The organism is Pseudonocardia phyllosphaerae, assembly GCF_046546475.1.
Classification (GTDB): domain Bacteria; phylum Actinomycetota; class Actinomycetes; order Mycobacteriales; family Pseudonocardiaceae; genus Pseudonocardia; species Pseudonocardia phyllosphaerae.
Window position 1 is genome coordinate 1 of sequence record NZ_JBKGXS010000004.1, and the last position, 56244, is coordinate 56244.

Sequence of the window (56244 nt, forward strand, 5' to 3'; positions counted from 1 at the left end):
CGTCTGCGCTCGGTCCTGTCCAACACGATGGTGCTGCGCGAGGGGACCCCGTGGCTCGCGCTCGGGTCGCCGGGCAACGTGTACTGCACCGTGCCGCAGGTGCTGTCCAACATCCTCGACTTCGGGATGGATCCCTACGACGCCGACGACGCGCCGCGCTGCCTGCCCTACGCCGACGATCACACGATCTCGATCGAGAGCCGGGTGCGCCCCGGGGTGGCCGACGGCCTCGCCCGGCTGGGGGTGCTGCTCAATCCGTTGCCCGCCTACGACTACCACATGGGCACCTACCAGATGAGCTGGCGCTCCGATGACGGTGTCCTGCACGGCTGTACCGGACCGCGCCGCGAGGGCGTGGCGGCCGGGTTCTGAGACCCGGGAGGAGACCTCGGACGAACCGGCACGATGATCGTGCCGACGTGGACGGGAGGATCGCGCCGATGACGGACGACGGTCTGCAGGAGATCGTCGACGAGCTCGCCCAGCGGCTCCAGCGCTCGGTCGCGATCGACGATCCGGCAATCCGCCTGCTGGCCGCGAGCCGACATTTCGGGGACGAGGACCCGGTACGGGTGACCTCGGTCCTCAACAGGTCGGTGAGCCCCGACCTCACCGAGGAGGTGCTCGGGCACGGCATCGCGACCTGGACGCGGCCGGGACACGTGGTCATCCCGGCCGAGAACTCACTGCCCAGGCTGTGCGCTCCGGTGCGCTGCAACGGTCTTCTGCTGGGCTACCTGTGGCTGATCGACACCGCTGCCACGCTCGCCCCGGACCAGATCGCCTCGACCGAGGACGCCGCCGCGAGGGCCGGGGTCGTGCTCTACCGGCGGCTGATCCTGCACGAGCGTTCCCAGGCGCGCCACGAGGCGATCCTGCGGGAGCTGGTCTCCTCCGACCGTGCGGCCCGCGTCCAGGCTGCCGAGGACCTGCGTGCGGAGAACCTGTTTCCCGAGCGCCGGACGTCGTTCCGCGTCATGGGCGTCCAGGTCGAGGGTGGCGACGACGCGTCGGCCGTCGCGCTCGAGTCCGCCGTCGAGGAGGGTGTGCGCGCCGGCGACGACGTCGCCCTCACCGTGGCGAATCGGTCGAGAGCGTGGATCCTCCACTCCGTACGGCCGGGCGAGGTGCCGGTCGACCCCATCAGCGACCGGATCCTCGCCCGGTTCCGGTCGCTGGCCGGGGACGGGGCGCAGGTGGTGATCGGCGTCGGCTCCGCCGTCGAGGAGCTCGAGTCCGTGGTGGACTCCCACCGGCACGCGTTCCTGGCCGCCCGTGCCGCCCTGCTCGTCCCCGCGATCGGCCCGGTGGCCCGGTGGGGCGAGCTGGGCCCGTACGAGGTGCTGCTCAAGCTCCCCGTCGACGACCTCCTGCTCGCGTCGCAGGTGCCCGCGCTGGCCGCACTGGAGCGGCACGATCCGCACGGCGTGCTGATCGAGACGCTCGAGGCGTACTTCGACCACGCGGGCGACGTCCGGAGCACCGCCGAGCTGCTGTGCGTCCACCGAGCGACGCTCTACCACCGGCTCAAGCGCATCGAGACGCACACCGGCTACCGGCTGAGCCGCGGGGACGACTGCCTGACGCTGCACCTGGGGCTCAAGCTGCGTGCTCTCGCCATGGCCTACCGGCACCGATCCTGAGCTGTGTGCTCTCGCCGTTCAGTCGCATCTCCCCAGCCCATCACGTCTCTAGCCCATCACGGTGCCCGACGTCCCGGTGTCGACCTTGCGGCGTCGGGAGAACGCGCCGAGATCGATCGTCTGGCCGGTGTGCCCGCACCGGAACTGCACCGGATCGGCGTCGTGGTCGCGTCCACCCTCGACCTGTTCGACGATGGCGGCCAGGAACCCGCCGGCCAGCGGGGCGTTCTTGAACTGGTTGCCGCTCGTGCCGATCGCGACGTAGTAGCCGTCCAGCTCGGTGCGGTCGTAGATCGGGGTCCAGTCGTCGGCGACGTCGTAGACGCCCACCACGCCGCGGGGCCGGCTCGGGACGGCCAGCTCGGTCAGGCGCCGCGCCGCCCGGGTCACCTGCGCGTCGAACACGGCCGCGGTGGGGTAGGGGTGTGTTTCGTCGGGATCCTCGAGCCAGTCCAAGGTGTCGCACTCGGGTTCGGTACCCCCGACCAGCAGACCGCCTCCGACCTCGCCGCGCATGTAGGTACCGAGGTCCATGTCGGCGATGCTGATGCCGGGTGAGCCGGCCGGGGCGTAGCCGTCCGGCGCGGTGGCGTGTGCGACCTCCTGACGCAACGGGCGCACGCCGACCGTGAAGTCCGAGCCGACACCGGCCAGCCGGTTGAGTGCTCCGGACCAGGGCCCGGTCGCGTTGACGACGGTACGACAGCCGACGGTGCTGCCGTCGTCGAGCCGGACACCGGTGACGCGCCCGTCGGCGGTGTCGATCCCGACCACGGCGGTGCGCAGGCGGAACCGCGCGCCGTGGTGGGCCGCGGCCGCGGCCAGGTTCTCCGCGGCGAGCTGCGGGTCGCCGACGTATCCGGCGTCCGGTGTGTACACCGCACCCAGCTCACCCGTCGGCCCGTCCCAGAACCGGTCGTCGTCGATGCACCGGGGCGGCCAGTACCGGCCGGCGTCGATGCCCGGGATCCGGCGGCGCAGGGTGGCGCTGTCCCACTCCTCGTAGGGCACGCCGACCTCGTCGAACAGGTTCACGTACGCCGCGCGGGGAGCGAGCTCCACGTCGAGCATGGCGAGCCCGCAGCGCTCGTAACGGACCAGTTCGCCGACGTCGCAACCGAGGTGCTCGCCCCAGTGCTGCCAGCAGTGCTGCGACTCCCAGGCCGTCGCGACGCCGGCTCGGGTGGAGAAGTTGAACCGCACGACTGCGCTCGACGAGCTCGTCGAGCCGTACCCCACGGCCCCCGCCTTGTCGACGACGAGCACCTGCCGACCGGACCGGGCGAGCTCGAGCGCGATCGACGCCCCGATCACGCCGGCTCCCACGACAACGTCCAGGTTCATGCGTCCAGTCTGGGCGGCGCATCCGGCGTGGACATCCATCGGACGCCGAACACTGCGGCCGTCCGGTGCGACAGAGGTCGTCTCATCCGGCATCGCGCAGGTGGAGCGCAGACTGGTTTTGTCATAACGTGCATTATCGGCTCAACGGATAACGCCGAGCCGGACGGCGGGAGGGGTCTTCCCGAGGCCTCGTCCCGCCGTCCTTCGTTCCGCCGTCCTTCGTTCACTGCCCGCGGCCGGTCGCGTCCTGCAGCTCGTCGATGCGCCGCGACGCCTCGGCCTTGCTCATCGCGTCCAGGTTCTCCGGCGCGTCCTGTCCGGCCTGCTGCAGCAGCGTCTCCAGATACGAGCGCTGCGGACCTGTCATGGGCTCGTCGCCGGTGGTCCAGTTCGCCGGATCCTTCTCGGCGCCGGCGGTCGGGTCGGCGCTGTCCGTGTTGTGGTTCTCCGCGCTGTGATCATTGGTCATGGTTCGAACATATCTTCGGTTCCCCGCGCCCGCACGTCGAGCCGGGCCGGACACGTCCGTACTGTCATAACGGGAGCCCGGTCGTTGTCGGTCCCCTTCACTAGGCTCGGCGCGTGCCCCTCGACGAGTACCGCCGCAAGCGCGACCGTCGGCGCACGCCCGAGCCCGTCCCGGAGGACGACGCCGCGGCGGGCAGGACCGGCGACCGCTTCGTGATCCAGGAGCACCATGCGACGGCGCTGCACTGGGACCTGCGCCTGGAACGTGACGGCGTCCTGGCGTCCTGGGCGGTGCCCAAGGGACTGCCGACCGATCCGGAGACCGTGCGGATGGCGGTGCGCACCGAGGACCATCCGCTGGAGTATCTCGACTTCCACGGCACCATCCCCCGCGGCGAGTACGGCGGCGGCACGATGTCGATCTGGGATGCCGGTCGTTATGACACCGAGAAGTGGTCGGACCGGGAGGTCGCCGTCGTGCTGCACGGCGACCGGGCCCGCGGCCGCTTCGTCCTGCTGCACCGTCCCGCGGAACGCGCCGACCGCTGGCTGCTGCGCCGCACCCGCGAACAGCCGGACCTCGGCACTCCGGACGAGGCGCACACACCGCTCCCCCGTGACCCGCGCCTGACCGTCCCGGTCCGTGCCGGCGCCCTCCCTTCCGATGACGGCTGGCGGGTCCGCCCCCGCTTCGGCGGCCGCCGCGTGCTGGTCCGCTCCGACGGCGGTCGCGCCACGCTGCACCCCGTCGACGCCGGTGGCGCACCCGGGGACCCGCTGGAGCTGCCGTCCGGGCTGCGTGGGCTCGGCCCCGCCCTGGGCGCCGGCGGGCACCTGCTCGACGCCGAGCTGACCGTCCGCGGCGAGCTGTGGGTCGCCGACGTGCTGCACACCGGCGGGCGCGACGTCCGGGACCTGGGCCTCGGCGAGCGCCGCGCGCTGCTGGAAGCGCTGCCGGTCGAGGGCCCGCACCGCCGGATCGCGCCGCTGTACCCGAACGCCGGGGCGACGCTGCTCGACGCCGTCCGTGCCCAGGGGCTGCCCGGTGTCGTCGCGGTCCGGGACGGCTCGCCCTACCGCGGCGGCCCCGACGACGACTGGCAGGAGATCGACGTGCGCGGCGCCGGCACGACCGTCCCGCCGCGCCGCGACGGCCTCGGCCGAGCGACGCTCAGCAACCCGGACAAGGTGCTCTACCCGGCGACGGGGACGACGAAGGCGCAGGTCCTGGGCTACTACCTGGCCGTCGCCGAGGCGATGCTCCCGCACCTCGACGGCCGCCCGGTCACCCTCAAACGCTGGCCGGACGGGGTCGACGGGCCGTCGTTCTTCGAGAAGAACGTGTCCCGGCACGCGCCGACCTGGTTGCGCACCGCCCGCGTCGGCACCCCCGGCGGGCGCTCGGAGTCAGCGGACTTCCCGGTCATCTCCGACGACGAGGGCCTGGCCTGGGCGGCCAACCTCGCCGCCCTGGAGCTGCACGTGCCGCAGTGGCGCCTCGGTCCGCGCGACGGCCGCCACCCGCCGGACCGGGTGGTGTTCGACCTCGACCCGGGCGAGGGCACCGACGTGCTCGACTGCGCCCGCGTCGCGGTGCAGGTGCGCGACCTGCTCGCCGGGCACGGCCTGCCGGTGTACCCCTCGACGTCGGGCGGGAAGGGCATGCAGCTCTACCTGCCGGTGCGGGTGACCGAGCCGGAGCGGACCGCGGAGTTCGCCCGGGAGGTCGCCGAACGGCTCGCCGCCGAGCACCCGAAGCAGGTCATCGCCGTGATGACCCGGGCCCGGCGCCGCGGGAAGGTCTTCGTCGACTGGAGCCAGAACAACCCGGCCAAGACCACGATCGCGTCGTACTCGCTGCGCGGGCGGGAGCGCCCGACCGTCGCGACCCCGCTGACCTGGGACGAGGTCGAGGGCGCCCGCGAGCCCGGGGACCTGGTGTTCACCCTCGACGACCTGCCCGCGCGCCTGGAGGCCCACGGCGACCTGATGCGTCCCCTGCTGGACACCGAGGGTTTCCGCCTGCCCCGTGGTGGCGTCATCGGCGAGGTGCCAGGCTGACCGGCGTGCCGCACCCCTATCTCGACGGCCCGTACCCGCGCGCCTACGCCCACCGCGGCTGGCACCTCGGCGAGCTCACCGGCTGCGAGAACACCGTCGCCGCGTTCGTCGCGGCCGCCGACCACGGCCTCGGCTACGTCGAGATGGACGTGCACACCAGCGCCGACGGTGTCCCGTTCGTGCACCACGACCCCACGCTGGACCGCACCACCGACGCGACGGGCGCGATCGCCGACCGCACCGCGGCCGAGCTGGACACCGTCCTGGTCACCGGCACCGCCCGCAACGAGCCGCTGCCGCGCCTGGCCGACGCTCTCGCCGCGATCCCCGGGATCCGGGTGACGATCGAGCTCAAGTCCGACTCCGCCGTGCTGCCCACCCTCGGCGTGCTCGACGAGGGCGGCGACTTCGACCGGGTGTGCCTGGGCTCGTTCTCCGGGCGGCGGCTGCAGCGCGCCCGCGACGCGGCAGGCGAGAAGCTCTGCACCTCGATGGGCGCGCTCGCGATCACCGCGCTGCGCGCCAGGGCCTGGGGTGTGCCGTCGGCACTGCTGCCTGCCCCGTCCGGGGTGTTCGCGCAGGTCCCGCCCACGCACGGGCCGATCCCGGTCGCGGCGGATCCGCGGTTCGTCGCCGCCGCCCACGGCCTCGGCCGCGAGGTGCACGTGTGGACCGTCGACGCCGTCGCGGACATGCACCGCCTGCTCGACGACGGCGTCGACGGCCTGCTCTCCGACCGCCCGGACCTGCTGCTGGAGGTCGTCTCCGCGCGCCCCGGCACGCCCTGGGCGCGGTAGGGCCCGCGGTAGAGCTACGGAGGTCCGGTGCCGGAGCGTGGCGATACGCTCGCCCGGTGACCGACGCCGTGACCGCGCCGCCCCGTTCCCGCGTGTGGGCGTGGGGCCTGTGGGACTGGGGCTCGTCCGGGTTCCAGCACATCGCTCTGACGTTCGTGTTCTCGGTGTACCTGACCGGCTCGGTCGGCAAGGACCTGCCCGGCCCGGTGAGCGCGAACAGCTGGCTCGCCTGGTCGACCGCCGCGGCCGGGCTGCTGATCGCGGTGCTGGCCCCGGTGATCGGGCAGAGTGCGGACCGCCGCGGCCGGCGGCTGCGCGCCACCGGGGTGTGGACGGCGCTGGTCGTCGTCTGCATGGTCGGCATGTTCTGGGTGCGCGACGACTGGTCCTACCTGTGGCTGGGTCTGCTGCTGCTGGGCCTGGCGTCGATCTTCGTCGAGCTGGCCTACGTCTCCTACTACGCCCTGATGGCGCAGGTGTCGACGCCGCGCACGGTCGGCTGGGTGTCCGGCTTCGGCTGGGCACTGGGCTACGTCGGCGGGATCGTGCTGCTGCTGGCGGTGTACCTGCTGTTCCTCTCCGGCGACGGCGGCCTGCTCGGCGTCCCGAGCGCCGGCGGGCTGGACGTGCGGATCTCGGTGCTGGTCGCGGCGGTGTGGTTCGCGGTGTTCGCGGTGCCGATGTTCCTGGTCGTGCCGGAGACCCCGCCCGCGGTGCCCGGTGCGCCGAAGCTGGGTGTCGCCGGGGCGTACCGGGCGCTGTTCGCGCAGCTGCGCGAGCTGTACCGCTCCGACCGGCACACGCTGTACTTCCTGGGTGCCAGCGCGCTCTACCGGGACGCGGTGAACGCGATCTTCTCCTTCGGCGGGGTCCTCGCCGTCACCGTCTACGGGCTCGCGCCCGGGCAGGTGCTGGTGTTCGGGGTCGCGGTGAACGTCGTCGCCGCGATCGGAGCGCTCGCGGGGGGCAGGCTCGACGACCGGCTGGGCTCGAAGACGGTCGTCGTCGCCTCGCTGGTCGGGCTGATCGTCGTCGCCGTGGTGCTGCTGGTCGTCTCCGGGCCGACGCTGTTCTGGGTGTTCGGCCTGGGGCTGGGGCTGTTCGTGGGGCCGGTGCAGGCGTCGTCGCGGTCGTTCCTGCTGCGGGCGTGCCCGGACGGCCAGGAGGGCCAACTGTTCGGTCTCTACGCCACGACCGGCCGCGCGGTCTCGTTCGTCGCGCCCGCGTTGATCGGGTTGTTCACCTGGTTGTTCGCCTCGGACCGGGCCGGGACGGTCGGGATCGTGCTCGTGCTCGTCGCGGGGCTGGTGGCGCTGCTGCCGGTCCGCTCCCCCGCACAGCCCGCCGCGGAGAGACCCGCATCCCCGGTCTCACCTGCATGAACGGTGTCGCGGGTGCCGGGACACGAACCCCGGCGTGAACAGTGCGCTAACGCCCCGTGATCAGCGTCACAGACGGCTGACACGTCACATTGGCGTGTGTAAAGGGGCCGGATAGGGCACTCTGGCACATCGGGCACACGCTGGGTTACCCCCGGGTACTACCGGGAGTTCACGTGTGCCCTGCCATCGGGAATGAGCGTAGCTCCACGAACGTTACACCCGGTGGCGGCGACGTAACTGTCGAGGTGCCGCCGCCTCGACACTGAGCAAGGAGGGTGACGACGCATGGCCGACCGCGTTCTGCGTGGCAGCCGGCTCGGGGCTGTCAGCTACGAGACCGACCGCAACCACGACCTGGCGCCGCGGCAGATGGTCCGTTATGTGTCCGAGTCCGGCCACGAGTTCGAGGTGCCGTTCGCCAACGACGCCGAGCCGCCGGCCACCTGGGAGTCCCCCCAGGGTGGTGTCGGCCGCCGCGTCGACGGGGTGGAGCCGGAGGGCAAGAAGGCCAAGCCGCCGCGCACGCACTGGGACATGCTCCTGGAGCGCCGCTCCGTCGCCGAGCTGGAGGAGCTGCTCAACGAGCGGCTCGAGCTGCTGCGGGAGCGTCGCGCCGAGATCGCCTGACCCGGGCACACGCACGTCACGGAAGCCGGGATCCCCTCGCGGGGGTCCCGGCTTCCGTTCTGTTCGGGGCCGGTGGGTCGGAACGGGCCGGGGGTCAGCGGTGCGCGGGACCCGGGGCCGGGTCGGCCGGATCGGCCGTCGGCCGGGCCGCGGGCGGCTCGCCGTACGGCGGCCCGGCGCGGCGCAGCCGGTAGCCCAGCCCCCACAGCGTCACCCGCCACAGCGCCTCGGCGACGATCGCGCCGTTCATCTTCGACGAGCCGTGCTCGCGCTCGGTGAAGGTGATCGGCACCTCGCGCACCCGGAACCCGGCGCGTACCGCCCGCCACGCCATGTCGACCTGGAAGCAGTAGCCCTGCGAGGCGACGCTGTCCAGGTGCAGGGCCTCCAGGACCTCGCGGCGGAACATCCGGAACCCGCCGGTGACGTCGCGCATCGGGACCCCGAGCGCGAGCCGGGAGTACACGTTGCCGCCGCGGGACAGCGCCGCGCGGTGCCACGGCCAGTTCACGACCCGGCCGCCTGGCACGTACCGGGACCCGAGGACGACGTCGGTGTGCGCGAGCGCGTCGAGCATCCCGGGCAGCTCCTCGGGGGCGTGCGAGCCGTCGGCGTCCATCTCGACGACCACGCCGTAGCGCTCGCGCAGTGCGAACCGGAACCCGTCCAGGTAGGCCGCGCCGAGGCCCTCCTTCCCGGGCCGGTGCAGCACGTGCACCCGGTCGTCGGCGGCGGCGCAGGCGTCGGCCAGCTCCCCGGTGCCGTCCGGGCTCGCGTCGTCGACGACGAGGACGTCGGCGCCGGGCAGCGCGTCGTGGATCCGCGCGAGCAGGGGGCCGAGGTTGTCCCGCTCGTCGTAGGTGGGGACGACGATCAGGACGGATCCCGCGGGGTGCGCCATGGTCGTCCTTCCGTGCCGCCGACCGTGCTGCCGACCGAGCCGATGAAGCTTCTCAGCCTAGCCCGCCCGGCCTGAACGCCCCCTGAACGCCGACACCTGCGCTGTATCCGCATGTGCGCCGTCGGTGACGCGATGAACGTCGCAATCACGCGTAAGAATTGGATTTGGAGACCGCAGCTGCGGCAACATGGGCGGACGTGAAGCTCCTCGCACGTCGTTCATTGCCGGCCATCGCGACCCTTGCCGTCCTCACCGTGGGCCTGACCGCCTGCGGCTCCTCCGCCCCGCCCGCCGGGCCGACCCGCCCGGTCACCGACACCGCGGGCACCACGGTGCAGGTGCCGGAGCGCCCGGCGCGGATCGCGGACGCCTGGCCGGCGCACAACGAGGTCGTGACGATGCTCGGCGCCGGCGACCGGATCGTGGCCACGGTGCTCAAGCCGACCACGACCCCGTGGCAGTACGTCGTGAACCCGCACATGCACGACGCACCGACGGTGTTCACCAACAGCTCCGCCGACGTCGAGGGGCTGCTGGCCCAGCACCCCGACCTGGTGTTCACCCCGGACAACGCGCAGCTGTCCTCGTCGCTGGGCGACATCGGCGTCCCCACGATGCAGATGAACTTCAAGGACTACCCGGGCCTGAAGAAGATGGTGACCACCACCGGGGAGGCCCTCGGCGGGGACGCCCCGCAGCGTGCGACGGACTTCAACGCCTACCTCGACCGGAGCCTGGCGAAGGTCCAGGGCAGGACGAAGTCCCTGCCCGACGCGAAGCGCCCGAGCGTCCTGCACATCACCTCGCTCAACCCGCTGATCGTCGACGGCACCGACACGATCATCGACCAGTGGATCCGGGCCGCCGGTGGGCGCAACGCGGCGACGGTGAAGGGCAACAACAAGACCGTCGGGATCGAGCAGGTGCTCGCCTGGAACCCGGATCTGATCATCCTGGGCTCCAACACCCTGGTCGACCCGAAGGACCCGAACCGCGCGGTGCGCGACATGCTCGCCGACCCGGCCTACGCCCGGCTCAAGGCCGTGCAGAACAAGAAGCTCGTGCTGAACCCGGTCGGCGCGTTCTTCTGGGACCGCTACTCCGCCGAGGGTGCGCTGCAGGTCCAGTGGGCCGCGAAGACGCTGCACCCGGAGCTGTTCCGCGACATCGACATGAACGCCACCACGCGCGAGTTCTACCAGCGGTTCCTGAACTACCCGCTCTCCCCCGAGCAGGCCGACAAGATCCTGCAGGCCCGGCAGCCGTGAGCCGCTCCGCCCCGACCGGCGCGTCCGGCGCGGTGGACGCCGCGACGGACGCGACCGCCGCCGGATCCGCGGCACCGGACACCCGCCACCGGCGGGCGGTACTGGTGTCCGCGGTGCTGGTCGTCCTGCTCGTCGTCGGCGCGATCCTGTCGGCCACGCTGGGCCGCTACCCGCTCGGCGTCCCGGCGATCCTGCAGACGATCGTCGCGCCCGGTGCGCACCCGGCCGACGCCCAGGTGTTCTACGACGTCCGCCTCGTCCGGATCGGCGCCGCGCTGCTCGTCGGCGCGGTGCTGGCGCTGGCCGGGTCGGCGTTCCAGGCGGTGTTCCGCAACCCGATGGTCTCCCCCGACGTCCTCGGCGCGTCCGGCGGCGCCGGGATGGGCGCGTCGCTGGCACTGCTGTTCGGGCTCGGCGTCGCAGGCACCCAGGCGTTCGCCTTCCTCGGCGGGCTGCTCGCGGTGCTCGCCGCGCTGGTCGTGGACCGGATGATCGACCGCCGTGGCTCGATCCTCACGCTGATCCTGACCGGCATGGTCGTCGCGAGCCTGTGCTCGGCGGTGATCTCGCTGGTCAAGTACGTCGGCGACCCGGAGGACAAGCTCCCGCAGATCACGTTCTGGCTGCTCGGCGGGTTGTCCGCGGTCCGGCCGCACGACGTCGCGTGGCTGGCCGCGGTGTTCGTCGTCGGCGGGGTGGCGCTGATGGCACTGCGCTGGCGGCTCACGGCACTGGCGTTCGGCGACGAGCAGGCCGCCACGATGGGCGTCGACGTCCGCACGGTGCGGCTGGTGACGATCGCCGCGGCGACGCTGCTGACCGCGGTCGCGGTGTCGGTCGCCGGCATCGTCGGCTGGGTGGGGCTGCTCGTGCCGCACCTGGCGCGGATCCTGGTCGGCGCGGACAACCGCGTCGCGCTGCCGGTGTCGGCGCTGCTGGGGGCGCTGTTCCTGCTGGTGGTGGACACAGTGAGTCGGTCGGCGTCCGGGGTGGAGATCCCGCTCGGGGTGCTGACGGCGCTGCTGGGCGCGCCCGGGTTCCTGTACCTGCTGGCCCTGGGACGACGGCAGGGGTGGATCTGATGGCCCCGGCACCGCCTGCGCTGGCTGCGAGGGACCTCGCGTGCGGGTACGGCTCGCGCACCGTGCTGTCCGGGATCACCGTCGGCGTCGCGCCGGGTGAGGTCGTGGCGCTGCTCGGCCGCAACGGCGTCGGGAAGACGACGCTGTTCAAGACCCTGCTCGGGCTGCTCCCGGCCCGGAACGGCACCGTCGAGGTCGGCGGGGAGCCCCTCGCCGCGCTGTCCCGGCGGGAACGCGCACGGCGGCTGGCCTACGTCCCGCAGGGCGGCGACGACCCGTTCGCCCACCGGGTGCTCGACGTCGTGCTGCTCGGGCGGACCGCGTCGCTGGGCTGGCGGCCCGTACCCGGCGCCCGCGACGCCGAGATCGCCCGGTCCTGCCTGGACCGGCTGGGTATCGCCCACCTCGCCGACCGCTCGGTGTCCGAGCTGTCCGGCGGGCAGCGCCAGATGGTGCTCATCGCCCGCGCCCTGGCCCAGGAGCCCGGTGTGCTGATGATGGACGAGCCCACCGCCGACCTGGACCTGGGCAACGAGGTGCGGGTGCTCACCTGCATCCGGGACCTCGCCGCGGAGGGGGTGTCGGTGGTGTTCACCTCGCACCGGCCCGAGCACGCGTTCCGGGTGGCGTCGCGCGCGGTGCTGCTGCAGCCCGACGGGTCCTACGCCGCCGGCCCGGTCGCCGAGGTGCTGACCGGGGAGGCGATGAGCAGTGCCTACGGCGCGCAGGTCGTGGTCACCGCCCCGGAGGGCGGCCTCGTGTCCTGCACGGCTCTGTTGCCCGACCAGGTCCCGCTGCCCGACCAGTTCCCGGTGCGCGACTAGTTTCCGGTGTGCGCGACCGGCCCGGTGAGCAGGTGCGCGTTGCCGAGCCGGTCCAGCACACCCGGGCCGGTCGGGGCGTGCGAGCCGCGCAGGAACCACTCGTAGCCGTAGGCGTCGGCGAACCCGGCCTCCGGGACGGCGTCCGGGGCGATCTGGCTGGCGTGTGCGAGCATCGCCGCCCGCTTCACGGCCAGGTCCGTCGCCGAGCCGGTGACCGCGACCGGGATCTCCGCGGTGACCCGCCCGAACCCGACGCCGGCGGCGCGGGCGGCGCCGTGGATCAGGTGCCGGTCGCGCGCGGCGAGCGCCAAGTGCTCCCGGTCCACGGTCATCCGGTAGCCGGTGGCCCCGGTCAGCGACGTCGCGATGGCGCCCGCGGCGTGCGAGGCGCGGTGGTCGGGGTGGCCGTAGATGCCGGCGTCGTCGTCGTGGATGACAGTGCCTGCGCCCTCGGCGTCGACGAGCTCGGCCAGGGTGCGGCCCAGCACGACCGGGTCGGCGCCGGCGAGCGCGTCGGGGTGGGTGGTGCCGGGGCCGCCGGGCAGTCCGGAGTCGCGGTGCCCGAGCAGCACCAGCCGGGACACCCCGAGCAGCTCGGCGGCGGACTCCAGCTCGTGGCGGCGGCGGTCGACAACGGTCTCGCCGGAGGCCAGCGGCAGGCGGGATCCGCCCAGGTCACCGCCGGTGGCGAGGACCAGGACGACGCGGGCGCCTGCGTCGGCGAGGCGGCGCAGGGTCAGCCCGGTGAAGATCGACTCGTCGTCGGGGTGGGCGTGCAGGGCGAGAACGGTCTCGCCGGTGAGGTCGGTGGTAGCCACGTGATCGCTTCCGCGAGGAGGGACGGGGACCGTGCGGGTCCGGTGCCTGACGACGCGGGAGGCGAGAGAAGAAGCGTGCTCAGCCGCGCGGGCACGGACCCGGACGACAGCAGCGACACGCGCGCACGGCGAGGTGCGCGGTGGCGGTCGTCGGGTCGATCACGCGGGACATCATGCCAGGGCGGCCGCCCCGCGGGGGCACCGGGCCCCCGCGACGACGGTCACACCCGGGTGGGCGTGCTCGGGAGCGGGATCAGAACTGCGCCTTCGGCATGATCAGCCACATCACGAGGTAGATCACGAACTGTGGCCCCGGGAGCAGGCACGACAGCAGGAACAGGATCCGCACGGTGTTGCGGCCCATGCCGAAGCGGTCGGCCAGACCGGCGCACACCCCGGCGATCACCGTCCCGTTGCGGGGGCGGACGAGTGCACCGGGCGGTTGCTGCTGGACGGTCATGGTGTTCCTCCTCGGGCGGGGTGGTGCTCCTACGCCGTCCACCCTGGCAGCGGGTGGACGGCGTCGCCTCCGGGGAACGCCCGGGACCCCCCTCCGGGTTCCCCGGAGGGGGGTCTCCAGCAGGACGGGTCCCCTTACAGGACGACCAGGTCGTGAGGGTTGTTGTTCAGCCGCTCCGCGCCGTCCGCGGTCACCACGACGATGTCCTCGATCCGCGCGCCCCACTTGCCGGCCTGGTAGATGCCCGGCTCGACGGAGAACGCCATGCCCTCGTGCAGGACGAGGTCGTTGCCGTCGACGATGTAGGGCTCCTCGTGCACGTCGAGCCCGATGCCGTGCCCGGTGCGGTGGATGAAGTGCTCGCCGTGCCCGGCGGCGGCGATGTGCTCGCGGGCGGCGCGGTCGATGTCGGCGGCGGTCGCGCCGGGGCGCACCGCGGCGACGGCGGCCTCCTGCGCCTGCTGCAGCACCGCGTAGGTCTCCTTCACCTCCGGGCCGGGCTCGCCGATCACGTAGGTGCGGGTGCAGTCGGAGTTGTAGCCGTCCGGCAGCGGGCCACCGATGTCGATCACGACGACGTCGCCCTCCTGGATCACGCGGTCGGACACGTCGTGGTGCGGGCTGGCGCCGTTCGGGCCGGACCCGACGATCACGAACGCGGCCTCGGCGTGGCCCTCGGCCAGGATCGCCTCGGTGATGTCCGCGCCGACCTCGGCCTCGGTGCGCCCGGCGCGCAGGAACTCGCCCATCCGGGCGTGCACGCGGTCGATGGCCTGCCCGGCGGCGCGCAGCCGGGCGATCTCGCCGGGGTCCTTGCGCATCCGCAGCTCGCGCAGGATCGGCCCGCCGAGGGTCTGCGGGACGTCCGGGAACGCCGCGCGCAGGCCGAGGACGTGGCGGGCCTGCATGTCGTCGTCGACGGCCATCCGGGTCGGGCCGCCGGCCAGGTCGCTGACCAGCAGGTACGGGTCCTCGCCGTCGACCCAGGTGACGAGCTCGATGCCCAGGTCGTCGAGCGGGACGTCGGCGAAGCCGGGCGCCTCCAGCGCGGGGACGACGAGCGCGGGCGGGGCGCGGTGCCCGGCGGCGGGGACGACGAGGCAGGTGAGGCGCTCGTGCGAGGACCCGTCGAACCCGGTGAGGTAGCGCAGGTCGGTGCCCGGGGTCAGGAAGAGCACGTCCGTGCCCTGCTCGGCGGCCTGCTCGCCCGCCCGGCGGAGCCGGTCGGCGAGCAGCTCGGTGGCGACGCGGTCGGTCATGGGTCGCAGCGTATTCCGGCGGCGCCCGCGGGCGAACCCCGCCCGGCGATGTGGCGTCAGTCGGTGCGGTCGAGCGCGGTCGGGTTCGCGCTGAGCGTCCCGGCCAGCTCGACGAGCTTCACGTTGAGGTCCTGGGAGGTGCGGCGCAGCACGTCGAACGCCTCGTCCGCGGTGAGCCCGCGGCGGGCCATGAGGATGCCCTTGGCCTGGCCGATGACGTCGCGGGAGGCGACGGCGCGGCGCAGCTGGGTCTCCTGCAGCTCCGCGGCGGACACGGCGCCGCAGGCCCGCAGCGCCAGCGACGCGTGCGTGGCCAGCAGCAGCAGCCGGTCCCGGTCGGCTGCGGTGAACGCGTCGGTGCCTGCGGCATAGACGTTCAGCGCGCCGGGGCGCCGCGACGGCAGGTCCTCCTGCACCAGCGACGCGGCCAGCACCGACAGGTAGCCGTGCCGGGCCGCCTCGGCGGCGAACTCGGGCCAGCGGCCGTCGGTGCGCAGGTCCTCGGACACCGCGATCGCCGGCCCGTCGGCGCGGGCGGCGTCGACGCACGGTCCGCGGCCGCTGGCGTACTGCGCCTCGTCGATCGTCGACGCGGCCGGGCCCGTCTCGATCGGGGTGTGGAAGCGGCCGTCGTCGTCGCACAGGGTGATGCTGACGAGGTCGGTGGCCGGGACGACGCGCCGCGCCGCGTCGGCGATGCGCTCCAGCGCCTCGGCGACGGAGTCGGTCCCGAGCAGCGCGGCGGTGAGGTCGGCGAACTCGTGGGCCAGCGGGCCCGCCTCGTCGACCCCGGCGGCGGCGAAGCGCGCGCGGTCGGCCGCCCACTCGTCCTCGGTGGCGTCCGTACCCGGGTGGCCTACCGGTTCCGGGCGTGCCTGCCCGGTGTGATGCATCTGGTCCACCCCGCCATCATGCCGAACCGGGTACGGACACGCGTGCCCGCCCGGCCTGCGAGACTCCCGGCCATGACCGACCGCCCGCTGCTGCTGCTCGACGCGGCCAGCATGTACTTCCGCGCCTACTTCGGTGTCCCTGAGTCCATCACGGCACCGGACGGGACGCCGGTGAACGCCGTCCGCGGGTTCACCGACATGATCTCCCGGCTGGTCACCGAGCACCGCCCGGCGCGGCTGGTGGCCTGCCTGGACCTGGACTGGCGACCGGAGTTCCGGGTGGCGGCGCTGCCGTCGTACAAGGCGCACCGGGTGGTCGAGGCCCAGCAGGCCGACGAGGTCGCCGCCGGTGTCCCCGAGGAGGTGCCCGACACACTCGCCCCGCAGGTGCCGATCATCGGCGACGTGCTGGCCGCGGCCGGGATCGCCACCGGCGGCGCGGCCGGGCACGAGGCCGACGACGTCATCGGCACCCTGGCCCACCGCGAGGACACCGACCCGGTGCTGGGGGTGTCCGGGGACCGCGACCTCATGCAGATCGTCCGCGACGGCGGCCCGGGCGTCGCGCCGGTGCGGCTGCTCTACATCGGACGCGGGCTGAACAAGGCCGAGAACTGCGGTCCCGACGAGGTCGCCGCCAAGTACGGGCTGCCCCGTGACCGCGCCGGAGTCGCCTACGCCGACATGGCGATGCTGCGTGGCGACCCCTCCGACGGCCTGCCCGGTGTCGCCGGGGTGGGCGAGAAGACCGCCGCCACCCTGGTCGGGCGCTACGACGACTGGACCGCGCTGCTCGCCGGGGTGGACGACCCTTCGGACCGCCGGATGGCGGCCGGGGTGCGGGCGAAGCTCGCCGCCGCCCGGGGCTATCTCGACGCGGCGCCGCGGGTGGTGCGGGTGGTGACCGACGCGCCCGTCGAGCTCGACCGCGACACCACGCTGCCGGCCGCACCGGCCGACCCGGAGCGTCTCGACGAGCTGGCCCGGCGGTGGGGGCTGGAGTCCTCGGTGGCGCGGCTGCGGAAGGCGTTCGACGCGGCGTCCGGCTGAGCCGCCGCTGCGCGGTGGCAGGATCGGGGCGTGACGTGCCCCGACCACCACCACGCCCAGCAGCGCGACCCCGAACGGCCCAGCACCGCCCACGACGAGGCGGTCGCCGCGCGGACCGCGGCCCGCGCCGCGGCCGCCGAGCCGATCACCTCGCCGTACGCGGGCGCCCCGGCTGCGATACGCGACGCGCTGACCACCGCGGTCGCCGACCTCGGCCCGCAGCTGCTGGAGCTCTCGCATGCGCTGCACGCCGACCCGGAGACCGCGTTCGAGGAACGGCACTCCGTCGCCCGGGTGGCTGCGCTGCTGGAGCGGCACGGGATCGCCTCCGAGATCGGCGGCTACGGGCTGGAGACCTCGCTGCGGGCGGGTGTCGGCTCCGGCGGCCCGACGGTCGCGGTGCTCGCCGAGTACGACGCGCTGCCCGGCATCGGGCACGCCTGCGGGCACAACGTCATCTGCTCGACGGCGGTCGGCGCGTTCCTGGCGCTGGCGCAGGTGCTCGGCACGTCGGGCGTGAGCGGCACCGTGGTGCTGCTCGGCACACCCGCCGAGGAGGGCGGCGGCGGGAAGGAGACGATGGCCCGCGCCGGCGCGTTCGACGACGTCGACGCCGCGGTCATGCTGCACCCCTTCGCTCACGACATCGCCGACCACCCGTTCCTGGGGCGGCGCCAGCTCGAGGTCGTCTACCACGGTGTCGCCGCGCACGCGGCCGCCCAGCCGCACATGGGGCGCAACGCCCTCGACGCCGCGGTGCTCGCCTACCAGGGTGTCGCGATGCTGCGCCAGCACCTGCCCGACGCCGACCGGCTGCACGGCATCGTCACCGACGGCGGCCAGGTGCCCAACGTCGTCCCGGAACGGGCCGGGTCCCGCTACTACCTGCGCTCCCAGGACCCGGAGACGCTGCGTGACCTCACCGCGCGGGTCGAGGGCATCGCCGTCGGCGCCGCGCTGATGACCGGCTGCGGCTACACGCTGACCTGGGATCCGCGCCCGCCGTACCTGCCGATCCGGCACAACACCACCCTCGCCGCCCGCTGGGCGGTGCACCAGGCCGACCGCGGCCGGACGGTGTTCCCGCGCGGTGTCGTCCCGGAGTCAGAGACCGGCTCGACCGACCTGGGCAACATCTCGATGCGGATCCCCTCGATCCACCCGATGCTCGGCATCGCCGAGCCGGGCACGGCGCTGCACACCACCGGCTTCGCCGAGGCCGCCGGCAGCGCGTCCGGGGACCGCGGGGTGCTCGACGGCGCCACCGGGCTCGCGCAGACCGTCGCGGACCTGTTGTGCGACACCGAGCTGCGCGCCGCGGTGGAAGCGGAGTTCGCCGCGCAGGGCGGTCCGGTGGACGTGCCGCACTACTTCGACTGAGCGCACAGCTGCTCCCCCGGGATGCGTGGGGCCGGGACGGGCCGAACAGGTGCAGCGTGCCGTTCAGCGCACGGTCGGAGCGTCGAGGACCTGCCGGATCACCCAGCGGGCGTTGCCGGAGATCACGGCGTTGGTGTGCCGGTAGTACGGCAGCTGGATCACCGCCATCGACAGCGCCCATCCCCGCCCGCGGGTCCACGCCGCGTCGTCGGTCCCGAGTTGTCCGAGAGCCTCCCGGAACGACGGACGGGCTTGCGCGGGCAGCAGGTTCCACGCCGGGATCAGGTCCACGGCGGGGTCGCCCAGCCCGGCCGTCCCGAAGTCGATGACAGCGGTGAGCCCGCCGTCCCGGCTGAGCAGGTTGCTCGGCATGAGGTCGGAATGGATCCAGTGCGCGGAGTCGCCGGGCCCGGGCGCGGCCAGGCACTCGTCCCAGGCGGCGAGCAGCGCGTCCGCATCGAACGGCTCGTCGGTCCGCCGGAGCTGCTCGATCCCGTCGCGGGTCTCGTCGTCGGCGTCGGCGAGCGGCCCGCCCCGGTGCGCAGGAGGCGCGCCCGCGGTGCTCACCCGGCCCAGCGCCCGGATGAATGCGGCCAGCTGGACCGCCGCTCGGGTCGCAGCCGTGCCCTCCACCAGCGGGTCACCCTCGATCCACCGGTGCAGCGCCCAGTCGAAGGGGTATCCCTCTGCCGGCTCGCCGAGCGCGACGACCTCGGGGACCGCGACCGGGGACGCATCGGCGAGCACCGGCAGCCAGCGCGCCTCATGGTGCACCGCGCCGGTGCCGTCGGCGGTCAGCGGCAGCCGTGCGCTCAGCTCCCGCCCGACACGGAAGATCGCGTTGGTGGTCCCGCCGGAGTCGAGCCGCCGGACGGGCAGACCGGCCAGAGCCGGAAAGCAGCGGCGGAGCAGGCGGCGCACCAGCTCGTCGTCGACCGGGGTCTCGTCGTCGTGCATCCGTGCCACGCGCTCACCGCCCCACCGGCGCCGCCCGGGTGTGCATCTTCTCCCCCTGCGGCCCGAACAGGCTCAGCACCTCCACCGCCCGCCCCGGATCGGCGGCGCCGAACCAGTGCGGCACGTGCGTGTCGAACTCCGCGGCCTCCCCCGCGCCCAGCACGACGTCGTGCTCACCGAGCACGAGCCGCAGCCGGCCGTCGAGGACGTAGAACCACTCGTATCCCTCGTGCACCCGCAGGTCCGGGGTGTCACCGCGGTACGGGATGAGCATCTTGAACGCCTGCAGCCCACCGGGGCGCTGGGTCAGCGGGACGACGGTCATGCCGTTGTGGCGGCGTGGGCGCAGCCGGACCCGCGGGTCCCCCACCGGCGGTGCACCGACCAGCTCGTCGATCGGGACCTGGTGGGCGGCGGCGATCGGCAGCAGCAGCTCGAGCGTCGGGCGGCGCCCGCCGGACTCGAGCCGGGACAGCGTGCTCACCGAGATCCCGGTCGCCGCGGACAGCTCGGCCAGCGTCGTCCCGCGCTCGCTGCGCAGCCCGGCCAGCCGTGGGCCGACCCCGGCCAGCGTGCTCGCGATCGCTTCGGCCGAGGAGGTGGCGGGCTCGGTCATGCCGCCAGTTTGCCGTTCCGGCAAGAGACTTTGCCAGTCCGGATGGTGCGGGGGCAGTGTCGTCACCATGAGCTCCTACGACGTCATCGTCGCCGGTGGCGGCGCCGCAGGCCTGTCCGCCGCCCTCGTCCTGTCCCGGGCCCGCTGGCGCGTCCTGGTCATCGACGACGGCACCCCGCGCAACGCCCCCGCCGGCGGCGTGCACAACTGGCTCACCCGCGACGGCCTCCCGCCCGCCGAGATCGGCCGGATCGGCCGCGCCGAGGTCACCGGCTACGGCGGCGAGATCCTCGACGGCCGGGTCACCGCCGTCCGCGACCCCGGCACCGATCCCGGAACGCCCGGGTTCGCGGTGTCCACCGCCGACGGCGCCGAGCACACCGGACGGACCCTGCTGGTCACCACCGGCCTCACCGACGAGCTCCCGCCGATCGACGGCCTCGCGCAGCGCTGGGGCGCCGAAGTGTTCGGCTGCCCGTTCTGCCACGCCTGGGAGCACCGCGACACCCGCATCGGCGTCCTGGTCACCGGCCCGCACGACCTGGTCAAGGCGCACATCGTGACGCGCTGGACCGACCGGGTCACCCTGTTCCTGCACACCGGCCCGCAGCCCGACGACGAGCAGTGGGCCGGGTTCGCGGCCTGCGGCATCGAGGTGGTCGACGGCGAGGTCACCGCCTACGACGACGACGGCGTCCACCTCGCGTCGGGCACCGTCCGGCCGGTCGACGCGCTGACGATCTCGCCGCGGGCCGTGCCGCGCGCCGGGTTCCTCGACGACCTCGGCGTCGCCCCGGCCGAGGCGCCGTTCGGGATGGGACTCGCCGTCCCGGCCGGTCCGCAGGGGCAGACCGACGTGCCCGGGCTGTACCTGGCGGGCAACGTCGTCGACCCGATGGCGACGGTCCCCGCCGCGATCGCCGCCGGAGCCGCGGCGGCCGCCGGGATCACCCGCGAGCTGCTGATGGCCGACGTCGCCGCCGCGACCGCTGCGGCCGCCGCCTGACGCGGCGGCCGCACGAGCCGGACACTGTGGGGAGGCACGGCGGGAAGCCGGGATCGGCCGGAACCGGGATCGGCCGGAACCGGGATCGGCTAGAACATGGTGCCGCACCACGGCACCGGGCCGGGCACGCCGAACAGGGCGTCCGCGCACCGCGCGGCCCCGTCGGTGTGCTCGGCCCACCGCCCGGCTGCGACCAGCTCCGACGGCGTCCGGTCGCCCAGGTAGGCCATCGCCAGCGCGGCCACGCCGGTCTCCAGGTCCGGGACCGCCCCGGCCGCCGGGGACGGGCCGTCCGGCCCGAGGCGCCAGGTGCCGGAGCGGTCGTCGAACAGCGGATCGTGGACCCGCAGCACGATCTCCCCGTCCGGGGCCCAGGTGCGGGCGGCCAGGGCGGCGGGGACGTCGAGGATGCGCAGCCACAGTTCGTCCCGGCCGCCGGAGGTGACGGTCACGGCGCGCGGGTCGGCGAGCACCAGGTCGAGATTCTCGTCGCGGGGCCGGTGCCGGGCCACGACGCCCTCGATGAGGTCGATGCCGGTGACGAACCGCCACAGCGCGGTCACCACCGACGGGGTCGCGCCCCACAGGTCGTGCACGAGCAGGGTGTCGCGCCGGCCGGGCCGGTGGGCCTCGGTCAGCCCCCAGGCGACCAGGCCGTCGGCGTCGTCGAGGCAGCCGTCGTCGATGCGCTCGCTTCCGGTGGGCAGGTGCACCGCCGCGCCGCGGTAGGCGTCGGCGCCCTCGGCCGGGGTGGCCACCCGCCGCCACCAGCGCCGGGTCCGGGTGATCGCGCCGGGCCGCTGTCCGGCCAGGCGCTCGTGCAGTGCGGCGACCGGGCCCAGCTCGTCATCGGCGCCGACCATCCGCACGGTCCCGCCGCCGGGCGCCTCTGGCCGCCACTGCGGATGCGCGCGCACCGCGACCTCGTCGCTGCGGCTGGCGATGCCGTAGCCGTAGCGCTCGTAGATGGCGGTCTCGCTGGCCCGCAGCATCGCCGCGGCGTCGCCACGCCCGGCGGCCGCGGACAGCTGTGCCCACATCAGGGCCCCGAGCCGTCCCTCCCGGGTGCGGTCGGCGCGGACGCCGACGCCGGACACCGCGGCCGCCGGGATCCGCGCTCCCCCGGGCACGGTGAGCCGGGACGGGAACGAGTACGCGGTCCCGGCGAGCTCGCCGCCGGTGGTGAACACACCGAGCGTGTGCTCGTCGTCGGCGGGACCGTGCCGCTCCCAGGCCGCGTCGGGCATCGGCCCGACGTGCAGGGTGTGCCGGAACAGCTCGGCCGCCGCACGCAGCTCGGCGGGGTCGGTCAGGGTGCGTACGTCGTGATCCTCGGCCACACCGTGAGCCTCTCCGACGCGGGCGCGGCCCGCCACCGGATTCGGCGGCGGCGCACGGTAATCCCCGTCAGACCCGCTTGATCTGGTAGTCGCCCTTGTCGGTGGTGACGACGCCGGGGACCTCCAGCTGCTCGCCGTCGACGACGGCCTGGCAGGAGAACTCGGTGCCGGGCTCGGCCGCGACGTCGCCCGGGCACTGGATGGCACCGACACCGAGCTTGTAGTCCTCGCGCAGCACCTTGGTGACGCCGTTCTGCAGCGCGGTGCGGTCCAGCTTCGGCTTGAGCGCCCAGCCCGGCGCGACGAACGCCGTGATCAGCACGACCGCCAGGATCACCGCGGCCGCGGCGATCGCCGCCCACACCGCCATGCCGAGCCCGAACGGCCCCTTCTTCGGCGTGCGGACGTTGTCCTGCGGCGCCCACGGCTCGTCGGTGCCCGGCCCGTCCTGGCGGTACCCGTGCCCCCCGGCGGGGCCGTCGCCGTCACCGGCGGCCGGTGCCGCACCCCAGCCCGACGACGGCGACGACTCCGGGATCGCGTCCGTCGGCGGCTCGAACGCCCCGGTCTGCTGCTGCGCTCCCCGGTGCCCGCCGACCGGGACGCCCCAGCCACCGGTGTCCGAGCCGTCGCCCCAGACCGAGTCCTGCCGCCCGGTCGCCGCCGGGTCGTCGTGCCGGCCCCAGGTGTCCTGCTCGCCCCAGGAGCTCTGCTCCTCCCACGAGCCGTGCCCGCCGCCGGCGCGCTCCCAGTCCCGCTGGTCCTCCTGGGTCCATCCGGCGTCGGGGTCGGTGCCGTGCTGCCCGGGCGGGGCCCAGCCGGAGTCGCGGGCCGGGTCGTGGCGTGCGGTGTCCGGGTCCCAGCCCGCGTCACGCGCACCCTGCCCGGCCCAGCCGCGCGGCGCGTCGTCGTGGTCGGGGTGCCGGTCGGTCATCGCAGTTCCGTTCCGTCCAGGAGTCGCAGCTCGTCAGTCATTCCATGCCGGCCGCGACGACGCCGCGGCGCACCGCACCGGACGCCCGGTGCGCGGCCCTGCCGACCTCGCTCGACCGGCCCGCCACCCCGGCGATCTGGTCGAGCAGGTCGAGCACCTGCCGGGTCCAGCGTACGAAGTCGCCCGCGGAGAGCTCGTGCCCGTTGCGCGCCGCGGCCTCCAGCACCTCGGCCAGGGACTCGCCGCGCGCCCAGCGGTGCATCGGCCAGGCGAACGCCAGGTCCGGGGCGCGGGTGCGCTCGGCCTTGTGCCGCTTCTGGTCGGCGTCGAGATCCTCCCAGATCCGCACGGTCCGCTCGGCGGCGTCGGACACCGGGCCCGCGGGCAGCCGCGGCATCGGTGCGTCGTCGCGGCGGGACTCGTAGACCAGCGACGACACCACTGCGGCCAGCTCCTCGGGCTCGAGGCCCTCCCAGGCACCCTGGCGGAGGCACTCGGCGGCGAGCAGGTCCGACTCGCCCCACAGCCGGGCCAGGATCCGCCCGTCGGAGGTGACCTCGTCGGTGGTGGGCCCGGCGACCTCGTCGAGCGGCAGCAGGTAGCCGCGCTCGGCGAGCAGCGCCCGGATCCGGTCGAACGCCCGGGCCAGCGAGTGCGTGGTCGCCCGCACCTTCTGGCGCAGCGACTCGGTCTCGCGCTCCAGGCGCGCGTAGCGCTCACCCCAGCGGGCGTGCGCCTCGCGGTCGTCGCAGCCGTGGCAGGGGTGCGCGCGCAGCGCCCGGCGCAGCGTGGCGAGCTCCGGGTCGTCGGTGGCGTCCCCGCGGCGGCGCCGGCCGCGGTGCGGGGCCTCGATGCGCGAGTTCCGCAGCGACGACGCCAGGTCCCGCCGGACCTGCGGCGACCGGTGCTCCACGTGCTTGGGGAGCTTGATCCGCCCCAGCACCTCGACGGCCTCGGGGAAGTCCCCGGCCGACAGGCGCCCGGCCCACCGGTCCTCGGTGCACACCAGCGGCCGGGGCTCGGCGTCGCGGCCGTGCGCGGCGAACGCCCCGATACCCGGGTCGAGCACGACGGCGATCCCGGCGCGCTTGCCGGACGGGATCGCGATGACGTCGCCGGGCCGCAGCTCGCGCAGCGACTCCTCCGCCTCGTCGCGGGCGGCGGCGGTGTTCTGCCTGCGCAGCGACTTCTCCCGCTCGGAGATGCGCCGCCGCAGATCGGCGTACTCGGTGAAGTCGCCGAGGTGGCACGCCATGGCCTCGCGGTAGCCCTCGAGCGCCTCGTCGTTGCGGTCGATCTTGCGGGACAGCCCGACGACCGACCGGTCGGCCTGGAACTGGCCGAACGAGCGCTCCAGCAGGTGCCGGGCGTCGACGGTGCCGAGCCGCCCGACCAGGTTGACGGCCATGTTGTAGACCGGCCGGAACGAGCTGCGCAGCGGGTAGGTCCGGGTCGACGCGAGCCCGGCGACCTGCTCGGGGTTCATCCCCGGCGTCCAGAGCACCACCGCGTGGCCCTCGACGTCGATGCCGCGCCGACCGGCACGCCCGGTGAGCTGGGTGTACTCCCCCGGCGTCAGGTCCACGTGGGACTCGCCGTTGTACTTGACCAGCTTCTCCAGCACGACGGTGCGGGCCGGCATGTTGATGCCCAGGGCGAGCGTCTCGGTGGCGAACACGCAGCGCACGAGACCGGCGAGGAACAGCTCCTCGACGGTCTCCTTGAACGCCGGGAGCATGCCCGCGTGGTGCGCGGCGATCCCGCGCTCCAGCGCGTCGCGCCACTCCCAGTAGCGCAGCACCTCCAGGTCGGCCTGCGGCAGGTCCCCGGTGTGCTTCTCGACGATCCGGCGGATCTCGTCGACGTCCTCGGGGCTGGTCAGGCGCAACCCGGCGCGCACGCACTGCCCGACGGCGGCGTCGCATCCCGCGCGGGAGAACACGAACGTGATCGCAGGCAGCAGCCCCTCGCGGTCGAGGCGCTCGATCACCTGCGGGCGCGACGGCGGCCGGAACCCGCCCCGCTGCGGCCCGGACGGCCCCCGCCCGACGACGGCGGTGGAGTCGTTGCCGCGGTGACGGTCGTTGCCGCCCCGGTCCTGCCCGCCCCGGCCCTTCCCGCCGCGGGTGCGCTGCCGGTCGCGCTGCTGCGGCGGCCCGCCGTGCCTGCCCCGCCCGCGCGGCCCGCGGTCCCCGCCGCGGTCGCGCCCGATCGAGTCGCGGCGCTGCATCTCCCGGGTGTGGCGCACCAGCTCCGGGTCCACGACGAGCGCACCCTCGGACTCGCCGAACAGGTCGAACAGCCGGTTGCCGACCATCATGTGCTGCCACAGCGGCACCGGCCGGTGCTCGTCCACGACGACCGTGGTGTCGCCGCGGACCTCCTTGAGCCAGTCGCCGAACTCCTCGGCGTTGCTCACCGTCGCCGACAGCCCGACCAGTGCGACGTGCTCGGGCAGCTGGAGGATGACCTCCTCCCACACCGCCCCGCGGAACCGGTCGGCGAGGTAGTGGATCTCGTCCATCACGACGTAGCCGAGGTGGTCGAGGCGCCGGTTCGCCGCCTCGTCGGAGTCGGCGTAGATCATGTTCCGCAGTACCTCGGTGGTCATGACGACCACCTGGGCGTCGCCGTTCACCGCGGTGTCCCCGGTCAGCAGGCCCACGGTGTCGGCGCCGTAGCGCTCGACGAAGTCGGCGTACTTCTGGTTGGACAGCGCCTTGATCGGCGTCGTGTAGAAGCACTTGCGGCCCTCGGAGAGCGCCAGGTGCACGGCGAACTCGCCGAGCACCGTCTTGCCGGCACCGGTGGGCGCGCAGAGCAGCACGCCGTGGCCGTCCTCGAGGGCCTCGCAGGCCTGGCGCTGGAAGCGGTCGAGCTCGAACGGCAGCAGGCCGGCGAACTCCGCGAGCTGCGGGTGCGCGGACCGGGACTTGGCCGCCGCGTAGGCCGCGGCCGGATCAGGACTCACACCCCAAGGCTGTCATACGCCACCGACAACCGTGGCGAGCCTCAGGACTCGGGCGCGAACTCCGCCTCGGTGACCTCGGGGCTGATCTCGGTGCCGTGGTGCTCGCCCTGGCAGATGGCCGCCATCAGGCCGTCGCGCTCGATGTCGAACACGTGCAGCGGCAGGCCGTGGTCGCGGGCCAGGATGAACGCGGTCTGGTCCATCACCGCGAGCCTGCGCTCCAGCACCTCGTCGTAGGGCAGGCGCTCGTAGCGGCGGGCGTCGGGGTTCTTGCGCGGATCGGTGTCGTAGACGCCGTCGACGCCGTGCTTGGCGACCAGCAGCGCGTCGGCGCCGATCTCCAGCGCCCGCTGCACGCTCGGGTAGTCGGTGGTGATGAACGGCTGCCCGTTGCCACCGGAGAAGATCAGGATCGAGTCCTTGTCCAGGTGGCGCTTGGCCCGCAGTCGCAGGAACGGCTCGGCGACGGCGTTGATCGGGATCGCGGTCATGACGCGGACGTTGTCCTCGCCGCCCGCGGAGAGCTTGCCCCGCAGCAGCAGACCGTTGATGACGGTGCCGAGCATGCCGATGTTGTCGGCCTCGACGCGGTCGATACCCCAGTCGTCGGACCGGTTGCCGCGGAACACGTTCCCGCCCCCGACGACGACGGCGATCTGCACGCCCAGCGCACGGACCTGCTTGATCTGGTCGGCGAGGTGGGCCAGTGCCTGGGCGGAGAAGCCGAACCCGTCGTCACCGGACATCGCCTGACCGCTCAGCTTGATGACCACCCGGTTGTACTTCAACGCCCGTCTCCCCTCGCCGTGCACTGCCGCGGCGGATCGTACGGAGGGGGCGCCGCCCGGGGTCCGGTGGGTACCCGGGAATCAGGTGATGTCGTCAGGTGATGTCGTCGTAGCCGGTCTCGCGCGGCCGCTCCACCGGTGCCGGCGGCGGGACCGGGCGGGGCGCCTCGATCTCCGACGGCGCGACGTCCGACGGGCCACCGATCTCCGACGTGCCCCCGATCTCCGAGGGCCCGCCGACCGCGGACGGCGCCGGGATCGACGACGGCGTGGTGTCCACCGGCGACGGCGCGTCCGGGTCCCAGCTGTCCCAGCCCTCGGCGGCACGGCGCTTCGCCTTGCGCCGGTCCTGGATCCGGGCGACCTGGATGGCACCCTCGAACAGCAGGGTCAGCGCGAACGCCAGCACCAGCATCGAGATCGGGTCCTGGCCGGGCGTGGCGACGGCGGCGAAGCAGAACAGCGCGAAGATCAGCCCGCGGCGGGACTTGCGCAGCAGCTCGTAGGAGATGACCCCGGCGCCGTTGAGCGCGACGACCAGCAGCGGGATCAGGAAGCTGACCCCGAAGATGACGATCAGGTTCACGACCAGGCTGAAATACGACTGGCCGGTCAGCGCCGTCGTCTGGATCTCCGAGCCGATCGTGAGCAGGAACTTCAGCGCCTGCGGGATGATCAGGTACGCGAGCACGGCGCCGGCGACGAACAGGACCGCGGCGACCGAGACGAACGCCATCGCGTAGCGGCGTTCCTTCTTGTGCAGGCCCGGGGTGATGAAGCCCCACAGCTGGTAGAGCCAGACCGGGCAGGCCAGGATGACCCCGGCCGTCGCGCCGACCTTGAGGCGCAGCATGAACTGGTCGAACGGTGTGGTGCCGAGCAGCGTGCACGCCTTCGGGTCCGCGCTGAGCTGGGCACGCGCCGACGGCGGGAGGTCGCAGTAGGGCTGTTTGAGCAGCGCACCGAGGCTCGGGAACCCGAAGAACGCGACCTCGAACCAGATGTAGCCGACGACCGTGGTGAGCGCGATCGCGATCAGCGAGATGCCGAGCCGGGTGCGCAGCTCGTAGAGGTGCTCGACGAGCGTCATCGTCCCGTCGGGGTTCGCCCGGCGCTTGCTGCGGATCACGGGCGTGCTCAGCGGGTGGTGCCGGCGGTACCGGTGGTGCCGTCGTGCTGCGGCGCGGCCTGCGCCTGGTCCTGCTGGGCCGGCTGTGCGGGCCGGGTCGGCTGGGCGGGCTGCTCGGGCTCGGCGGCGCGGATCTCCTGCGCGGGGGCGGCCGGCTGGTCCTTGGCCTGCGCGCCGTCCTCCTTGAGGCCCTTCATCTCACCCTTGAACACGCGGGCCGACTGGCCGACCGACCGGGCCATGTCCGGCAGCTTCTTCGCACCGAACAGCAGGAGCAGGACGGCAATGATGATCAGCCACTCGTAGCCACCGGGCATGGCGCGAACCTCCGTCGACGTCGGTGACCCGCGCGGGGCGCCCGCGGGGACCGTCTGCCCCGAGGATACGCACGCCCCGCAGTGGCCCGGATCTCCCCCGGCGAACCGGACACCCCGGACACCGGATGATCACCTGCGGTTCACCGGCGGCGGCTCACCCGGCCGGGTCGTCCGCGGCGGCGAGAGCGGCGCGGGCCCGGTCGCGCACGGCGTCGGCGAGCTCGGCGGGCTCGACGATCCGGGCGGCCCCGCCGAGCCCCAGCACCAGCCGGACCAGCCAGTCCGGGTCGGCGTAGCGCAGCAGGGCCCGGATCGGCCGGCCGGGATCGGTCTCCTCCGGCGTCCCGGGACGCACCTCGTCGACCGGGTAGTACTCGGCCACCCAGTGCGCGGCCGGCTGCAGCTCCAGCACCGCGCTGCGGTGCCCCTGCTCGGGCCGGAACAACCCCGCGGAGACGTCGGTGCGCTCGGCCTCCGGGTGCGGGTCGGCGGGCTCGTCGAGCTCCTCGGCCTGCTCCACCCGGTCCAGGCGGAACAGCCGCACGCCCTCGGCGCGGCGGCACCAGGCCTCCAGGTAGCCGCGGCCGTCCGCGACGACCAGCCGCATCGGGTCGACCACGCGGCGGGACACCGCGTCCCGCCCGGCGGTGAAGTAGACGATCCGCAGCGCCCGGTGCCGGGCCAGCGCGCCGCGCAGCACCGCCGTCGTCGCCCGCTCACCGGGCCCGTTGTCGGCGGCGACGACCCCGGCCGGGCCGCTCCCCTCCCCCGCGGCGCCGTCTCCGACGGCCGCCTCGACCTTGCCGATGGCGCGGGCGACGGCGTCGGAGTCGACGACGCCGGGGATCTCGTGCAGCGTCCGCAGCGCGACGAGCAGCGCCGTCGCCTCCGCGGTGGTCAGGCGGAGCGGGCGGGTGAGCCCGGCGTCGAACACGACGTCGACGGTGTCCCCGGCGAACGACAGGTCGACCAGGTCACCGGGCCCGTAACCGGGCAGCCCGCACATCCACAGCAGCTCCAGGTCGGTGCGCAGCTGCTTCTCGCTCACCCCGAAGTCGGCGGCCATCTCCGCGACCGGGACGCCCGGGTGGGCCCGCAGGTAGGGCACCAGGCTGAGCAGCCGCGGGACGCGCTCGCCGACCCCGATGCGGCTCACGAGCGCGTCTCCACGGGCAGCGTCTCCACCGGCACGCCCGCCGCGGCGGCCCACAGCGCCCGGACGGCGTCACGCAGGGACTCCGGCTCCAGGACGGCGACGTCCGGACCGTGCCCGGCCAGCCAGCGCGCCAGCACACCGCGGTCGCGGACGTCGAACTCGACCTCGACGCCGGCGCGCCCGCCGTGCTCACGCGGCCCCTGCTCACGGCCGATGCGGCGCAGCCCGGCGGCCCGGTCCTGCGCCACCCACACCCGGGCGGTGCCGGTGACCGGCGGCGGCCCGGCGGACTCGCGGACCAGGGCCCGCAGGTCGACGTCGTCGGGCACGGTCACCGCGCCGGGCCTGCCGGTGGTGCGGACCGCACCGCGGATGCGGGACAGCCGGAAGCAGCGGACGTCGTCGCGGTCGCGGTCGTGGCCGACCAGGTACCAGCGGCCCCGGAACGACACCACGCCCCACGGCTCGACGGTCCGCTGCGCCGGCGGGTCGGCCGGGCCGCGACGGTGCTCGAAGGTCACGACCTTCCCGTCGCGGCAGGCCGACAGCAGCGGCGCCAGCGCAGGCTCCCCCGCCTGCGCGCCGGGCCGGACGGCGGCCGCCGGGGAGTCCGCGACCTCCACCCCGGCCGCGCGCAGTTTCACCAGCGCGCCGTGCGCGGCCCCGGCCAGCTCCGGGGAGTCCCACAGGTTCCCGGCCAGGGCGACGGCGGTGGCCTCGTCGGGGTCCAGCGCGATCTCGCCGAGCTCGTAGTCGGCGCGGGCGATCCGGTAGCCGTCGGCGGCGTCGAACACCGAGGTCCGGCCGGTCTCGAGCGGGACGCCCAGCTCCCGCAGCTCGGACTTGTCCCGCTCGAACATCCGGAAGAACGCGTCGTCGTTCGGGGCCTCGGCGTATCCGGGCACGGTCGCGCGGATCCGTTCGGCGGGCAGGAACTGCCGCGTGGACATCAGGCAGAGCACCAGGTTGACCAGGCGCTCCGCACGCGCGGTGGACACGCACGGCATCGTAGCCACGCCCGATCCGTCCGATCACGCGACGCCCGGGCGTCTCATCCTGCGACAGGGTCGTTGACGCAGGCCGGGACGAGGGAAACCCTCGACGGATGACGGCCGGAGCGGGCACCGAGCAGGAGACCTTCAACCCGTGGACGGTGGTGAACATCGTGTTCCACCACCTCGCCGACGCCGGGCTGCACCCGGTGCTGGGCGGTCAGGGCGACCCCGCGGCCGCCGCGACCGACCTGCTGGCGGCCATGGGCATCGCCGCCGCGCACGACAAGGCAGGCCCCGCGGACCCGGAGATCCGCGACGAGCTGACCGAGCTGCGCAGGACCCTGATGCCCGGGATCGAGTGAATTCCCTCCCGGACTCGAATCCCCTCGCCCTTCTGATCTAGGTTCCGCCCCGCGGGCGGCACCCGACCCGGGTGCCGCCGGACGGGGCGGAAGGGGGCGACGGCGGTGGTCGCACGGGCCGAACGGGAGATCGTGCAGCGCCAGCTCGAGGAGCTGCACAGCACCGTCGGCAGGCCGGGCGGGGCACCCGACGGCCGGGTCGTCGCGTACTACCCGCCGTCGATGGCCGCCCACGCCAACCTGTTCGGGCTGGCCGCCACCAACGTCGACGGCACCCAGTGGGAGGTCGGTGACGCCGACGTCCGGTTCCCGCTGCACTCGATCTCGAAGGTCTTCACCTACGGCCTGGCGCTGGAGGACAACGGCCGCGACGAGGTCCTGGCCCGGATCGGCGTCGAGCCCTCCGGCGACCCGTTCAACTCGATCCGCTTCGACGAGGTCAACAACCGGCCGTTCAACGCGCTGGTCAACGCGGGCGCGCTGGTCGCGTCGAACCTGGTGCAGGGTGCGACGAAGGAGGAGAAGGTCGAGCGGCTGCTGGTGCGGCTGCGGATCTACACCGGCAACCCCGACCTCGCCGTCGACGAGGACATCCTGGCCGAGCAGCTCACCGTCAACGACCGCAACCTCGCCCTGAGCTACCTGATGCGCAGCCTCGGGATGCTGCACGGCCCGATCGAGGACAACCTCTACGTCTACCTGGCCGCCTGCTCTGTGACCGTCACCGCTCCGGAGCTGTCGGTGATGGCCGCGACGCTGGCGCACGGCGGCGCGAACCCGTTCACCGGTGTCCCGGCGCTGCCGCGCACCTACACCCGCGACGTGCTCAGCGTGATGAGCATGTGCGGCATGTACGACGCCGCGGGCCAGTGGGCCTACGACGTCGGGATCCCCGCCAAGAGCAGCGTCTCCGGCGGGATCCTGGCGGTCATCCCGGACGCCGTCGGGGTCGGCGTCTACTCCCCCGGCCTGGACCGGCACGGCAACTCCGTACGCGGGGTCGCCGTGTGCCGGGCACTGTCGGACCGCTTCGGGCTGCACGTGTTCGCCGATCCGTCCGAGTCCTCGCTGGGGCGCATCGTGCGGCCCGCGCGGCACGGGCGTCCCGCGGAGGTGTACCCGGATCCCGAGGTCTACCCGTCCGGCGACGGGTGGCTGCCCGACAACCTGTGACCCGCCGGGCTCCGGCGGTCCCGCGACCCCCTACAGCGAGGCGATGAGCCGGTCCACCCGCTCGTCGACCGAGCGGAACGGGTCCTTGCACAGCACGGTCCGCTGCGCCTGGTCGTTCAGCTTCAGGTGCACCCAGTCCACGGTGAAGTCCCGCCCGGCGGCCTGGGCGGCGGCGATGAAGTCGCCGCGCAGCTTGGCCCGGGTCGACTGCGGCGGGGTGTCCTTGGCCGCCTCGATCTCGCCGTCGTCGGTCACGCGGTCGACGAGGTCCTTGCGCTGCAGCATGTCGAACAGCCCGCGGCCGCGCCGGACGTCGTGGTAGGCCAGGTCGAGCTGGGCGATGCGGGCGCTGGACAGGTCCAGGTCGTGCTTGTCGCGGTACCGCTCGACGAGCCGGTGCTTGATCGCCCAGTCGATCTCGCGGTCGATCATCGACAGGTTCTGCGACTCGACGGCGTCGAGCGTGCGGCCCCACAGCTCCACGACCCGCTCCATCACCGGGTCCTCGTGCCGATCGCGCAGGAACTCCACGGCGCGGGCGTGGTACTCGCGCTGGATGTCCAGGGCGCTGGCCTCGCGGCCACCGGCCATCCGCACCGGACGGCGCCCGGTGAGGTCGTGGCTGATCTCGCGGATCGCGCGGATCGGGTTGTCCAGGGTGAAGTCCCGGAACTGGATCCCGGCCTCGATCATCTCCAGGACCAGCGTCACCGTGCCCACCTTGAGCAGCGTGGTGACCTCGGACATGTTCGAGTCGCCGACGATCACGTGCAGCCGGCGGTAGCGCTCGGCGTCGGCGTGCGGCTCGTCGCGGGTGTTGATGATCGGCCGCGAGCGGGTGGTCGCCGAGGAGACGCCCTCCCAGATGTGCTCGGCCCGCTGCGAGAGACAGAACACCGCGCCGCGCGGGGTCTGCAGCACCTTGCCCGCCCCGCAGATCAGCTGGCGGGTGACCAGGAACGGGAGCAGCACGTCGGCGATCCGGGAGAACTCGCCCTGCCGCGCCACCAGGTAGTTCTCGTGGCAGCCGTAGGAGTTCCCGGCCGAGTCGGTGTTGTTCTTGAACAGGTAGATGTCGCCGCCGATGCCCTCGTCGATCAGCCGCCGCTCGGCGTCGACGAGCAGGTCCTCGAGGATCCGCTCACCGGCCTTGTCGTGCGCGACGAGCTGGGTCAGCGAGTCGCACTCGGCGGTCGCGTACTCGGGGTGGGACCCGACGTCGAGGTAGAGACGGGCACCGTTGCGGAGGAAGACGTTCGACGACCGGCCCCACGACACGACCCTCCGGAAGAGGTAGCGCGCCACCTCGTCCGGGGACAGGCGGCGCTGCCCGTGGAAGGTGCACGTGACACCGAACTCCGTCTCGACCCCGAAGATCCGACGCTGCATGCCGTTCAGGGTAAGTGTCCGACCCCCTCTAGTGTCACGGTTGTGAGCGGATGGTTCGAGCGCGTCGCACGCCGGTCCCGGCGAGTGGACGGGGGGTTGCGCACGGTCTCCCGCACCGACGAGGTCATCACCGACTTCATCGCGTCCCGTCCGCCGAGCCGGGTGGACGGCGTGTTGCGCAGGCTGACCGCCACCGCCGACCACGGGCTGCTGTGGTTCACCATCGCCGCGCTGCTGGCGGGGAAACGGGGCACGACGCGCCAGGCCGCGTTCCGCGGGGTGGTCTCGATCGGGCTGACGAGTTTCACCGCGAACGCCGTGCTGAAGGAGCTGCTGCCGCGCCGGCGCCCGGCCGCGGCGGAGCTGCCGCCGTACCGGACGATCGCCGACCCGCCGTCCTCGTCGTCGTTCCCGTCCGGGCACGCGGCCTCGGCGGCGGCGTTCGCGACCGCGGTGATGATGGAGAACCGCCGCGCAGGGTCGGTCGTCGTGCCGCTGGCCGCGGTCGTCGGCTGGTCGCGGGTGCACGTGGGCGTGCACTGGACCTCCGACGTGCTCGCCGGGGCCGCGCTGGGCACCGCCGTCGCCGAGACGACGCGGCGCTGGTGGCCGGTCCGCCCCACCGACGAGGCCCGGGCCCGCCCGGTCGACACCGTCCCCACCCTCCCCGACGGGGAGGGCCTGGTGATCGTGTCCAACCCGTACTCCGGGCCGCCGGACCAGGACGTGTCCGAGGAGGTCGCGCGGTACCTGCCCGCTGCGCACCAGGTCGTCGTCGGGGACGGGACGTCGGTGGAGACCCTGCTGACCGACGCGATCGACGAGCTCGGCGAGTGGGTGCAGGCCGTCGGGGTCGCCGGCGGGGACGGGACGGTCGCGACCGCCGCCGCCGTCGCCGACGCGCGCGGGCTGCCGCTGGTCGTCGTGCCGGGCGGGACGCTGAACCACTTCGCCCGCGACGTCGGCGTCTACGACATCCAGGAGGTCGTCGACGCGACGAAGGCCGGTGAGGCCGTCGCCGTGGACCTCGCGCTGGTCGAGGCGCACCCCGGACGGCTCGACGACCCGGCCGACCGGTCGGTCACCCGCACCCGGTTCTTCATCAACACCGCCTCGATCGGCTCCTACCCGGAGCTGGTGCGGCTGCGCGAGCAGTGGCAGCCGCGCTACGGCAAGTGGCCCGCGTTCGCCGCCGCTCTGGTCACCGTGCTGCAGCGGTCCGAGCGGATCAGCGTGCAGATCGACGGGAAGTGGCGGAAGGTCTGGTTCCTGTTCGTCGGCAACGGGCCCTACTTCCCGCGCGGCGCCGTCCCCGCGTGGCGGCCCACGCTGGACTCCGGCCTGCTCGACGTCCGCTACCTGCGCGCGGACATCGCGTTCTCCCGGCTGCGGGCGGTCGTCGCGCTGATCCTCGGCGCGCTCGGGCACAGCCGCGTCTACCACCAGCGCGAGGTGGAGCAGCTCGACGTCGAGCTGCTGGAGCCGAGCATGCTCGCCACCGACGGCGAGGTCGTCGAGGAGGCCGGGCGCTACACCTTCCGGGTGGCACGGCGGCCGATCCCGGTCTACCGCCGCGACGAGTCCCGCTGGACCGGCCGCGTCCGGCCGTTCCTCGGATGAGCCCCGCCGACCTCCGGGCCGGCCCGGTGCTGCTGCGCGACGTCCGCCCGCTGCTGCCCGGCCACTCCGCGCTCGGCGGCCCTGTCGACGTCCTGCTCGACGACGGCCGGATCGCCGCCGTCGGCCCCGCACTGCCCGCGGGCGGCGCCGAGGTCGTCGACGCCGGCGGCCGCGCGCTGCTGCCCGGGCTGTGGGACCACCACGTCCACATGGAGCAGTGGTCGCTGGCCCGCCGCCGCCTCGACGTGTCCGGTGCCCGCTCGGCCCGTGAGGCCGCCGCGCTGGTCGCAGCACGGGTCGCCACCGCCCCGCCGGAGCCCGGCGAGGTGCTGGTCGGGTTCGGGTTCCGTGACGCGTTGTGGCCGGACGAGGCGCACCGCGACCTGCTCGACCCGGTCACCGGTGACGTCCCGGTCGTGCTCGTGTCCGGGGACCTGCACCAGGGTTGGCTGAACGGCGCCGCCTGTTCCCGCTTCGGCCACCGCGGCCACCCGACCGGCCGGATCCGCGAGTCGGAGTTCTTCGCCGTCACCGTCGCGCTGCAGGACGTCCCGGCCACGACGCTGGACGGGTTCGTCGCCGATGCCGTCGCCGCCGCGTCGGCCCGCGGCGTGGTCGGGATCGTCGACTTCGAGGCGTCCTGGTCGCTGCCGCACTGGCGGCGCCGGATCGACGCGGGCACCACCGGCCTGCGCGTCGAGGCCTCGGTGTGGCCGGACCGGCTCGACGACCACGTCGCGACCGGGCTGGGCACCGGCGACGAGGTCCCGGGTACCGGCGGGCTGCTCACCGCCGGCCCGCTGAAGGTCATCACCGACGGGTCGCTGAACACCCGCACCGCCTACTGCTACGACCCCTACCCGGCCCCGCCCGGCGCGGTGCTCGACCACCCGTGCGGGCTGCTGCTCGTCCCGCCGGAGGACCTGGTCCCGTTGCTGCACAAGGCGCACGGCGCCGGGCTGCAGGCGGCGTTGCACGCCATCGGCGACCACGCGAACACCCTGGTCCTCGACGCGTTCGCCGCGACCGGGGCGCGCGGGCGGATCGAGCACGCCCAGCTGCTGACCGACGACGACGTCCCCCGCTTCGCCGATCTCGGTCTCGTCGCGTCGGTGCAGCCCGAGCACGCCCTCGACGACCGCGACGTCGCCGACCGGCTGTGGGCCGGGCGCACGCAGCGCTCGTTCGCCTACCGCTCGCTGCACGACGCCGGGGCCCGGCTCGCGCTCGGCTCCGACGCCCCGGTCGCGCCGCTGGACCCGTGGGTGGCGCTCGCGGCCGCGGTGCACCGCACCGCCGACGACCGGGACCGCTGGCATCCCGAGCAGGAGCTGGGCCGGGCCGTCGCGCTCGGCGCCTCCTACGGTGTCGTCCCCGGATCCGCGGCGATCGCCCCCGGCGCCCGCGCCGACCTGGTGCTCACCGACGCCGACCCCACCGGCTGCGATCCGGTCACGCTGCGGACCATGCCGGTCGCGGCCACGCTCGTGGGTGGCCGGTTCACCCACCGTGCGGGAGTCTGACCGGCGTGCGCACCGTCGACGGGCCCACCGGGCCGGGGGTGCTCGAGGACGTGCCGCTGCCGTCCGGGCCGCTGACCGTGCTGCGCCCCGCCGACCCGGACGCGATGGCGCCCGAGCCGGTGGCCGGTTCCGGGCACGAGGAGATGCACCCGCCGCACTGGGCGCACCTGTGGCCGTCCGGGCGGGCGCTGGCCACCGCGGTCGACCACGCAGGCCCGGCCCGGCTCGGCGGGCGCCGGGTACTGGAGCTGGGCTGCGGGCTCGGGCTGCCGTCGCTGGTCGCGGCCCGGCACGGGGCCGTACCGGTGCTGGCCACCGATCGCTCCCCCGCGGCCGTCGCCTGGGTGGCGGCCAACGCCCGCCGCAACGCGTTGAAGGTCGACACCGCCGTCGCACCGTTCGACACCGCGGACCCGATCGGCGACGACCGTCGCTGGGACCTCGTCCTGGCCGCCGACGTGCTCTACGGCGCCGCCGCGGCCGACGCGCTCACCGCGCTGCTCCCCCGGCTGACCAGCCGTCGCGCCGCGGTGTGGCTGGCCGACCCGGGGCGGCCGGAGACCCCGCGCTGGCTCGACGACGCCCGTGAACGCTGGACGGTCCGGACCCGCCCACTGCCGCACGGCGTCGACCTGCACGTACTGCGCCGCCGTCCCTGACCGGGCAGCATGATCGTTGCATCCTGCACCGGAGGAGGAGTCATCGCTCGCCTGTCACCGGCCGTGGCCGCCTCCGGGCTGGCCGCGACGTTCGCCGTCGTCATGCTCGGGGCCACGCTGCCCACCCCGATGTACGTGCTCTACCAGCAGGAGCTGCAGTTCTCCCCGGTCACCCAGACCGTGATCTTCGCCGTCTACGCGGTCGGCGTGCTGGGCGCGCTGCTGCTCGCCGGTCGCTGGTCCGACCAGCTCGGCCGGCGCCCGCTGCTGCTCGCCGGCATCGTGTTCTCGCTGGTCAGCAGCCTGGTGTTCCTGCCGGCCGGGCCCGTGTGGGTGCTGCTGGTCGGCCGGTTGCTGTCCGGGGTCTCGGCAGGGATCTTCGCCGGCGCGGCGACGGCGGCGATCATCGAGGCCGCCCCGGAGTCCTGGCACGGGCGCGGCCCGGCGGTCGCCACCGCGGCCAACATGGGCGGGCTGGGCCTCGGACCGGTGCTGGCCGGGCTGGCGGTGGAGTACCTGCCGGCGCCGCTGCAGCTGTCCTACGCGGTGCACGCGGTGCTGGTCGGGCTGTGCGCGCTGCTGGTGTACCTGGCCCCGGAGACGGTGACGCCGGTCGAGCGCCCGTCGCTGCGCCCGCAGGCCGTCGAGGTCCCCGCCGACGTGCGCACCGTGTTCGCGCTCGCCGCCACCGCGGGGTTCGCCGGGTTCGCCGTGCTGGGGCTGTTCACCGCGGTGTCGCCGCGGATCGTGTCCGAGCTGGTCGGGAGCCCGAGCCACGTGCTGGCCGGGGTGCCCTCGCTGCTGCTGCTCGGCGCGTCGGTGGTCACCCAGATCGCGGTGCGCCGGTTCGGCACCGACCGCACCCTCGACGTCGGCTGTGTGCTGCTCGTCGCCGGGGTGCTGCTGATCGCGCTGTCGGTGGCGCAGGGGTCGTTGGCCGAGCTGCTGGCCGGTGCGGTGGTCGCCGGGGCCGGGCAGGGCATGGCGTTCTCGAAGGGGCTGGCCGCGGTGAACGCGCGGGTCGAGGCGCACCGGAGGGCCGGGACGACGTCGTCGTACTTCGTGGTCTGCTACGTCGCGATCTCGCTGCCGGTCGTCGGCGTCGGGGCGGCGAGCCAGGCCTGGGGGCTGCGGACGGCCGGGGTGGTGTTCTGCCTGCTGGTGGCGGTCCTGGCGGCCGTGGCGCTCGCGGCGCTGCTGGTGCTGCAGCGCCGGGAACACCGCGCCCCCGCGCGCTGAGCAACACCGCGCTGAGCGACGCCGGAACCCCACCACCCGACATGCCCCGAGGGGCACCCTCGCTCCCGCGGGCGGTGACGAGGGTGCCCCTCGGGGCAGCGGGCCGGTGTCGGGTGGCCGGGGCGGTGCCCGGTAGCGGGTCAGACCTCCGGCAGGTTCTGCACGTGCCGGAACCCGAATCGGCCCTTGATGCACAGGTGTCCGTGGGTCACCGAGTGGTCCGCCGGGCTGGTGACGTTGACGATCTCGTTGTCCTGCACGTGCAGCTCCAGGTTGCAGCCGACCCCGCAGAACGAGCAGACCGTCGTCGTGACCGTCTCCTCCTCCGGCTTCCACTCGCCGGCCTCGCGCCGGTCGTACTCGGCGACCGACTTGAGCGCCCCGGTCGGGCAGACGCCGATGCAGTTGCCGCAGTAGACGCACGCCGAGTCGGGCAGCTCGACGTTGTTCTCGGTGGCGATCCGGGCGTCGAACCCGCGCCCGGCCGCGGCGATGGCGAACGTGAACTGGGCATCCGAGCCGCAGGCGTGCGTGCACTTGTAGCACATGATGCAGCGCGCGTAGTCCCGCACGTAGAGGTCGTTGTCGACCTTCACCGGCTGGTCGACGGTGGCCCGGGTGGCACCGTCCGGCGGGTGGTGGTGCCCGGCGTGCAGCCGGTCCCGCTCCCCCGCCGCGGCGGGCGGCGCCGGTGGCCCGTAGCGCTCCGGGTCGACGCCGTACTCGCTCATCCAGCGCTGTACGTCGGCGCTGGTCTCGCCCATGTCCACCGACGACGCGAGCAGCTCCAGCACCATCCTGCGGTTGTGCCGCACCCGCTCGGTGTCGGTCTGCACCTCCATGCCGTCCTCGCACTTGCGGGCGCACGACGGCGCCAGCGTCCGGCCACCGACGTCGACGACGCACACCCGGCAGGCGTTGATCGGATCCATGTTCGGCGCCCAGCACAACGTCGGCGTGTCGGCCTGTTCGGGCGTGCCCTCGCTGTGCAGGGCGTCCAGGACCGTGGAGCCCTCCGGGACGCGGACCTCGGTGCCGTCCAGGGAGACCTTCACGGTGCGCCGGATCTGCCCGAGCATCACCGGGCCGCCGACCTCCAGGCGTTCGGCCGGGCCGGGCGCGGCGCCCGCCGGGTCCGCGACGGTCACGCCGACGGGGCCCGCCCCGTTCTCCCGGCGCAGCGTCTCCACACCTTCCCCGGCCCCCGGGCCGGCACCGGGGGTCTCGGCACCTGCGTGCCCGTTGCCCGCGTCGGCCTCCGCGGCGCCGTCGACGCCGGGTACCGGGGCGCTCGACCCCGCACCGGGCCCGACGGCGGGTCCCTTGCCGCTGCTGGTCGTGGTCATCGGTCACCTCCGTGGCCGTTGGTCTCCGGAGCGCCCCGCCGCGGCGCGGCGATCAGCCCGAGGTCGATCGCGGACATCACCGCCGACGGCGCGGTCTGCCCGAGCCCGCAGATCGAGGAGTCCCGCATGACGCGGGCGAGGTCGTCGAGCAGGGCCAGCTCGGTCTCCCGGGACCCGATCGGTGCGTTGCGTTCCAGCCGGGCCAGAGCCTCCTCCTGCCGGACCGTGCCGACCCGGCAGGGCACGCACTGCCCGCACGACTCGTCGCGGAAGAACGCCGCGATCCGGCGCAGCGTCCCGGTCAGGTCGGCGCCGGAGTCGAACACCAGCACGACGCCCGAGCCCAGCGTGGCCCCGATGTCGCGGGTGCCCTCCATGGTGAGCGGCACGTCGAGGTCCGCCGGCATCACGAACCCGCCGGCCGCCCCGCCCAGCAGGATGGTGCGCAGCTCCCCGCGGGTGCCGCCCGCCAGGTCGAGCAGCTCGCGCAGCGTGGTGCCGAAGTCGACCTCGTAGACCCCCGGGGTCCCGACGGCGCCGGCCACGCAGAACAGCTTCGACCCGGTGGAGCGACCACCCCCGACCTCGGCGAACGCCTGCCCGCCGATGGAGAGGACCTCCAGCACGTTGTAGAGGGTCTCGACATTGTTGATCGCCGTCGGCTTGCCGAACAGGCCCACTTGGGCCGGGAACGGCGGCTTGTTCCGCGGCTCCCCGCGGTAGCCCTCCAGCGACTGCAGCAGCGCCGTCTCCTCCCCGCAGATGTAGGCGCCCGCGCCGCGGCGCAGCTCGATGTCGAAGGCGAACCCCTCGCCCATGACGTCGTCGCCGAGGTAGCCGCGCGAGCGCGCGGCCGCGATGGCGTCCTGCAGCCGCCGGGTGGCGAGCGGGTACTCGCCGCGGATGTAGATGTGCCCCGTGGTCGCGCCGGTGACGTAGCCGCCGATCGTCATGGCCTCGATCAGGCCGAACGGGTCGCCCTCCATCAGCACCCGGTCCTTGAAGGTGCCGGGCTCGGACTCGTCGGCGTTGCACACCATGTGGTGCGGGCGTTCCGGCGCCTGCGCCACGCCCTCCCACTTGACGCCGGTGGGGAACGCGGCGCCGCCGCGGCCCATCAGCGACGAGTCCTTCAGCTCGGTGATCACCCGGGACGGGCCCAGGTCGATCGCCCGGCGCAGCGCCGCATAGCCGCCCTGGGCGCGGTAGTCGTCCAGCGAGGACGGGTCGACCACCCCGACCCGGCGCAGCAGCCGCAGGTGCTGCCCGGTCCCGGCCTGCGGCGCGCTGACCGTGGCGTCGGCGAACACCCGGTCGGCGGCCTCGGCCTGCTCACCGGTGCCGTCGTACGGGGCGGTCGCCGCGCCCAGCACGTCGTCCGGGGTGGCCGGGGCCTGCGAGAGGTCCGGTTCCCCGGCGCGCTGCTGCAGCACCGCCGGTGCCCGTTCGCACAGCCCCAGACACGGGCTGCGCACCACGCAGGCCCGCTCGGGGTCGAGCCGGCCCTCCAGCTCGGAGATGATCTCCTCACCGCCGTACGGGCCGCAGGCGACGTCGTCGCACACGTGGACCACGCGCGGTGCCCGTGGCTCGACGGAGAACATCGCGTAGAACGTCGCGACGCCGTACACCTCCGCCGGCGGGACCCCGAGGACCCGTGCGACGTGGTTGAGCGCCCCCTCCGAGAGCCAGCCCTCGGCGTCGTGCACGGCGTGCAGCAGCGGCAGCAGCAGGTGCCGCTCCGACCGCAGTGCGTGGCCCGCGTGCTTGGAACGGGTCGGGCGGTCGTCCGCGGTACGGACGGCCGCGGACGGTGCGAGCAGCGCGAACTCGGTGTCGATCGCCTCCCGCTCGCCGGCGCTCGGCTCGGCCGAGGACAGGTGCAGGTCCATCCGCTACTCCCCCGCCACCGGCAGCCTGCCGGCAGCTGTGTCGTGTCCGGCCGCCGACACGTGCCCGTTCGCGGAGCCGTGCCCGTTCGCGGAGCCGGCCCGGTCCGGGTCGGTGACCTTCTCGATCCGCACGGCCGTGGCCTTGAACTCCGAGGTCCCCGACTTGGGGTCCCAGGCGTCGTTGGTCAGGACGTTGACGTCGACCTCCTCGCTGAAGTGCGGGGTGAACGAGGCCAGCCCGGGCCGCAGCGACGGGTCGACCCAGATCGGCGCCTGCACCGAGCCGCGGCGGCTGGACACCGTGACCAGGTCGCCGTCGACGATCCCGAGCCGCTCGGCGTCGGCGCGGTCGATGCGCAGCGACTCGCGGCGGCGCAGCGGCGAGGAGTACCCGCCGGTCTGCACGCCGGAGTTGTAGGCGTCGAGCACCCGCACCGTGGTGAGCCGGATCGGGAAGTCCTCGTCGAGCGCGTCGATCGGCGGGACGTGGGTGACCGGCGTGAACGGCGCCGGGGTCCCCAGCTTCTCCGGGTCGGTCTCCCACAGCCGGGCGTGCAGCAGCGGCGTGCCCGGGTGGTCGAGCGTCGGGCACGGCCACTGGATGCCGCCGAGCTCCTCCAGCCGCTCGTAGGTCATGCCGTGGTGCCAGTTCAGCGACACCGACCGCAGCTCGTCCCACACCTGCTCGGCCGTCGGGGTGCCCCAGTCGTGCCCGAGGCGCCGCGCGACGTCGCAGATGATGTGGGTGTCCGGGCGGGCCTGGCCCGGCGGGTCGAGCGCCTTGCGGACGCGCTGCACGCGCCGCTCGGAGTTGGTGACGGTGCCCTCGTACTCGCACCAATCCGACGACGCCGGCAGCACGACGTCGGCCAGCTCCGCGGTCGCGGTCAGGAACACGTCCTGCACGACGAGGTGGTCGAGCGACTCCAGCATGTGCCGGGCGTGGGTGGCGTTGGCCTCGGACTCCGCCGGGTTCTCCCCGATGCAGTACAGCGCGCTCAGCTCGCCGCGCTCCATCGCCTCGAACATCTCCGACAGGTGCATCCCCTTGGTCGAGGGGATCGGTTCGCCCTGGTAGACGGCCTCGAACCGGGCTCGGGCCTCGTCGTCGGACACGTCGTAGCCGCCCGGCAGCTTCGCCGGGATCGAGCCCATGTCGCCGCCGCCCTGCACGTTGTTCTGCCCGCGCAGCGGGACCAGCCCGGAGCCGTAGCGGCCCACGTGCCCGGTCAGCAGCGACAGGTTGATCAGCGCGAAGACGTAGTCGGCGGCGTTGTGGTGCTCGGTGATGCCCAGCGTCCAGCAGATCTGGGCGCGGTCGGCGCGGGCGTAGGCGTGCGCCAGCTCGCGGATCGAGGCCGCCGGGACGCCGGTGACCTCCTCGCCGCGCTCGAGCGTCCACTCCTCCACCGACGCCTTGTAGTCCTCGAAGCCGCTGGTGGCGCGGTCGACGAAGGCGTGGTTCACCAGCCCGGCATGGATGATCTCGCGGCCGATCGTGTTGGCCAGCGCGATGTCGGTGCCGACGTCGAGACCGAGCCAGGAGTCGGCCCACTGCGCGGTCGAGGTGTGCCGCGGGTCCACCGAGTACATGCGGGCGCCGTTGCGGATGCCCTGCAGCACGTGGTGGAAGAAGATCGGGTGCGTTTCACGGGCGTTGCTGCCCCAGAGCACGAGCAGATCCGCGTGCTCGGCCTCCACATAGGAGGAGGTGCCGCCACCGGCACCGAACACTGCCGTCAGACCGACGACCGAGGGGGCGTGTCAAGTGCGGTTGCAGCTGTCGACGTTGTTGCTGCCCATCACCGCCCGCGCGAACTTCTGCGCGGTGTAGTTCATCTCGTTGGTCGCCTTCGAGCAGCTGAACATGCCGAAGCGATCCGGGGTGACGCCGCGGAACCCGCCGGCGGCGCGGTCGAGGGCCTCCTCCCACGTGGCGGGGCGCAGGCGCCCGTTCTCGCGGACCAGCGGCTCGGTGATGCGGGGGTGGCGGGGACGGAACTTGCGGCGGTTCGGGACGGTGCTCGTCATCGTCGGCCTCCCGGCGTGGACGTGCCCCGGACGGGACTGGGATGTGTCCGGGACCACACGACGATACGACCCCGATGAGTCCCGCGTCACACACCCGCGGGGGAGGTCGAGGGGGAGAGCGATCAGGCCGGGACGAGCACGTCCCCGGTGACCAGCGGGAACTCCGGCGGCAGCGGATCCTGCGGCCCCACGGAAGGATCGGCGAGCCGCACCGGGCCCAGCGCGCCCGCGGTGGCGGCGCGGGCCGCGCGGGCGGCCCCGTGCTCCTCGACCGTGACCTCCGGCGGGGGCAGCGCGAGCGCGGCCGCGAACTCCTCCGGGGTGTTGACGTTGGTCAGCGACGCCAGCTGTGGGTCGAGCCGGGAGAGCACCGGGTCGGCGAACAGCTCGTCCTCGGTCAGGTGCCGCACGTCGCAGCGGGCGAACAGCGACGGCGGCCGCCCCTCCCCGGCCGCGGTCAGGTCGGCGATCACCGGGGCGAGCGTGGTCCGGTATGCCGCGGCGAGCGGCTGGCGGTGGCCGAGGGCCTTCGGCAGGACGACGTCGTGCTGCTCGATCCGGTCCAGGACCCGGGCGGCGTAGGCCGGATGCAGCAGCGGCAGGTCGACCGAGGCGACGAACGCGGCCTCGGCCCGGTCGCCGACGGCGCGCAGCCCCACCCCGATCGCCGGGAGCGGGCCCAGGTCGGGGACGGGGTCGTCGCACACCTCGACGCGGCCGGCGAGCCACGCCGGGCACGGCGGCAGCTGCTGCCCGGCCGCCCGGACGACGACCAGCGGGCCGTCCACCGCCCGCCCCAGCACCGCGACCGTGCGGGTCAGCAGCGGGACACCGTGCCAGTCCAGATCCGCCTTGGGCCGTCCCATCCGCGACGACCGGCCACCGGCCAGCACGATCGCGGCGCCGGGGCGGCGTTCGCCGTGAGCACCCACACGATGATCGTAGGCGTACCCTGGAGGACGTCCGCCCTGGTGGCGGGCACTCGCGGGATCCGGGCTCGATCCGAGCCGGATCCGAGACTGTTCCGACGGCCCGATGGGGGAGATTCACGTGACGGGGAGCGCACGATGGGACGGCTGACGGTACGCCGTCCGGTGCTTCGCCTCACTCCGGACGGTGGCACCCGGCAGCGCCCGGACACGCTGGTGTCCGAGGAGCCGCTGGAGATCCGGGTCGGCGGCAAGCCGCTGTCGGTGACGATGCGGACCCCGGGCCACGACGTGGAGCTCGCGCACGGGTTCCTGCTCACCGAGGGCGTCATCGCCACCGAGTCCGACGTGGCGGGCGCCCGCTACTGCAACTCGGTCGACGAGGACGGGCACAACACCTACAACGTGCTCGACGTCGACCTCGCCGCCGGTGTCGCGCCGCCGGACGCGTCGGTGGAGCGGAACTTCTACACCACGTCGTCGTGCGGTGTGTGCGGGAAGGCGTCGCTGGACGCGGTGAAGCTGAAGACCCGGCACTCCCCCGCCGAGGACCCGCTGCGGATCAAGCGCGAGACACTGATCTCGCTGCCGGACCGGCTGCGGGAGAACCAGAAGGTCTTCGGCTCCACCGGTGGCCTGCACGCCGCGGCGCTCTTCGACGCCGACGGCGAGCTGCTGGTCGCGCGCGAGGACGTCGGCCGGCACAACGCCGTCGACAAGGTCCTGGGCCGCATGCTCATGGACGGCCGGATCCCCGCCTCGGAGACCATCCTGCAGGTCTCCGGGCGGGCGTCGTTCGAGCTGGTGCAGAAGGCCGTCATGGCCGGTGTGCCGATGCTCGCCGCGGTGTCCGCGCCGTCGTCGCTGGCGGTCGAGCTGGCCGAGGAGTCCGGGATGACCCTCGTCGGCTTCCTGCGCGGGGAGACCGGGAACGTCTACACCGGCTCCGAGCGCATCGAGCTCTGATCCCGGCTCGCCCGTGCCGCACGGGGCGGGCGAGCCACCCAGGCGACGGTTCCGACGACGACCACGCAGCCCAGCACCTGCCACACGTTCAGCTGCTCGCCGAGCACGATCATGCCGAACACCACCGACAGCACCGGGTGGGCCAGCAGCAGCGCCGAGGCGGTGCCCGAGGGCAGCCCGGCCGAGCCGCGGCCGATCAGGAGCCAGGACACGACCTGCCCGGTCAGCGCCAGCACGATCAGCCAGGCCCAGCTGTGCGCGGGCAGCGACACCTCGATCCCACCGGTCAGCAGGCCCGCGACGCCGCTGACGACGCCTGCGGCGACGGTCGCGAGCATCACCGGGGTCACCATGTGCCGCGGCTGCTGCTGCGCCGCGGTGCGGTTGAGGTAGAGGAACCCGGAGTACGCGACCCCGGCCAGGGTGCCGAGCAGCGCGCCGTGCACCGGGTCCGGTCCGCTGACCCCGGCGCCGAGGGCTCCCCCGGCGAGCGCGATGCCGCCCAGCAGCAGCGGCGCGGCGAGCAGCAGCCGCGGCGCGATCTTCTCCCGGGCCACGGCCCAGGCGATCAGCGGCAGCGCGACGACCTGCACGTTCAGTACGACGTTCGCGATGCCCGCGCCCGACTCCAGGACCGCGCGGGTCCACAGCAGGAAGTCCGCGCCCAGGAACAGCCCCGACAGCAGCGCACGGCCGACGTACCGCAGCGACACCGCACCGTGCCGCCGGTACTCCGCGACCGCCCACGGGACCAGCACGACCAGCGCCAGCGCGCAGCGCCAGAACGACGCCGTCGCGGCGCCGGTGTCGGCCAGCGCGACGAGGATGCCGGTCCAGGACAGGACGGCGGCACCCATCAGGAGCGAGCCTGCGGACTGCAGGTCGAACCCTGCGCGGGCGGTCGACGACGGAGCGTGGTCGGCGGTTGCGGTCGGTGTGGATGCGGACACAGTCGGGTCGAGTCGGGTCGGTGCGGACATGACAACCACGATGCCGTCGCCAACCACAAACTTCCAATGAGTGTTTCTGCGGTGTTCCGCTAAGATTGCCTACGTGATTTCGTGGGAGCGTCTCCGGGTGTTCGACGCCATCGCCGAGCACGGCTCGGTCGGATCGGCGGCCGAGGCCCTGCACATCACCGGCCCGGCCGTCACCCAGCAGCTGCGCAAGCTCGAACGCGAGACCGGCAGCAAGCTCGTCGAGCCCGACGGGCGCGGCATCCGCCTCACCGCGGCCGGTTACGTCCTGGCCCGGCACGCCCGCGAGGTCGCGGGGTCGGTCGCCGACGCCCAGCGCGAGCTGGCGGGATTGCAGGACGAGGTCGCCGGGCCGCTGCGGATCGGGTCGCTCGCCAGCGCACTGCGCGCGCTCATGCCCGAGGTGCTCAACGTGCTCACCGCCGCGCACCCGCGGCTGGTCCCGAGCCTGCGCGACGGCGAGGTGTTCGACCTGCTGCCCGCGCTGCGCTCCCGCGACCTCGACGCGGTGCTGCTGGAGAGCTGGACCAACCGGCCCGAGCGGATCCCGGCCGGGGTCCGGACGACGACGCTGGTCACCGAGCCGGTCATGCTCGCCGTCCCCGAGGACCATGCGATCGCCGACCGCTACCCCGCCCCGCTCGCCGAGCTGGCCGGCGAGGTGTGGACCTCGTGCCCGGTCGGGACCGGGGCCTACGGGGCGCTGGTGCAGCTGATGCGCACCCACCACGTCGAGCCGGACATCCGGTACCTGGTCACCGACTTCACCACCCAGCTCAGCCTGGTACGGGCCGGCCTGGCCATCGCGACGGTGCCGGGCATCGCCGCGGTCCCGCCGCCGCCCGGGGTGCGGTTCCTGTCGTGCGTGCCCGCGATCGGGCGGTCACTGGTCGTCGCGACCCGGGAGCAGGACACCGAGCTGCCCGCACTGCAGGCGCTGATCGGGGCACTGCGCGACGCGGCGCGGACAGCAGTGGAGGCGGCCCCGGAGCCGAGCTGAGGGCTCCCGGGCCGGTGCCGAGCCCGCGGCTCAGCGCTGCCGTGCGTGCAGGTGGCGCAGCAGGTTCGCGGCGAAGCGGTCCCCGGTCGCGTCCATCGTCGCGCGCATCGTGCGCTCCACGACCGGGGCCGCGAGCCGGGACAGCGGCATGTCGACGGTCAGCGTCAGCGCGATCTGCAGATGGGTCGCCGGTGTCCCGTCGGCCTCGGGCTCGGCGTCGGTGAGCGTGTAGTGCCCCTCGGCGCCGGCCCACTCGGTCACCCCTGGCGGCGGGTCGTGGGTGAAGTCGATCGACTTCCCCTCGGTGAAGACCATCCGCTCGGTGAACACCGGCTTGATCCCGACCCCGAGCACGGCGAGGCGCACCATGTGCCAGCGCCAGCGGTCGCCGTCGGCCTCGATCCGGTTGAGCAGCGGGGTCAGCTTCGGGAGCACGACCGGGTCGGTGAGGACCTTCCAGATCGCCATCCGGTCCGCGAGGACGACCGCCTCGGACTCGGTCGTGGCCGAGAACCCGGTCAGGACGACCCGCCCTCGTCGAGCGCGCCCCCCGCGGCCGGGGAGTCGTCGCCACCGGCGATGTCGGCCTCGCCGTCGGCGGTGCCGCGGTTCGCGGCCGGGAGCAGCTCGGTCAGCGCGTCGCCCTCGATCCGGCGGAACGTGCGGCGCGGCCGGGAGCGGTCGAGGATCGCGACCTCGAGCGCGTCCGCGCCCAGCAGCCGCGGCTCGGAGCTGCCGTTCCCCGACGACGCCGGGTCCGCCCCGGGCACCTGCAGCCCGCCGAGCGCGACGCCGATCGCGCCGGGCAGGTCCAGGTCGTGGTCGTAGGTCTCCCCCAGCTTGGTGGAGATCGGCTCGGTCTGGCCGCCCATCACGATGTAGCGCGGCTCGTCGGTGATCGAGCCGTCGTAGGTGATGCGGTAGAGGTGGTCGTCGGCCTGCCGGGCGCCGACGTCGGCGACGCACAGCTCCACCTCGAACGGCTTCTGCTGCTCGACGAAGCTGGTGCCCAGCACCTGCGCGTAGGCGTTGGCCAGCATCCGGCCGGTGACGTCGCGGCGGTCGTAGGTGAAGCCGCGGAAGTCCGCCATCCGGATCCCGGCGGTCCGCAGGTTCTCGAACTCGTTGTACCGGCCGACGGCGGCGAAGCCGATCCGGTCGTAGATCTCCGAGACCTTGCGCAGCGAGGTGCCGCGGTTCTCGGCGACGAACAACACGCCGCCGGAGTAGGTCAGCGCCACGACGCTGCGGCCGCGGCTGATGCCCTTGCGGGCCAGCTCGGACCGGTCGCGCAGCAGCTGGTCGACGGAGGAGTAGAACGGCATCGTCATGGGAAGCGCTCCAGTGGCTCGTGCTCGGCGGGGCTCCGCGGAACCGCCGCGGGGTGCGGGGGTCGGGGCCTAGCGGGGTCCGCCGGGACGCTCGCGGCGCCCGGCGATCACCTCGTCGACCACGGCGGCGATCTCCGGCTCCTCGCGCCGGTGGGCGCCCTCGGCGGTGATCGCGACGACCACCGGGTAGATCTTCCGGACGGTGTCCGGGCCGCCGGTGGCGGTGTCGTCGTCGGCGGCGTCGTAGAGCGCCTCGACGGCCGTGCGCACCGCACCGGACAGGTCGGCGCCGGCGTCGTAGAGCTTCTTGAGCGAGGACTTCGCGAACACCGAGCCGGAGCCGACGGCGTGGAAGCCGAGGTGCTCGTCGTAGCGGCCGCCGGTGGGGTCGAAGGTGACGATCCGGCCGGCCTGCGCGGGCTCGGCCTCGGTGTCGTACCCGGCGAACAGCGGGACCACGACGAAGCCCTGCATGGCGGCACCGAGGTTCTGGCGCACCATCCCGGCGAGCTTGTTGGCCTTGCCGTCGAGCGACAGCGGCACGTACTCGGTCTTCTCGTAGTGCTCGAGGTCCACGCTGAACAGCCGGACCATCTCCAGCGCGATGCCCGCGGAGCCGGCGATGCCGACCGCGGAGAACTCGTCGGTGACGAAGACCTTCTCGATGTCGCGCTGGGCGATCACGTTGCCCGAGGTCGCGCGCCGGTCACCGGCGATGACGACGCCGTCGGCGAAGGTCAGCGCGACGATCGTGGTGCCGTGCGGGACGCCGAGACGGTCCGCGGTGCTCGATCCGGACGCGGCGGGCATCGGGGCGGACGCGGTGCCGGCACCGGGAAGCAGGTGCGGCGCGGCGGAGCCGAGGAAGTCGGTGAAGGACTGCGAACCGGTGCGGAAGCCGTCGAGGCCGCCGGAGCGGTGGCCGGACAGCGGGTCGGCGGATCCTGCGGGGTGGGCCGGCGGCCGGAACTCCATGATCGGGGACGAGCCTCTCGTTCTCGGGTCGTACGCCGGCGGTTCCGCCTGAGGCGGCCTGCTCCGGCACGGCCGGGCCCGCACTTCCCGCGGGCCCGGCCGGGACGGTTACTGCTGCTGCCGGACGGGCGGCGTCACTCGCCGCCCTTCTGCACGTAGGACCGGACGAAGTCCTCCGCGTTCTCCTCCAGCACGTCGTCGATCTCGTCGAGGATGGTGTCGACGTCCTCGCCGAGCTTCTCGCGGCGCTCCTGTCCGGCTCCGGACTCGGCCTCGGCCGACTCGTCGTCGCCGTCGCCACCGCCCTGGCGTTTGGTCTGCTCCTGCGACATGACGCCTCCTCATCCCTTGCGAGGTCCCGGCCGAGCTGATCGGCGGGTACGGGTCCCACCTTACCGACCGGGACCGACAAAATCGCCTGTTCCGTGCTCCGGAGGTGGCGTGCGCGTCACCACGTGTGCACGCGCGGTGAACCTCCGCGCCCGTACCGGGGCGGGGTCAGTGCGCGGTCAGCTTGTCCACCAGCTCCTCGGCGCTGGACACCGCGTCGAACAGCTCCCCCACGTGCTTACGGGTGCCGCGCAACGGTTCCAGCGTCGGGATCCGGACCAGGGACTCGCGTCCGAGGTCGAAGATGACCGAGTCCCAGGACGCGGCGGCCACCTCCACCGGGTAACGCCGCATGCACGACCCGCGGAAGAACGCCCGGGTGTCCTCCGGGGGCTCGGTCACCGCGGCGGCGACCTCCTCCTCGGTGACCAGCCTGCGCATCGACCCGCGGGTGACGAGCCGGTTGTAGAGGCCCTTGGCCAGCCGCACGTCGGAGTACTGCAGGTCGACCATGCCCAGGCGCCCGGACGCCCAGCTCAGCCCGTCGCGTTCGCGGTAGGCCTCGAGCAGCTTGAGCTTCGCGGTCCAGTCCAGCCGGTCCGCGGTGAGCATCGGGTCGCGCTCGAGGTCGGCGAGCACCGACTCCCACTCCTCGACGACCTCGCGGGTGTCGGAGTCCCACTGGCCGCGGTCGGCCGAGACGGTCTCCTCCAGGTAGGCCACGGCGCGGGCGCAGTACTCCTGCTGCAGCTGCAGCCCGGTCATCTTCCGCCCGTCGGCCAGGTCCACGGTCCGCTGCAGCGACGGGTCGTGGCTGATCCGGGCCACGGACTTGACCGGCTCGGCCAGGCGCAGGTCCTCGAAGCTGCGGCCGTGCTCGATCATGTCCAGCACCAGCGCGGTGGTGCCGACCTTCAGCAGCGTGGCGACCTCGGAGAGGTTCGCGTCGCCGATGATCACGTGCAGCCTGCGGTACTTGTCGGCGTCGGCGTGCGGCTCGTCGCGGGTGTTGATGATGCCGCGCTTGAGCGTGGTCTCCAGGCCGACCTCGACCTCGATGTAGTCCGAGCGCTGCGCGAGCTGGTAGCCGGGCTCGTCGCCCTGCTGGCCCAGGCCGACCCGCCCGGTGCCGCACACGACCTGCCGGGACACGAAGAACGGCGTGAGCCCGCCGACGATCGCCGGGAACGAGGTCGTGCGGGCCATCAGGTAGTTCTCGTGCGAGCCGTAGCTCGCGCCCTTGCCGTCGACGTTGTTCTTGTACAGCTGCATCCGCGGCGCACCGGGCACGGTGGCGGCCCGGTTCGCGGCCTCCAGCATGATCCGCTCGCCTGCCTTGTCCCACACCACGGCGTCGCGCGGGGTGAGGACCTCCGGCGTCGAGTACTCGGGGTGGGCGTGGTCGACGTAGAGCCGGGCGCCGTTGGTGAGGATGACGTTGGCGGCGCCCAGGTCGTCGAGGTCGGTGTCGAGCTGCGGGGCCAGCGACGGCGCCGAGAGGTCGAAGCCGCGGGCGTCGCGCAGCGGGGACTCCACCTCGTAGTCCCAGCGGGCGCGCCGGTTGCGTGGGATGTCCGCGGCGGCGGCGTAGGCGAGCACGACCTGGGTGGAGGTCACGACGGGGTTGGCCGTCGGGTCCCCCGGCACCGCGATGCCGTACTCGACCTCGGTGCCCATGATCCGGCGGGCGGTCACGACCGGTTCCCTGCACGAGACTGCATCCGCCGAGCCTAACCGCCACGGCTACCCGCACGCCCGAGATCGAGCGGCGCGCCACCCCCGCTCGGTGGGCGGCGATCGGTGGGGGAACCATCTCCGGGATGAGCACCGACCCGCGCCGCGAGCGCATCACCGTCTTCGACGCCGCGGGCTCCCCCGCCGGCGTCGCCGAGCGCGGCGAGGTCTACGACCGCTCGCTGTGGCACGCGACGACCGCGATCGCGCTGCGCAGCACCGACGGCGGCCGGGTCTACGTGCACCGCCGCACCGACACCAAGCTCGTGATGCCCGGGCTGTGGGACTGCTGGGCCGGCGGCGTGCTCGACGAGGGTGAGACCCCGGACGGCTGCGCGGCCCGGGAACTGGCCGAGGAGCTCGGCGTCACCGGGGTGTCGCTGGAGAAACTGTTCACCGTCGCCTTCGACGCCCGCGCGCTGGGCATCGACACCGGGCCCGGCTCCGGCCCGGACGGGCTGCGCGCCCACGTGCACGCCTACCAGGCGTTCTCCGACGGCCCGGTCTCCCACCAGGCCTCCGAGGTGGCCGAGGGGGCCTGGTGGACCCTCGACGAGCTGCGCGGACGCCTCGCCGACCCGGCGTGGCCCTGGGTGCCCGACGGCGCCTGGGTCGCCCGCCGCTGGCTGGCCTCATCCGTCGGTTAGGGTCCGTCGCCCGGTCGTTTACCCCTGGGTAACATGCGTCACCCGCCTGCTGGATCGGTTAACACCACGGGGGGTGGGTGACGACGTCCCGGGAAGGCGCCGACGTGGTCGCCGATGAGGTACCCGAACGCCACGAGAAGTAACCCAGGAGCCCACCATGGTCAGCATCTCGGTCTCGGCCCGCTCCCTCGCCGCCGCCCGGCTGATCGACCCGGAGGTGTCGACGGCCGCGGTCCGCGCCGCCGTCGAGGCCGCCGTCGCCGCCGACCGCCGCGAGTCCGCGTCGCCGCGTGACCTGTCCGCTACGACCCGCCGCGAGCACAGCGCCCGCCGCGAGCCGAGCCGCGCCACCCCGGCCGTCGACGCGGCCGCCGCCGAGCGGGCCGCGGACGTCTGAGCCTCCGCACTCCCCCGGGCCGCCCCTGCGCGGACGCGCCCCCGGACGCATCGGAGCCCCGGCACCCGCTACGGGTGCCGGGGCTCCGGTCGTGCGCGGGTGCCTCAGAGGTTGATCATGTGGCCGGCGAGGCCGTGGATGGCCTCCTGCAGGCCCTCCGACAGCGTCGGGTGCGCGTGCACGTTGCGCGCCATCTCGTGCACGGTCAGGTCCCACTTCTGGGCCAGGGTCAGCTCCGGCAGCAGCTCGGTGGCCTCGGCGCCGATGATGTGCCCGCCGAGCAGCTCGCCGTGGGTGTCGTCGGAGATCAGCTTGATGAAGCCGTTCGGCTCCGCCATGCCCTGCGCCTTGCCGTTCGCGGTGTACGGGAAGGTGGCGACGTTGACCTTCCAGCCCTTCTCGTCGGCGAGCTCCCGGGCCTCGGCCTCGGTGTAGCCGAAGCTCGCGACCTGCGGATTGCAGAACGTCGCGCGCGGCATCATCTTGTAGTCGAGTTCCTGGGTCTCTGCGTCGGCCAGGGTCTCGGCCGCGACGACGCCCTGGGCCTCGGCCACGTGGGCGAGCATCAGCTTCGCGGTGACGTCGCCGATCGCGTACACGTGGTCGACGTTGGTGCGCATCCGGTCGTCGATCGCGATGGCGCCACGCTCGGTGAGCTCCACGCCCAGCTTGTCCAGGCCGTAGCCGTCGACCCGCGGGGCGAACCCGATGGCCTGCACGACCTTGTCGGCGCGCAGCTCCTCGGTGCCCTTGTCCGAGGACACGGTGACGGTGACGCCCGAGCCGTCGTCGGTGATCTTCTCGACCTTGGTCGAGGTCCGGACGGTGACGCCGAGCTTCTTGTAGCGCTTGAGCAGCTCCTTGGAGACGTCGGCGTCCTCCAGCGGCAGGAGCCGGTCCAGGAACTCGACGATCGTGACGTCGACGCCGTAGTTGGCCAGGACGTAGGCGAACTCGACGCCGATCGCGCCGGCGCCTGCGATGATGACGCTCTCCGGCAGCTCGCGGGTGAGGATCTGCTCCTCGTAGGTCACGACGCGCTCGGACAGCGAGGTGCCCGGCAGCAGCTTGACCGTGGAGCCCGCGGCGATGATGACGTCGTCGTAGGTGACGGTCTCGGTGCCGCCCTTGGACAGCTCGACCTGGATCTCACCGGGCCCGGTGAACCGGCCGTAGCCGTCGAACTCGGTGATCTTGTTCTTCTTCATGAGGAAGTGGACGCCCTTGACGCGGCCGTCCGCGACCGTGCGGCTGCGGTCCCACGCGACGCCGAAGTCGGCGGTCACCTCACCGGAGAAGCCGAAGGTCTTCTGCTCCTTCTGCACGATGTGGGCCAGCTCGGCGTTGCGCAGCAGCGCCTTCGACGGGATGCAGCCGACGTTCAGGCAGACCCCGCCCCAGTACTTCTCCTCGATCACCGCCACGCTCCGGCCGAGCTGGGCGGCGCGGATGGCCGCCACATATCCACCGGGTCCGGCACCGAGTACGACGACGTCGAAATGAGGCATGTGCCCAGCCTAGGACGCGCGTACGGCATCCGGCCCGTCCGGGCCCGCGTCCTCGCTCACCGGCCACTCCGCGCCGTCGGACAGATGGGCGACGACGGTCTCGCAGGCGTCGCGCAGCGCGGCCTGCTGGGCGGGGCTCAGTGCGTCGAACACGGCCTCGCGGACGCTCTCGACGTGGTCGGGTGCCGCGTCGGCCAGCACCCGGAACCCCTCGTCGGTCAGTACGGCGAGCTGCCCCCGCCTGTCCGACGGGCATGCCCGCCGTTCGATCCAGCCGGTCTGCTCCATCCGGGCCACCGCGTGTGAGACGCGGCTGCGCGAGGACATCGCGGAGTCGGCCAGCACGCTCATCCGCAGGGTGCGGTCCGGCGCCTCGGAGAGCCGGACGAGGATCTCGTAGTACGCCTGGGGCATGCCCGCGCCGGCCTGCAGGCGCCGCTCGACCTTCTCCGAGACCAGCCGCTGCGCGGCCAGGAAGGCCCGCCAGGTCTGCTGTTCGGTGTCATCGAGCCAGCGCGTGTGTTCCACGTCACCCTCCGGAATCATTGAGCACTCACATTGTTGTTCATAGTATTGCTCTCAACAAGTGAGAGTTCAACCAGTTTAACGGAGGATGTCGACATGACCACAGCCACGAAGATCCCCGGCTACGTCGCGGGCACCTGGGACATCGACCCGGTCCACTCCGACGTCTCCTTCGTCGTCCGTCACATGATGGTCAGCAAGGTCCGCGGCGGGTTCGAGAAGGTCTCCGGCGAGATCATCACCGGTGAGGCCATCGAGGACTCGACGGTCATCGCCACCATCGACGCCACCACCCTGACCACCGGCAACGACCAGCGTGACGAGCACGTCCGGTCCAACGACTTCTTCGACACCGCGACCTACCCCGAGTGGACGTTCGCCTCCACCGGGCTCGCCGCCAAGGGTGACGACTACGTCCTCACCGGCGACCTCACGATCAAGGGTGTCACGAAGTCCGTGCAGCTCGACCTCGAGCTGGGCGGCTTCGGCCCCGACGCGTGGGGCGGCACCCGGGCCGGCTTCACCGCCACCGGCTCGATCAACCGTTCCGACTTCGGTGTGGACATCTCCCTGCCGATGGACGGCGGCGGCGTCGTCGTCAGCGAGAAGGTCGGCGTGGAGCTCGAGATCCAGGCCGTGCTGCGCACCTCCTGAGCACTCCCCCGCACGTCCGCCGAGCCCCGGCCCGCATTTCGCGGGACCGGGGCTCGCGTGTGTGTGCTGCCCGAACTGTGCCAAACACCGCATATCGGATGTTCCGGTACGTTCGGGACCGGGGAGACCGTCCCCCGGACAAGGGGGTCCGCAGCATGTCCACGACCGAGTCCACCGACGACGCCCGAACCACCGACGACTCCGCGCCACCGGGCCGGGCCGGCCCGGGCGGCCCGCCGGCGGGGTCCGGGGGAAATACCTCGGCCGACGGCCGTTCCCCGCGCACCACCTGGGCGCTGCGCGCGCTCGGGCTCGGTCTCGCCGGGCTGACCTGGCTGCTGCTCGGCGCCGCGGACACCCTGGCGCCGGAGGCCCGGATGGTGGCCGCGGTCGGCGTCCTCATGGCCGCTTGGTGGGTGACCGAGGCGATCCCGCTCTCGGCCACTGCGCTGCTGCCGATCGTGGCGTTCCCGCTGTTCGGCGTGGTGGGGGTCGGGGACACGACCGCGAACTACGGCGACCCGATCGTCTTCCTGTTCATGGGCGGGTTCCTCATCGCGATCGCGATGCA

54 protein-coding genes (1 of these 54 only partly in view) are annotated in these 56244 nt (G+C 73.7%); 24 read left to right on the top strand and 30 right to left on the bottom strand.

The window, feature by feature from the left end:
- Both ACLE50_RS10500 and ACLE50_RS10505 read left to right on the top strand, forming a co-directional pair.
- Positions 1-372, top strand: a 372-nt coding sequence (locus ACLE50_RS10500) for a gamma-glutamyltransferase (protein ID WP_410943268.1), incomplete at its 5' end; no start/stop codon positions are given.
- 68 nt (positions 373-440) lie between these two features.
- Positions 441-1643: a PucR family transcriptional regulator gene (locus ACLE50_RS10505; RefSeq protein ID WP_410943269.1), complete on the top strand. Its 1203-nt coding sequence runs from the start codon at positions 441-443 to the stop codon at positions 1641-1643.
- Positions 1644-1691: 48 nt separating this feature from the next.
- Here the strand turns inward: ACLE50_RS10505 and ACLE50_RS10510 are convergent, their stop codons facing one another.
- Together ACLE50_RS10510 and ACLE50_RS10515 are read right to left on the bottom strand one after the other, a co-directional pair.
- Positions 1692-2987 (bottom strand): NAD(P)/FAD-dependent oxidoreductase, encoded by a 1296-nt coding sequence (locus tag ACLE50_RS10510; protein ID WP_410943270.1) that lies wholly within the window; start codon positions 2985-2987, stop codon positions 1692-1694.
- A gap of 223 nt (positions 2988-3210) precedes the next feature.
- Positions 3211-3456, bottom strand: coding sequence for a DUF3072 domain-containing protein (locus tag ACLE50_RS10515; protein ID WP_410943271.1), 246 nt, complete (start codon positions 3454-3456; stop codon positions 3211-3213).
- A gap of 113 nt (positions 3457-3569) precedes the next feature.
- On the opposite strand from ACLE50_RS10515, the gene ligD reads away from it, so the two are divergent.
- From ligD to ACLE50_RS10535, 4 genes are all read left to right on the top strand, one after another.
- On the top strand, positions 3570-5516 hold the full coding sequence (ligD, locus tag ACLE50_RS10520; RefSeq protein WP_410943272.1) for a non-homologous end-joining DNA ligase: 1947 nt from the start codon (positions 3570-3572) through the stop codon (positions 5514-5516).
- Positions 5517-5521: 5 nt separating this feature from the next.
- On the top strand, positions 5522-6313 hold the full coding sequence (locus ACLE50_RS10525; RefSeq protein ID WP_410943273.1) for a glycerophosphodiester phosphodiesterase family protein: 792 nt from the start codon (positions 5522-5524) through the stop codon (positions 6311-6313).
- 56 nt (positions 6314-6369) lie between these two features.
- A complete protein-coding gene (locus ACLE50_RS10530; RefSeq protein WP_410943274.1) occupies positions 6370-7695 on the top strand; it encodes an MFS transporter in 1326 nt (441 codons plus the stop codon).
- A 285-nt stretch (positions 7696-7980) separates the two neighbouring features.
- Positions 7981-8322, top strand: a complete 342-nt coding sequence (locus ACLE50_RS10535) for an RNA polymerase-binding protein RbpA (protein ID WP_410943275.1) — start codon at positions 7981-7983, stop codon at positions 8320-8322.
- A gap of 94 nt (positions 8323-8416) precedes the next feature.
- Here the strand turns inward: ACLE50_RS10535 and ACLE50_RS10540 are convergent, their stop codons facing one another.
- The gene (locus ACLE50_RS10540; RefSeq protein ID WP_410943276.1) at positions 8417-9223 is read right to left on the bottom strand and encodes a polyprenol monophosphomannose synthase; all 807 of its coding nucleotides are present in this window, start codon (positions 9221-9223) and stop codon (positions 8417-8419) included.
- Between the two features lie 197 nt (positions 9224-9420).
- On the opposite strand from ACLE50_RS10540, the gene ACLE50_RS10545 reads away from it, so the two are divergent.
- The 3 genes from ACLE50_RS10545 to ACLE50_RS10555 are packed head-to-tail and all read left to right on the top strand — an operon-like array spanning position 9421 to position 12397.
- Complete coding sequence (locus ACLE50_RS10545; RefSeq protein WP_410943277.1) at positions 9421-10491, top strand: ABC transporter substrate-binding protein; 1071 nt, start codon at positions 9421-9423, stop codon at positions 10489-10491.
- A complete protein-coding gene (locus ACLE50_RS10550) occupies positions 10488-11573 on the top strand; it encodes a FecCD family ABC transporter permease (RefSeq protein WP_410943278.1) in 1086 nt (361 codons plus the stop codon). Before ACLE50_RS10545 ends, ACLE50_RS10550 begins: the two co-directional genes overlap by 4 nt.
- Positions 11573-12397, top strand: a complete 825-nt coding sequence (locus ACLE50_RS10555) for an ABC transporter ATP-binding protein (protein ID WP_410943279.1) — start codon at positions 11573-11575, stop codon at positions 12395-12397. The genes ACLE50_RS10550 and ACLE50_RS10555 overlap by 1 nt, the downstream gene beginning before the upstream one ends.
- On the opposite strand, the gene ACLE50_RS10560 is transcribed toward ACLE50_RS10555, so the two are convergent.
- The 4 genes from ACLE50_RS10560 to ACLE50_RS10575 all read right to left on the bottom strand — a co-directional run bounded on the left by ACLE50_RS10560 (position 12394) and on the right by ACLE50_RS10575 (position 15827).
- Complete coding sequence (locus ACLE50_RS10560; protein WP_410943280.1) at positions 12394-13215, bottom strand: PIG-L deacetylase family protein; 822 nt, start codon at positions 13213-13215, stop codon at positions 12394-12396. The two genes, ACLE50_RS10555 and ACLE50_RS10560, sit on opposite strands and share 4 nt — an antisense overlap.
- 253 nt (positions 13216-13468) lie before the next feature.
- Positions 13469-13675 (bottom strand): PspC domain-containing protein, encoded by a 207-nt coding sequence (locus ACLE50_RS10565; RefSeq protein ID WP_410943281.1) that lies wholly within the window; start codon positions 13673-13675, stop codon positions 13469-13471.
- Between the two features lie 134 nt (positions 13676-13809).
- Positions 13810-14934 carry a M24 family metallopeptidase gene (locus ACLE50_RS10570; protein ID WP_410943282.1) on the bottom strand — a complete coding sequence of 375 codons (1125 nt, stop codon included), beginning with the start codon at positions 14932-14934 and terminating at the stop codon, positions 13810-13812.
- A gap of 56 nt (positions 14935-14990) precedes the next feature.
- Positions 14991-15827 carry a GAF and ANTAR domain-containing protein gene (locus ACLE50_RS10575; RefSeq protein ID WP_410943566.1) on the bottom strand — a complete coding sequence of 279 codons (837 nt, stop codon included), beginning with the start codon at positions 15825-15827 and terminating at the stop codon, positions 14991-14993.
- Between the two features lie 72 nt (positions 15828-15899).
- On the opposite strand from ACLE50_RS10575, the gene ACLE50_RS10580 reads away from it, so the two are divergent.
- Positions 15900-16877 carry a 5'-3' exonuclease gene (locus ACLE50_RS10580; RefSeq protein WP_410943283.1) on the top strand — a complete coding sequence of 326 codons (978 nt, stop codon included), beginning with the start codon at positions 15900-15902 and terminating at the stop codon, positions 16875-16877.
- A gap of 30 nt (positions 16878-16907) precedes the next feature.
- Positions 16908-18257, top strand: coding sequence for a M20 family metallopeptidase (locus ACLE50_RS10585; RefSeq protein WP_410943284.1), 1350 nt, complete (start codon positions 16908-16910; stop codon positions 18255-18257).
- 63 nt (positions 18258-18320) lie between these two features.
- On the opposite strand, the gene ACLE50_RS10590 is transcribed toward ACLE50_RS10585, so the two are convergent.
- A complete protein-coding gene (locus ACLE50_RS10590) occupies positions 18321-19214 on the bottom strand; it encodes an aminoglycoside phosphotransferase family protein (RefSeq protein ID WP_410943567.1) in 894 nt (297 codons plus the stop codon).
- A gap of 13 nt (positions 19215-19227) precedes the next feature.
- Entirely contained in the window at positions 19228-19830 is a 603-nt protein-coding gene (locus ACLE50_RS10595; protein WP_410943285.1) for a helix-turn-helix domain-containing protein, read from the bottom strand.
- A gap of 67 nt (positions 19831-19897) precedes the next feature.
- On the opposite strand from ACLE50_RS10595, the gene ACLE50_RS10600 reads away from it, so the two are divergent.
- Positions 19898-20836, top strand: coding sequence for an NAD(P)/FAD-dependent oxidoreductase (locus ACLE50_RS10600; protein ID WP_410943286.1), 939 nt, complete (start codon positions 19898-19900; stop codon positions 20834-20836).
- 89 nt (positions 20837-20925) lie between these two features.
- Here the strand turns inward: ACLE50_RS10600 and ACLE50_RS10605 are convergent, their stop codons facing one another.
- From ACLE50_RS10605 to ACLE50_RS10640, 8 genes are all read right to left on the bottom strand, one after another.
- Positions 20926-22176 carry a GNAT family N-acetyltransferase gene (locus ACLE50_RS10605; protein WP_410943287.1) on the bottom strand — a complete coding sequence of 417 codons (1251 nt, stop codon included), beginning with the start codon at positions 22174-22176 and terminating at the stop codon, positions 20926-20928.
- A gap of 67 nt (positions 22177-22243) precedes the next feature.
- Positions 22244-23110, bottom strand: coding sequence for a DUF4333 domain-containing protein (locus ACLE50_RS10610; RefSeq protein ID WP_410943288.1), 867 nt, complete (start codon positions 23108-23110; stop codon positions 22244-22246).
- A 37-nt stretch (positions 23111-23147) separates the two neighbouring features.
- Complete coding sequence (locus tag ACLE50_RS10615) at positions 23148-26081, bottom strand: DEAD/DEAH box helicase (RefSeq protein WP_410943289.1); 2934 nt, start codon at positions 26079-26081, stop codon at positions 23148-23150.
- 41 nt (positions 26082-26122) lie between these two features.
- A complete protein-coding gene (pyrH, locus tag ACLE50_RS10620) occupies positions 26123-26869 on the bottom strand; it encodes a UMP kinase (protein WP_410943290.1) in 747 nt (248 codons plus the stop codon).
- A 94-nt stretch (positions 26870-26963) separates the two neighbouring features.
- Complete coding sequence (tatC, locus tag ACLE50_RS10625; RefSeq protein ID WP_410943568.1) at positions 26964-27959, bottom strand: twin-arginine translocase subunit TatC; 996 nt, start codon at positions 27957-27959, stop codon at positions 26964-26966.
- A 47-nt stretch (positions 27960-28006) separates the two neighbouring features.
- Positions 28007-28315 (bottom strand): Sec-independent protein translocase subunit TatA, encoded by a 309-nt coding sequence (tatA, locus tag ACLE50_RS10630; protein WP_410943291.1) that lies wholly within the window; start codon positions 28313-28315, stop codon positions 28007-28009.
- A gap of 154 nt (positions 28316-28469) precedes the next feature.
- Positions 28470-29462 carry a helix-turn-helix transcriptional regulator gene (locus tag ACLE50_RS10635; protein WP_410943569.1) on the bottom strand — a complete coding sequence of 331 codons (993 nt, stop codon included), beginning with the start codon at positions 29460-29462 and terminating at the stop codon, positions 28470-28472.
- Positions 29463-29467: 5 nt separating this feature from the next.
- Positions 29468-30469: a helix-turn-helix transcriptional regulator gene (locus ACLE50_RS10640; protein WP_410943292.1), complete on the bottom strand. Its 1002-nt coding sequence runs from the start codon at positions 30467-30469 to the stop codon at positions 29468-29470.
- A gap of 107 nt (positions 30470-30576) precedes the next feature.
- On the opposite strand from ACLE50_RS10640, the gene ACLE50_RS10645 reads away from it, so the two are divergent.
- Positions 30577-30828 carry a hypothetical protein gene (locus ACLE50_RS10645; RefSeq protein WP_410943293.1) on the top strand — a complete coding sequence of 84 codons (252 nt, stop codon included), beginning with the start codon at positions 30577-30579 and terminating at the stop codon, positions 30826-30828.
- A 105-nt stretch (positions 30829-30933) separates the two neighbouring features.
- Positions 30934-32001 (top strand): glutaminase A, encoded by a 1068-nt coding sequence (gene glsA, locus ACLE50_RS10650; RefSeq protein ID WP_410943294.1) that lies wholly within the window; start codon positions 30934-30936, stop codon positions 31999-32001.
- Between the two features lie 30 nt (positions 32002-32031).
- Here the strand turns inward: glsA and pafA are convergent, their stop codons facing one another.
- Positions 32032-33390 carry a Pup--protein ligase gene (gene pafA, locus ACLE50_RS10655; RefSeq protein WP_410943295.1) on the bottom strand — a complete coding sequence of 453 codons (1359 nt, stop codon included), beginning with the start codon at positions 33388-33390 and terminating at the stop codon, positions 32032-32034.
- Positions 33391-33486: 96 nt separating this feature from the next.
- Here pafA and ACLE50_RS10660 point away from each other — a divergent pair, with 96 nt between their 5' ends.
- From ACLE50_RS10660 to ACLE50_RS10675, 4 genes are all read left to right on the top strand, one after another.
- The gene (locus ACLE50_RS10660) at positions 33487-35010 is read left to right on the top strand and encodes a bifunctional phosphatase PAP2/diacylglycerol kinase family protein (protein WP_410943296.1); all 1524 of its coding nucleotides are present in this window, start codon (positions 33487-33489) and stop codon (positions 35008-35010) included.
- Positions 35007-36533 carry an amidohydrolase gene (locus ACLE50_RS10665; RefSeq protein ID WP_410943297.1) on the top strand — a complete coding sequence of 509 codons (1527 nt, stop codon included), beginning with the start codon at positions 35007-35009 and terminating at the stop codon, positions 36531-36533. Before ACLE50_RS10660 ends, ACLE50_RS10665 begins: the two co-directional genes overlap by 4 nt.
- 5 nt (positions 36534-36538) lie before the next feature.
- On the top strand, positions 36539-37192 hold the full coding sequence (locus tag ACLE50_RS10670) for a class I SAM-dependent methyltransferase (RefSeq protein WP_410943298.1): 654 nt from the start codon (positions 36539-36541) through the stop codon (positions 37190-37192).
- A 63-nt stretch (positions 37193-37255) separates the two neighbouring features.
- On the top strand, positions 37256-38431 hold the full coding sequence (locus tag ACLE50_RS10675; RefSeq protein WP_410943299.1) for an MFS transporter: 1176 nt from the start codon (positions 37256-37258) through the stop codon (positions 38429-38431).
- 140 nt (positions 38432-38571) lie between these two features.
- On the opposite strand, the gene ACLE50_RS10680 is transcribed toward ACLE50_RS10675, so the two are convergent.
- The 4 genes from ACLE50_RS10680 to mobA form a co-directional block, all read right to left on the bottom strand.
- Positions 38572-39777 carry a 2Fe-2S iron-sulfur cluster-binding protein gene (locus ACLE50_RS10680; protein WP_410943300.1) on the bottom strand — a complete coding sequence of 402 codons (1206 nt, stop codon included), beginning with the start codon at positions 39775-39777 and terminating at the stop codon, positions 38572-38574.
- Positions 39774-41669 (bottom strand): NAD(P)H-dependent oxidoreductase subunit E, encoded by a 1896-nt coding sequence (locus tag ACLE50_RS10685; RefSeq protein WP_410943301.1) that lies wholly within the window; start codon positions 41667-41669, stop codon positions 39774-39776. The genes ACLE50_RS10680 and ACLE50_RS10685 overlap by 4 nt, the downstream gene beginning before the upstream one ends.
- A gap of 3 nt (positions 41670-41672) precedes the next feature.
- Positions 41673-43700, bottom strand: a complete 2028-nt coding sequence (locus ACLE50_RS10690) for a molybdopterin oxidoreductase family protein (protein ID WP_410943302.1) — start codon at positions 43698-43700, stop codon at positions 41673-41675.
- Positions 43701-43822: 122 nt separating this feature from the next.
- Positions 43823-44632, bottom strand: coding sequence for a molybdenum cofactor guanylyltransferase (mobA, locus tag ACLE50_RS10695; protein ID WP_410943303.1), 810 nt, complete (start codon positions 44630-44632; stop codon positions 43823-43825).
- Between the two features lie 135 nt (positions 44633-44767).
- Between mobA and fdhD the strand changes: the two genes are divergently transcribed.
- Positions 44768-45595, top strand: coding sequence for a formate dehydrogenase accessory sulfurtransferase FdhD (gene fdhD, locus ACLE50_RS10700; protein ID WP_410943304.1), 828 nt, complete (start codon positions 44768-44770; stop codon positions 45593-45595).
- On the opposite strand, the gene ACLE50_RS10705 is transcribed toward fdhD, so the two are convergent.
- Positions 45565-46575 (bottom strand): DMT family transporter, encoded by a 1011-nt coding sequence (locus tag ACLE50_RS10705; RefSeq protein ID WP_410943305.1) that lies wholly within the window; start codon positions 46573-46575, stop codon positions 45565-45567. The genes fdhD and ACLE50_RS10705 overlap by 31 nt on opposite strands.
- Before the next feature lie 73 nt (positions 46576-46648).
- On the opposite strand from ACLE50_RS10705, the gene ACLE50_RS10710 reads away from it, so the two are divergent.
- Positions 46649-47572 (top strand): LysR family transcriptional regulator, encoded by a 924-nt coding sequence (locus ACLE50_RS10710; RefSeq protein WP_410943306.1) that lies wholly within the window; start codon positions 46649-46651, stop codon positions 47570-47572.
- A gap of 30 nt (positions 47573-47602) precedes the next feature.
- Here ACLE50_RS10710 and ACLE50_RS10715 read toward each other — a convergent pair whose 3' ends face one another.
- From ACLE50_RS10715 to dop, 5 genes are all read right to left on the bottom strand, one after another.
- Positions 47603-48040 (bottom strand): SRPBCC family protein, encoded by a 438-nt coding sequence (locus ACLE50_RS10715; protein WP_410943307.1) that lies wholly within the window; start codon positions 48038-48040, stop codon positions 47603-47605.
- Positions 48041-48090: 50 nt separating this feature from the next.
- Positions 48091-48903, bottom strand: coding sequence for a proteasome subunit alpha (prcA, locus tag ACLE50_RS10720; protein WP_410943308.1), 813 nt, complete (start codon positions 48901-48903; stop codon positions 48091-48093).
- 69 nt (positions 48904-48972) lie between these two features.
- On the bottom strand, positions 48973-49878 hold the full coding sequence (gene prcB / locus ACLE50_RS10725) for a proteasome subunit beta (RefSeq protein WP_410943309.1): 906 nt from the start codon (positions 49876-49878) through the stop codon (positions 48973-48975).
- A 134-nt stretch (positions 49879-50012) separates the two neighbouring features.
- Positions 50013-50210 (bottom strand): ubiquitin-like protein Pup, encoded by a 198-nt coding sequence (locus ACLE50_RS10730; RefSeq protein ID WP_410943310.1) that lies wholly within the window; start codon positions 50208-50210, stop codon positions 50013-50015.
- Positions 50211-50376: 166 nt separating this feature from the next.
- Entirely contained in the window at positions 50377-51885 is a 1509-nt protein-coding gene (dop, locus tag ACLE50_RS10735) for a depupylase/deamidase Dop (protein ID WP_410943570.1), read from the bottom strand.
- 143 nt (positions 51886-52028) lie between these two features.
- Between dop and ACLE50_RS10740 the strand changes: the two genes are divergently transcribed.
- Together ACLE50_RS10740 and ACLE50_RS10745 are read left to right on the top strand one after the other, a co-directional pair.
- Positions 52029-52589 (top strand): NUDIX hydrolase, encoded by a 561-nt coding sequence (locus tag ACLE50_RS10740; RefSeq protein WP_410943311.1) that lies wholly within the window; start codon positions 52029-52031, stop codon positions 52587-52589.
- Positions 52590-52746: 157 nt separating this feature from the next.
- Complete coding sequence (locus ACLE50_RS10745; protein ID WP_410943312.1) at positions 52747-52986, top strand: hypothetical protein; 240 nt, start codon at positions 52747-52749, stop codon at positions 52984-52986.
- Between the two features lie 104 nt (positions 52987-53090).
- Here the strand turns inward: ACLE50_RS10745 and lpdA are convergent, their stop codons facing one another.
- Positions 53091-54494, bottom strand: a complete 1404-nt coding sequence (gene lpdA, locus ACLE50_RS10750; protein WP_410943313.1) for a dihydrolipoyl dehydrogenase — start codon at positions 54492-54494, stop codon at positions 53091-53093.
- A gap of 9 nt (positions 54495-54503) precedes the next feature.
- The gene (locus ACLE50_RS10755) at positions 54504-55022 is read right to left on the bottom strand and encodes a MarR family winged helix-turn-helix transcriptional regulator (RefSeq protein ID WP_410943314.1); all 519 of its coding nucleotides are present in this window, start codon (positions 55020-55022) and stop codon (positions 54504-54506) included.
- A 93-nt stretch (positions 55023-55115) separates the two neighbouring features.
- Between ACLE50_RS10755 and ACLE50_RS10760 the strand changes: the two genes are divergently transcribed.
- Positions 55116-55673, top strand: a complete 558-nt coding sequence (locus ACLE50_RS10760) for a YceI family protein (protein WP_410943315.1) — start codon at positions 55116-55118, stop codon at positions 55671-55673.
- Between the two features lie 155 nt (positions 55674-55828).
- Positions 55829-56244, top strand: the start of a protein-coding gene (locus ACLE50_RS10765) for an SLC13 family permease (protein WP_410943316.1). The gene runs 1270 nt beyond the window's last position; the window shows 416 of its 1686 coding nt (coding positions 1-416); its start codon is at positions 55829-55831; its stop codon lies off the right edge, out of view.

What these genes read in the sequence shown, in the direction of transcription:
- ACLE50_RS10645 (WP_410943293.1), top strand. Translation starts at nt 30,577, where the DNA reads ATGACGGCCGGAGCGGGCACCGAGCAGGAGACCTTCAACCCGTGGACG.
- tatA (WP_410943291.1), bottom strand. Translation starts at nt 28,315, where the DNA reads ATGCCCGGTGGCTACGAGTGGCTGATCATCATTGCCGTCCTGCTCCTG.
- dop (WP_410943570.1), bottom strand. Translation starts at nt 51,885, where the DNA reads ATGGGCACCGAGGTCGAGTACGGCATCGCGGTGCCGGGGGACCCGACG.
- ACLE50_RS10555 (WP_410943279.1), top strand. Translation starts at nt 11,573, where the DNA reads ATGGCCCCGGCACCGCCTGCGCTGGCTGCGAGGGACCTCGCGTGCGGG.
- ACLE50_RS10730 (WP_410943310.1), bottom strand. Translation starts at nt 50,210, where the DNA reads ATGTCGCAGGAGCAGACCAAACGCCAGGGCGGTGGCGACGGCGACGAC.
- ACLE50_RS10540 (WP_410943276.1), bottom strand. Translation starts at nt 9,223, where the DNA reads ATGGCGCACCCCGCGGGATCCGTCCTGATCGTCGTCCCCACCTACGAC.
- ACLE50_RS10570 (WP_410943282.1), bottom strand. Translation starts at nt 14,934, where the DNA reads ATGACCGACCGCGTCGCCACCGAGCTGCTCGCCGACCGGCTCCGCCGG.
- prcA (WP_410943308.1), bottom strand. Translation starts at nt 48,903, where the DNA reads ATGACGATGCCGTTCTACTCCTCCGTCGACCAGCTGCTGCGCGACCGG.
- lpdA (WP_410943313.1), bottom strand. Translation starts at nt 54,494, where the DNA reads ATGCCTCATTTCGACGTCGTCGTACTCGGTGCCGGACCCGGTGGATAT.
- ACLE50_RS10665 (WP_410943297.1), top strand. Translation starts at nt 35,007, where the DNA reads ATGAGCCCCGCCGACCTCCGGGCCGGCCCGGTGCTGCTGCGCGACGTC.
- pafA (WP_410943295.1), bottom strand. Translation starts at nt 33,390, where the DNA reads ATGCAGCGTCGGATCTTCGGGGTCGAGACGGAGTTCGGTGTCACGTGC.
- ACLE50_RS10745 (WP_410943312.1), top strand. Translation starts at nt 52,747, where the DNA reads ATGGTCAGCATCTCGGTCTCGGCCCGCTCCCTCGCCGCCGCCCGGCTG.
- ACLE50_RS10610 (WP_410943288.1), bottom strand. Translation starts at nt 23,110, where the DNA reads ATGACCGACCGGCACCCCGACCACGACGACGCGCCGCGCGGCTGGGCC.
- ACLE50_RS10680 (WP_410943300.1), bottom strand. Translation starts at nt 39,777, where the DNA reads ATGACCACGACCAGCAGCGGCAAGGGACCCGCCGTCGGGCCCGGTGCG.
- ACLE50_RS10565 (WP_410943281.1), bottom strand. Translation starts at nt 13,675, where the DNA reads ATGACCGTCCAGCAGCAACCGCCCGGTGCACTCGTCCGCCCCCGCAAC.
- tatC (WP_410943568.1), bottom strand. Translation starts at nt 27,959, where the DNA reads ATGACGCTCGTCGAGCACCTCTACGAGCTGCGCACCCGGCTCGGCATC.
- ACLE50_RS10740 (WP_410943311.1), top strand. Translation starts at nt 52,029, where the DNA reads ATGAGCACCGACCCGCGCCGCGAGCGCATCACCGTCTTCGACGCCGCG.
- prcB (WP_410943309.1), bottom strand. Translation starts at nt 49,878, where the DNA reads ATGGAGTTCCGGCCGCCGGCCCACCCCGCAGGATCCGCCGACCCGCTG.
- ACLE50_RS10580 (WP_410943283.1), top strand. Translation starts at nt 15,900, where the DNA reads ATGACCGACCGCCCGCTGCTGCTGCTCGACGCGGCCAGCATGTACTTC.
- ACLE50_RS10535 (WP_410943275.1), top strand. Translation starts at nt 7,981, where the DNA reads ATGGCCGACCGCGTTCTGCGTGGCAGCCGGCTCGGGGCTGTCAGCTAC.
- ACLE50_RS10715 (WP_410943307.1), bottom strand. Translation starts at nt 48,040, where the DNA reads ATGGCGATCTGGAAGGTCCTCACCGACCCGGTCGTGCTCCCGAAGCTG.
- ACLE50_RS10760 (WP_410943315.1), top strand. Translation starts at nt 55,116, where the DNA reads ATGACCACAGCCACGAAGATCCCCGGCTACGTCGCGGGCACCTGGGAC.
- ACLE50_RS10575 (WP_410943566.1), bottom strand. Translation starts at nt 15,827, where the DNA reads ATGCATCACACCGGGCAGGCACGCCCGGAACCGGTAGGCCACCCGGGT.
- ACLE50_RS10600 (WP_410943286.1), top strand. Translation starts at nt 19,898, where the DNA reads ATGAGCTCCTACGACGTCATCGTCGCCGGTGGCGGCGCCGCAGGCCTG.
- fdhD (WP_410943304.1), top strand. Translation starts at nt 44,768, where the DNA reads ATGGGACGGCTGACGGTACGCCGTCCGGTGCTTCGCCTCACTCCGGAC.
- ACLE50_RS10510 (WP_410943270.1), bottom strand. Translation starts at nt 2,987, where the DNA reads ATGAACCTGGACGTTGTCGTGGGAGCCGGCGTGATCGGGGCGTCGATC.
- ACLE50_RS10595 (WP_410943285.1), bottom strand. Translation starts at nt 19,830, where the DNA reads ATGACCGAGCCCGCCACCTCCTCGGCCGAAGCGATCGCGAGCACGCTG.
- ACLE50_RS10505 (WP_410943269.1), top strand. Translation starts at nt 441, where the DNA reads ATGACGGACGACGGTCTGCAGGAGATCGTCGACGAGCTCGCCCAGCGG.
- ACLE50_RS10705 (WP_410943305.1), bottom strand. Translation starts at nt 46,575, where the DNA reads ATGTCCGCACCGACCCGACTCGACCCGACTGTGTCCGCATCCACACCG.
- ACLE50_RS10590 (WP_410943567.1), bottom strand. Translation starts at nt 19,214, where the DNA reads ATGCACGACGACGAGACCCCGGTCGACGACGAGCTGGTGCGCCGCCTG.
- ACLE50_RS10685 (WP_410943301.1), bottom strand. Translation starts at nt 41,669, where the DNA reads ATGGACCTGCACCTGTCCTCGGCCGAGCCGAGCGCCGGCGAGCGGGAG.
- ACLE50_RS10515 (WP_410943271.1), bottom strand. Translation starts at nt 3,456, where the DNA reads ATGACCAATGATCACAGCGCGGAGAACCACAACACGGACAGCGCCGAC.